The organism is Flavobacterium terrigena, assembly GCF_900108955.1.
Taxonomy (GTDB): Bacteria; Bacteroidota; Bacteroidia; order Flavobacteriales; family Flavobacteriaceae; genus Flavobacterium; species Flavobacterium terrigena.
The window spans coordinates 1-57,671 of record NZ_FNYA01000010.1 but is presented as its reverse complement, the minus strand read 5'-3'; the positions used below and the strand labels follow the sequence as shown (position 1 = coordinate 57,671).

At 31.6% G+C, this 57,671-nt stretch carries 52 protein-coding genes, 2 tRNA genes and 1 rRNA gene (1 of these 55 running past the window's edge); 19 read left to right on the top strand and 36 right to left on the bottom strand.

Going from position 1 to position 57,671, the window contains the following annotated elements:
* The 7 genes from BMX42_RS13730 to idi form a co-directional block, all read right to left on the bottom strand.
* On the bottom strand, positions 1-1,826 hold the 5' portion of the coding sequence (locus BMX42_RS13730) for a 3-hydroxyacyl-CoA dehydrogenase/enoyl-CoA hydratase family protein (RefSeq protein WP_091315816.1). It extends 565 nt beyond the left edge of the window; only the first 1,826 of its 2,391 coding nucleotides appear in the window; it begins with the start codon at positions 1,824-1,826; its stop codon lies beyond the left edge, outside the window.
* 22 nt (positions 1,827-1,848) lie between these two features.
* On the bottom strand, positions 1,849-2,304 hold the full coding sequence (locus BMX42_RS13725; protein ID WP_091315738.1) for a MarR family winged helix-turn-helix transcriptional regulator: 456 nt from the start codon (positions 2,302-2,304) through the stop codon (positions 1,849-1,851).
* Positions 2,305-2,532: 228 nt separating this feature from the next.
* A tRNA-Thr gene (locus BMX42_RS13720) sits at positions 2,533-2,606 on the bottom strand.
* A 76-nt stretch (positions 2,607-2,682) separates the two neighbouring features.
* On the bottom strand, positions 2,683-2,952 hold the full coding sequence (locus BMX42_RS13715; RefSeq protein ID WP_091315735.1) for a hypothetical protein: 270 nt from the start codon (positions 2,950-2,952) through the stop codon (positions 2,683-2,685).
* A gap of 57 nt (positions 2,953-3,009) precedes the next feature.
* Entirely contained in the window at positions 3,010-3,969 is a 960-nt protein-coding gene (locus tag BMX42_RS13710) for a type I phosphomannose isomerase catalytic subunit (protein ID WP_091315732.1), read from the bottom strand.
* Positions 3,970-4,380: a 6-pyruvoyl trahydropterin synthase family protein gene (locus BMX42_RS13705; protein WP_091315729.1), complete on the bottom strand. Its 411-nt coding sequence runs from the start codon at positions 4,378-4,380 to the stop codon at positions 3,970-3,972.
* Positions 4,381-4,382: 2 nt separating this feature from the next.
* Positions 4,383-4,922 (bottom strand): isopentenyl-diphosphate Delta-isomerase, encoded by a 540-nt coding sequence (idi, locus tag BMX42_RS13700; RefSeq protein ID WP_091315812.1) that lies wholly within the window; start codon positions 4,920-4,922, stop codon positions 4,383-4,385.
* Positions 4,923-5,073: 151 nt separating this feature from the next.
* Here idi and BMX42_RS13695 point away from each other — a divergent pair, with 151 nt between their 5' ends.
* The 6 genes from BMX42_RS13695 to BMX42_RS13670 all read left to right on the top strand — a co-directional run bounded on the left by BMX42_RS13695 (position 5,074) and on the right by BMX42_RS13670 (position 10,377).
* The gene (locus tag BMX42_RS13695) at positions 5,074-5,844 is read left to right on the top strand and encodes a ParA family protein (protein WP_091315806.1); all 771 of its coding nucleotides are present in this window, start codon (positions 5,074-5,076) and stop codon (positions 5,842-5,844) included.
* Complete coding sequence (locus tag BMX42_RS13690) at positions 5,844-6,743, top strand: ParB/RepB/Spo0J family partition protein (protein ID WP_091315726.1); 900 nt, start codon at positions 5,844-5,846, stop codon at positions 6,741-6,743. The genes BMX42_RS13695 and BMX42_RS13690 overlap by 1 nt, the downstream gene beginning before the upstream one ends.
* Positions 6,744-6,778: 35 nt before the next feature.
* Positions 6,779-7,309: a DUF5683 domain-containing protein gene (locus tag BMX42_RS13685; RefSeq protein WP_091315722.1), complete on the top strand. Its 531-nt coding sequence runs from the start codon at positions 6,779-6,781 to the stop codon at positions 7,307-7,309.
* A gap of 41 nt (positions 7,310-7,350) precedes the next feature.
* Positions 7,351-8,049, top strand: coding sequence for a 4-hydroxy-tetrahydrodipicolinate reductase (gene dapB, locus BMX42_RS13680; protein WP_091315719.1), 699 nt, complete (start codon positions 7,351-7,353; stop codon positions 8,047-8,049).
* Positions 8,050-8,118: 69 nt separating this feature from the next.
* Complete coding sequence (gene lepB / locus BMX42_RS13675; protein WP_091315716.1) at positions 8,119-9,705, top strand: signal peptidase I; 1,587 nt, start codon at positions 8,119-8,121, stop codon at positions 9,703-9,705.
* 54 nt (positions 9,706-9,759) lie between these two features.
* Positions 9,760-10,377: a WbqC family protein gene (locus BMX42_RS13670; RefSeq protein ID WP_091315713.1), complete on the top strand. Its 618-nt coding sequence runs from the start codon at positions 9,760-9,762 to the stop codon at positions 10,375-10,377.
* A gap of 85 nt (positions 10,378-10,462) precedes the next feature.
* Here the strand turns inward: BMX42_RS13670 and secDF are convergent, their stop codons facing one another.
* Both secDF and BMX42_RS13660 read right to left on the bottom strand, forming a co-directional pair.
* On the bottom strand, positions 10,463-13,432 hold the full coding sequence (gene secDF / locus BMX42_RS13665; protein WP_091315710.1) for a protein translocase subunit SecDF: 2,970 nt from the start codon (positions 13,430-13,432) through the stop codon (positions 10,463-10,465).
* Between the two features lie 368 nt (positions 13,433-13,800).
* Positions 13,801-15,057 (bottom strand): cysteate-C-fatty acyltransferase, encoded by a 1,257-nt coding sequence (locus BMX42_RS13660; RefSeq protein WP_091315707.1) that lies wholly within the window; start codon positions 15,055-15,057, stop codon positions 13,801-13,803.
* Positions 15,058-15,293: 236 nt separating this feature from the next.
* Here BMX42_RS13660 and BMX42_RS13655 point away from each other — a divergent pair, with 236 nt between their 5' ends.
* Positions 15,294-16,157: a hydroxymethylglutaryl-CoA lyase gene (locus tag BMX42_RS13655; protein ID WP_091315703.1), complete on the top strand. Its 864-nt coding sequence runs from the start codon at positions 15,294-15,296 to the stop codon at positions 16,155-16,157.
* On the opposite strand, the gene BMX42_RS13650 is transcribed toward BMX42_RS13655, so the two are convergent.
* Positions 16,141-16,896: a VUT family protein gene (locus tag BMX42_RS13650; RefSeq protein WP_091315700.1), complete on the bottom strand. Its 756-nt coding sequence runs from the start codon at positions 16,894-16,896 to the stop codon at positions 16,141-16,143. The two genes, BMX42_RS13655 and BMX42_RS13650, sit on opposite strands and share 17 nt — an antisense overlap.
* 107 nt (positions 16,897-17,003) lie before the next feature.
* On the opposite strand from BMX42_RS13650, the gene guaB reads away from it, so the two are divergent.
* On the top strand, positions 17,004-18,476 hold the full coding sequence (gene guaB / locus BMX42_RS13645) for an IMP dehydrogenase (RefSeq protein WP_091315696.1): 1,473 nt from the start codon (positions 17,004-17,006) through the stop codon (positions 18,474-18,476).
* A 70-nt stretch (positions 18,477-18,546) separates the two neighbouring features.
* Here guaB and BMX42_RS13640 read toward each other — a convergent pair whose 3' ends face one another.
* The 7 genes from BMX42_RS13640 to BMX42_RS13610 all read right to left on the bottom strand — a co-directional run bounded on the left by BMX42_RS13640 (position 18,547) and on the right by BMX42_RS13610 (position 25,651).
* Entirely contained in the window at positions 18,547-19,593 is a 1,047-nt protein-coding gene (locus BMX42_RS13640) for an alpha/beta hydrolase family protein (protein ID WP_091315693.1), read from the bottom strand.
* Positions 19,594-19,726: 133 nt separating this feature from the next.
* On the bottom strand, positions 19,727-20,875 hold the full coding sequence (locus BMX42_RS13635; protein ID WP_091315690.1) for a helix-turn-helix domain-containing protein: 1,149 nt from the start codon (positions 20,873-20,875) through the stop codon (positions 19,727-19,729).
* A gap of 51 nt (positions 20,876-20,926) precedes the next feature.
* Positions 20,927-21,412 (bottom strand): CAP domain-containing protein, encoded by a 486-nt coding sequence (locus BMX42_RS13630; RefSeq protein ID WP_091315687.1) that lies wholly within the window; start codon positions 21,410-21,412, stop codon positions 20,927-20,929.
* A gap of 140 nt (positions 21,413-21,552) precedes the next feature.
* Positions 21,553-22,701 carry a DUF4215 domain-containing protein gene (locus BMX42_RS13625; RefSeq protein ID WP_091315684.1) on the bottom strand — a complete coding sequence of 383 codons (1,149 nt, stop codon included), beginning with the start codon at positions 22,699-22,701 and terminating at the stop codon, positions 21,553-21,555.
* Positions 22,702-22,853: 152 nt separating this feature from the next.
* Positions 22,854-24,197 carry an adenylosuccinate lyase gene (gene purB / locus BMX42_RS13620; protein WP_091315681.1) on the bottom strand — a complete coding sequence of 448 codons (1,344 nt, stop codon included), beginning with the start codon at positions 24,195-24,197 and terminating at the stop codon, positions 22,854-22,856.
* A gap of 60 nt (positions 24,198-24,257) precedes the next feature.
* A complete protein-coding gene (locus BMX42_RS13615; protein WP_091315679.1) occupies positions 24,258-24,965 on the bottom strand; it encodes a sterol desaturase family protein in 708 nt (235 codons plus the stop codon).
* Positions 24,966-24,973: 8 nt separating this feature from the next.
* The gene (locus BMX42_RS13610) at positions 24,974-25,651 is read right to left on the bottom strand and encodes an SIR2 family NAD-dependent protein deacylase (RefSeq protein ID WP_091315676.1); all 678 of its coding nucleotides are present in this window, start codon (positions 25,649-25,651) and stop codon (positions 24,974-24,976) included.
* Between the two features lie 166 nt (positions 25,652-25,817).
* On the opposite strand from BMX42_RS13610, the gene BMX42_RS13605 reads away from it, so the two are divergent.
* Entirely contained in the window at positions 25,818-26,474 is a 657-nt protein-coding gene (locus BMX42_RS13605) for a TrmH family RNA methyltransferase (RefSeq protein ID WP_091315673.1), read from the top strand.
* A gap of 71 nt (positions 26,475-26,545) precedes the next feature.
* On the opposite strand, the gene BMX42_RS13600 is transcribed toward BMX42_RS13605, so the two are convergent.
* The 8 genes from BMX42_RS13600 to BMX42_RS13565 form a co-directional block, all read right to left on the bottom strand.
* A complete protein-coding gene (locus BMX42_RS13600) occupies positions 26,546-28,186 on the bottom strand; it encodes a serine hydrolase domain-containing protein (RefSeq protein ID WP_091315670.1) in 1,641 nt (546 codons plus the stop codon).
* 146 nt (positions 28,187-28,332) lie between these two features.
* The gene (locus tag BMX42_RS13595; protein ID WP_091315666.1) at positions 28,333-29,022 is read right to left on the bottom strand and encodes a LytR/AlgR family response regulator transcription factor; all 690 of its coding nucleotides are present in this window, start codon (positions 29,020-29,022) and stop codon (positions 28,333-28,335) included.
* A complete protein-coding gene (locus BMX42_RS13590; RefSeq protein WP_091315662.1) occupies positions 29,015-30,052 on the bottom strand; it encodes a sensor histidine kinase in 1,038 nt (345 codons plus the stop codon). Before BMX42_RS13590 ends, BMX42_RS13595 begins: the two co-directional genes overlap by 8 nt.
* A gap of 214 nt (positions 30,053-30,266) precedes the next feature.
* The gene (locus tag BMX42_RS13585) at positions 30,267-31,031 is read right to left on the bottom strand and encodes a carboxypeptidase-like regulatory domain-containing protein (RefSeq protein WP_091315659.1); all 765 of its coding nucleotides are present in this window, start codon (positions 31,029-31,031) and stop codon (positions 30,267-30,269) included.
* A gap of 357 nt (positions 31,032-31,388) precedes the next feature.
* A complete protein-coding gene (locus tag BMX42_RS13580; RefSeq protein WP_091315656.1) occupies positions 31,389-33,380 on the bottom strand; it encodes a DEAD/DEAH box helicase in 1,992 nt (663 codons plus the stop codon).
* Positions 33,381-33,498: 118 nt separating this feature from the next.
* Complete coding sequence (locus tag BMX42_RS13575; RefSeq protein WP_091315653.1) at positions 33,499-34,080, bottom strand: non-canonical purine NTP diphosphatase; 582 nt, start codon at positions 34,078-34,080, stop codon at positions 33,499-33,501.
* Between the two features lie 85 nt (positions 34,081-34,165).
* The gene (locus tag BMX42_RS13570; protein WP_091315650.1) at positions 34,166-34,549 is read right to left on the bottom strand and encodes a hypothetical protein; all 384 of its coding nucleotides are present in this window, start codon (positions 34,547-34,549) and stop codon (positions 34,166-34,168) included.
* Between the two features lie 23 nt (positions 34,550-34,572).
* A complete protein-coding gene (locus BMX42_RS13565) occupies positions 34,573-35,589 on the bottom strand; it encodes a quinone-dependent dihydroorotate dehydrogenase (RefSeq protein WP_091315648.1) in 1,017 nt (338 codons plus the stop codon).
* Between the two features lie 150 nt (positions 35,590-35,739).
* Between BMX42_RS13565 and ygiD the strand changes: the two genes are divergently transcribed.
* Positions 35,740-36,570, top strand: a complete 831-nt coding sequence (gene ygiD / locus BMX42_RS13560) for a 4,5-DOPA-extradiol-dioxygenase (protein WP_245748298.1) — start codon at positions 35,740-35,742, stop codon at positions 36,568-36,570.
* Between the two features lie 36 nt (positions 36,571-36,606).
* On the opposite strand, the gene BMX42_RS13555 is transcribed toward ygiD, so the two are convergent.
* Both BMX42_RS13555 and BMX42_RS13550 read right to left on the bottom strand, forming a co-directional pair.
* Positions 36,607-37,008 (bottom strand): ExbD/TolR family protein, encoded by a 402-nt coding sequence (locus BMX42_RS13555; RefSeq protein ID WP_091315640.1) that lies wholly within the window; start codon positions 37,006-37,008, stop codon positions 36,607-36,609.
* The gene (locus BMX42_RS13550; RefSeq protein WP_091315637.1) at positions 36,998-37,711 is read right to left on the bottom strand and encodes a MotA/TolQ/ExbB proton channel family protein; all 714 of its coding nucleotides are present in this window, start codon (positions 37,709-37,711) and stop codon (positions 36,998-37,000) included. The genes BMX42_RS13555 and BMX42_RS13550 overlap by 11 nt, the downstream gene beginning before the upstream one ends.
* Before the next feature lie 126 nt (positions 37,712-37,837).
* Here BMX42_RS13550 and BMX42_RS13545 point away from each other — a divergent pair, with 126 nt between their 5' ends.
* Entirely contained in the window at positions 37,838-39,052 is a 1,215-nt protein-coding gene (locus BMX42_RS13545) for a bifunctional folylpolyglutamate synthase/dihydrofolate synthase (protein ID WP_091315633.1), read from the top strand.
* An 80-nt stretch (positions 39,053-39,132) separates the two neighbouring features.
* Positions 39,133-39,207 (top strand) — tRNA-Val (locus tag BMX42_RS13540).
* A 40-nt stretch (positions 39,208-39,247) separates the two neighbouring features.
* Here the strand turns inward: BMX42_RS13540 and BMX42_RS13535 are convergent.
* Both BMX42_RS13535 and BMX42_RS13530 read right to left on the bottom strand, forming a co-directional pair.
* Positions 39,248-40,651: an RCC1 domain-containing protein gene (locus BMX42_RS13535; RefSeq protein ID WP_177169176.1), complete on the bottom strand. Its 1,404-nt coding sequence runs from the start codon at positions 40,649-40,651 to the stop codon at positions 39,248-39,250.
* 104 nt (positions 40,652-40,755) lie between these two features.
* On the bottom strand, positions 40,756-45,717 hold the full coding sequence (locus BMX42_RS13530; protein ID WP_091315628.1) for a PKD domain-containing protein: 4,962 nt from the start codon (positions 45,715-45,717) through the stop codon (positions 40,756-40,758).
* Between the two features lie 539 nt (positions 45,718-46,256).
* Between BMX42_RS13530 and BMX42_RS13525 the strand changes: the two genes are divergently transcribed.
* A complete protein-coding gene (locus BMX42_RS13525; RefSeq protein ID WP_091315626.1) occupies positions 46,257-46,871 on the top strand; it encodes an outer membrane beta-barrel protein in 615 nt (204 codons plus the stop codon).
* Between the two features lie 129 nt (positions 46,872-47,000).
* Positions 47,001-47,642, top strand: a complete 642-nt coding sequence (locus BMX42_RS13520; RefSeq protein ID WP_091315623.1) for an outer membrane beta-barrel protein — start codon at positions 47,001-47,003, stop codon at positions 47,640-47,642.
* Between the two features lie 70 nt (positions 47,643-47,712).
* Here BMX42_RS13520 and rocD read toward each other — a convergent pair whose 3' ends face one another.
* Positions 47,713-48,957: an ornithine--oxo-acid transaminase gene (gene rocD / locus BMX42_RS13515; RefSeq protein ID WP_091315620.1), complete on the bottom strand. Its 1,245-nt coding sequence runs from the start codon at positions 48,955-48,957 to the stop codon at positions 47,713-47,715.
* 118 nt (positions 48,958-49,075) lie between these two features.
* A complete protein-coding gene (locus BMX42_RS13510) occupies positions 49,076-49,624 on the bottom strand; it encodes a DUF1697 domain-containing protein (RefSeq protein WP_091315616.1) in 549 nt (182 codons plus the stop codon).
* A 68-nt stretch (positions 49,625-49,692) separates the two neighbouring features.
* Between BMX42_RS13510 and rlmD the strand changes: the two genes are divergently transcribed.
* The 3 genes from rlmD to BMX42_RS13495 are packed head-to-tail and all read left to right on the top strand — an operon-like array spanning position 49,693 to position 52,308.
* Positions 49,693-51,105 (top strand): 23S rRNA (uracil(1939)-C(5))-methyltransferase RlmD, encoded by a 1,413-nt coding sequence (gene rlmD, locus BMX42_RS13505; RefSeq protein ID WP_091315613.1) that lies wholly within the window; start codon positions 49,693-49,695, stop codon positions 51,103-51,105.
* A gap of 2 nt (positions 51,106-51,107) precedes the next feature.
* On the top strand, positions 51,108-51,602 hold the full coding sequence (locus tag BMX42_RS13500; protein WP_091315610.1) for a DUF6452 family protein: 495 nt from the start codon (positions 51,108-51,110) through the stop codon (positions 51,600-51,602).
* Positions 51,583-52,308: a DUF6048 family protein gene (locus tag BMX42_RS13495; RefSeq protein ID WP_245748297.1), complete on the top strand. Its 726-nt coding sequence runs from the start codon at positions 51,583-51,585 to the stop codon at positions 52,306-52,308. The genes BMX42_RS13500 and BMX42_RS13495 overlap by 20 nt, the downstream gene beginning before the upstream one ends.
* Before the next feature lie 80 nt (positions 52,309-52,388).
* Here BMX42_RS13495 and BMX42_RS13490 read toward each other — a convergent pair whose 3' ends face one another.
* The gene (locus BMX42_RS13490) at positions 52,389-52,622 is read right to left on the bottom strand and encodes a hypothetical protein (protein WP_091315603.1); all 234 of its coding nucleotides are present in this window, start codon (positions 52,620-52,622) and stop codon (positions 52,389-52,391) included.
* A 12-nt stretch (positions 52,623-52,634) separates the two neighbouring features.
* Positions 52,635-53,801, bottom strand: coding sequence for a THUMP domain-containing class I SAM-dependent RNA methyltransferase (locus tag BMX42_RS13485; RefSeq protein WP_091315601.1), 1,167 nt, complete (start codon positions 53,799-53,801; stop codon positions 52,635-52,637).
* A gap of 243 nt (positions 53,802-54,044) precedes the next feature.
* On the opposite strand from BMX42_RS13485, the gene BMX42_RS13480 reads away from it, so the two are divergent.
* The gene (locus tag BMX42_RS13480; RefSeq protein ID WP_091315599.1) at positions 54,045-54,788 is read left to right on the top strand and encodes a class I SAM-dependent methyltransferase; all 744 of its coding nucleotides are present in this window, start codon (positions 54,045-54,047) and stop codon (positions 54,786-54,788) included.
* Entirely contained in the window at positions 54,788-55,501 is a 714-nt protein-coding gene (locus tag BMX42_RS13475; RefSeq protein ID WP_091315596.1) for a ZIP family metal transporter, read from the top strand. Before BMX42_RS13480 ends, BMX42_RS13475 begins: the two co-directional genes overlap by 1 nt.
* 58 nt (positions 55,502-55,559) lie before the next feature.
* On the opposite strand, the gene BMX42_RS13470 is transcribed toward BMX42_RS13475, so the two are convergent.
* From BMX42_RS13470 to rrf, 3 genes are all read right to left on the bottom strand, one after another.
* Positions 55,560-56,069 carry a MepB family protein gene (locus BMX42_RS13470; protein WP_091315593.1) on the bottom strand — a complete coding sequence of 170 codons (510 nt, stop codon included), beginning with the start codon at positions 56,067-56,069 and terminating at the stop codon, positions 55,560-55,562.
* Positions 56,069-57,280 carry a glycosyltransferase family 4 protein gene (locus BMX42_RS13465; RefSeq protein WP_091315589.1) on the bottom strand — a complete coding sequence of 404 codons (1,212 nt, stop codon included), beginning with the start codon at positions 57,278-57,280 and terminating at the stop codon, positions 56,069-56,071. The genes BMX42_RS13470 and BMX42_RS13465 overlap by 1 nt, the downstream gene beginning before the upstream one ends.
* Before the next feature lie 304 nt (positions 57,281-57,584).
* Positions 57,585-57,671: ribosomal RNA gene (rrf, locus tag BMX42_RS14665) — 5S ribosomal RNA — on the bottom strand; the annotation flags it as partial.

Here is a 57,671-nt window from a genome sequence, read left to right as displayed (position 1 = left end):
AATCCAATGTATGTTTCTGCAGCAGCTACAGCTCTATCTGAGTGCATCGTTAATTCGCAACCACCACCAAGTGTCATTCCGTGAGGAGCAGCAATTACTGGAATTGAAGAATAACGGCAACGCATCATTGTGTCTTGGAACATTTTGATTGCCATATTTAATTCATCATATTCTTGCTCAACGGCCAACATGAAAATCATCGCTAAATTCGCACCAACAGAAAAATTTGTTCCTTGATTTCCGATAACTAAACCTTCGTAACCTTTTTCAGCCATATCAATAGCTTTGTTGATTCCTTGTAAAACGCCAGCTCCGATAGAATTCATTTTAGAAGTAAATTCTAAATTGATAATTCCGTCACCTAAATCGGTAATAATACTTTCGCTGTTATTCCAAACTTTTTTGCTTTCGCGAATGTTGTCAAGAATAATAAAAGCATCTTGTCCAGGAATTTTTTCTGTTTGTTTTTTATCTATATTGTAGAAATATGTCGCGCCTTCTTTTACAGAATAGAAAGACGTATTTCCAGAAGCTAACATATCTGTTACCCAACTTGCAGGCTGATAGCCTTCTGCTTGCATTAATTCAATTCCTTTTTGAACTCCAATCGCATCCCAAATTTCGAATGGGCCATTTTCCCAACCGAAACCAGCTTTCATCGCATCGTCAATTTTGTAAAAAGCATCAGTAATTTCAGGAATTCTGTTTGAACAGTAGGCAAACATCGAAGCGAAGTTTTTACGGTAAAATTCACCTGCTTTATCTTTTCCAGTAATTAACACTTTAAATCTATCAATTGGTTTATCGATAGTTTTTGTTAATTCTAATGTTGCGAAAGAAGCTTTTTTAGCAGCACGATATTCTAATGTATCTAAATCTAAAGACAGAATGTCTTTGTCGACTTTTTTGTAGAAACCTTGATTTGTTTTACTTCCTAACCATTTATTTTCCATCATTTTGTTTACAAACTCTGGAAGTTTGAATAATTCATGAGCTTCGTCATTTGGACAATTTTCATAAATCCCGTTAGCTACGTGAACTAAAGTATCTAAACCAACTACATCCACAGTACGGAAAGTTGCCGATTTTGGACGACCAATAACTGGTCCTGTTAATTTATCCACTTCTTCAATAGTTAAACCCATTTCTTTTACTTGATGAAACAAGCTCATGATTCCGAAGATTCCGATTCTGTTTCCGATAAAAGCTGGTGTATCTTTAGCAACTACTGAAGTTTTTCCTAAAAATTTTTCTCCATAGCCGTTTAAGAAATCTAATACTTCAGTTGAAGTTTGTGGTCCTGGAATAATTTCGAATAATTTTAAGTAACGTGCTGGATTGAAAAAGTGCGTTCCACAGAAATGTTTTTGAAAATCTTCACTTCTACCTTCACTCATAAAGTGAATTGGAATACCAGACGTATTTGAAGTAATTAATGTTCCCGGTTTACGGAATTTTTCAATTTCTTCGAAAACGCTTTTCTTAATATCTAAACGTTCTACAACAACTTCAATAATCCAATCACAAGATGCGATTTTTGCCATATCATCAGTGGTATTTCCAGTAGCAATTCTACTAGCAAAACTTTGATGATAAATTGGAGATGGTTTCGATTTTAGTGCATTGGCTAAATGTTCGTTCACCAATCTGTTTCGAACTACTTTACTTTCTAAAGTCAATCCTTTTTTTGTTTCTGCTTCTGTTAATTCTCTTGGTGCAATATCTAGCAGAAGAACTTCTACTCCAATATTTGCAAAATGACAAGCAATTCCGCTTCCCATAATTCCGGATCCAATAACAGCAACCTTTTTGATATTACGTTTCATTATATATACTATTATATTATGTTTACTTGTTTGACATGATATTTTTGTCGAAAATTTCTTTCTCCAAAATTTGTTCATTTATAATTTCGGCAACTTCCATAAAGTTTTGAAGTTGTTCAGGAGTAATTTTAGATTTAATTACTTCATTAAATTGAAGTACCGTTTGTTTAGATAGTTCGCGTTTTTGTTTTCCTTCTTCAGTAAGATATATTAAAACACCTCTTCCGTCTGCTGGATTTTTTTTACGAACGATTAATCCGCGTTCCTCCATCGACTTTAAAGTTCTGGTTAAACTTGTAGCTTCCATTCCCATTCTTGGACCAAGTGCTGTTGATGGAATACCTTTATCTTTATCAATACTCAACAATGCAAAACCCGTAGCCATTGTTGCTCCATATTTTGCTGCTTCTTCGTTATACATTCTAGCAACAGATTGCCAAGTATATCTTAAAACATAATCAATTGTTTTATCTTGCATAGTCTATTTTTTTTCAAATATAAATAAAAATACTATGCACGCATAGTATTTTTATAAAAATTTTCATTTATTCTGAAAAAAAATGTGTTTAGTAAAAATACGAAAAAAAAGAAAACGAAATTTATTTAAGAAAATAATAAATCGTTAAATTATTGAAAGGAGAAATTTAATGGAATTTAGGAAATGGTATAAAATAAAAAAAGGTAATCTTTCGATTACCTTTTTTTGAGCCAGTGGAGGGACTCGAACCCACGACCTGCTGATTACAAATCAGCTGCTCTAGCCAGCTGAGCTACACCGGCGACTCATATTGCAGTGCAAATATAGCCTTGATTTTTTAATTTGCAAAAAAAATATAAACTTTTTTTGCGTTTTTTTTTAGTTTAATTCGTTCACTTTTGCAACAAATTGATTTGCAGCAACTTCGAATTCTTCCTTAACTAATTTGTAATGTGCTTTTTTATTTTCAACATCTTTTTGGTTAACTTTTACCATTAAAGCATCGAATGCATCGTAAATATCACCTACTAAAGCTTCTGATGATTCAGTTGGTTTTCCTCCTGATGTCATTTCCCAAATGTATACTATGTTTAAGATATCACCTAAAACGTAGTTTATTTCTTTTTTCAAGTTTTTAACGCTTGCCATTTTGTTATTTTTAAAAATTATGGTGCAAAAGTAAACAATATATTGATACGCTGCTAATTAAATTGTAATTTCCAGCAGAGAAGTTTCTCCAATTATATCAAATTCTTCTAATATTGCAGGAATTAAAACCGTATCTCCTTTTTTAAATTCTGATTTAGAATTAGTTGTCATTAATGTAAAATTACCTTCCGTACACATAAAAACGGTAAAAGTGTCTTTTGATTTTTTCCAATTATAATCTCCGGAAATCTTTAAAATATTCGTATTAAAAAACGGACATTCTACTAAACTAACACTTTCATTAGACTTACTTCTATATTGAACTTTGGTATCCGTTTTCTCATAATTAATCGCAGCTACAGCTAAATCATTATGTAATTCTCTGCTTTTTCCATTAGCACCTACTCTATCCCAATCGTATAAACGATATGTAATATCACTTGTTTGTTGAATTTCGGCAACTAAAACCCCAGCACCAATGGCATGAACCGTTCCTGTTTCTAAGAAAAAGGCATCACCTTTTTTTACAGGTATTTCATTCAATATATGTACTAATGTTTTATTTTCTAAATGCTTTAGATATTCTTTTTCATTAGTTTTGTTTTTAAAACCTACAACTAGTCTACCATTTTCATCTGCTTGAAGCACATACCACATTTCGGTTTTACCAAAAGAGTTGTGTCGGAGTTTTGCTAATTCATCATTTGGATGTACCTGAATAGACAAATCTTCTTTCGCATCTAAAAACTTAAAAAGTAAAGGGAATTCCAATCCGTATTTTTCAATACATTTTGTACCTAAAATTTCGGTTGGATATTTTTCAATTAATTCGTTTAAATTCAATCCAGCAAATTCGCCATTTGAAATCACACTCACATCATTAGCAACCGTTGATATTTCCCAACTTTCGCCAATTTGATTACCATCAAAAGATTTATTTAAAAAATCTTTCAATTTTGTTCCGCCCCAAATTCGTTCTTTATAAATGGGTTCAAATGTTAATGGATAAAACTTCATTTAATTTCCACTATAGGTTACATAATTTCTTGGCGTTTCATATAAAACAACCTCTAAATCATATTTAATTTCGATTTGATTTCTTAATTTTTGCCAAATAACCACTGCTATATTTTCAGCCGTTGGATTTAAATTTTCAAATTCCGGAACATCTAAGTTTAGGTTTTTATGATCAAAAGCATCTTCAATGTGTAATTTAACTAAATCAGCTAAAATTTTCACATCCATAATAAAGCCAGTCTCTGGACTAATTTCACCAGTAACACTTACAATTAATTCGTAGTTATGCCCATGATAATTCGGATTATTGCATTTTCCGAAAATCGCATCGTTTTTCTCCATAGACCAATCTTTACGATACAACCTATGTGCGGCATTAAAATGTGCTTTTCTACTTATTTTTGCTCTCAATTTTATTGATTTTTGTCCGTTACATTCTCATCAAAATGATGATAAAATTCTTCAAAAATTATTTTAAACCAAACGGTATAAATGTCTGGATTAGCAATCATATCATTTTTAACATCTTCAATTTTCATCCATTTCCAACTTTCCACTTCATCATCATTAATTGCTGGAACGTCGTTATAATAACCAATCATCACGTGATCTAATTCGTGTTCCGTTAATCCGTTATCAAAAGGTGCTTTGTAAATAAAATGAAACATTTCTTTTAGCTCCGTTTCAAAACCCATTTCTTCGCGAAGACGTCTGGTTCCTGCTTGAATATTCGTTTCATTTTCACGTTGATGACTACAACATGTGTTCGTCCACAACAAAGGTGAATGGTATTTATGATGTGCACGTTGTTGCAACATCAATTCATTTTTATCATTCAAAATAAAAACAGAAAACGCTCGGTGCAACAATGCTTTTTCGTGTGCTTCTAGTTTGTTCATTAACCCGATTGGGTTGTCATTTTTATCAACTAAAATAACTTTTTCTTCTACCACTCTTGAAAATTTAGATGTCAAATTTACAAAAAAAATAATTTTAAAGGCAAAGATATACTGAAATAAAGACTTTAACGCAATGTTAATAAAATTGGGTTGGTTATACCATAAATAATTGTATTTTTACGCTTCGAAAATTTTAAAAGAAAAAATGGGTAAAATCATTGCAATTGCCAATCAAAAGGGTGGTGTAGGAAAAACAACAACTTCAATAAATCTTGCCGCTGCTTTAGGTGTTTTAGAGAAAAAAGTTTTATTAATAGATGCAGATCCGCAAGCTAACGCTAGTTCTGGATTAGGAATTGATGTGGAAAGTGTTGAAATTGGTACATACCAAATTTTAGAACACAGTAACAAACCAGAAGAATCTGTTGTTCCCACTTCGGCTCCAAATGTGTGGTTAATTCCTGCTCATATTGACTTAGTTGCCATCGAAATCGAATTGGTTGACAAAGAGAATAGAGAATACATGCTGAAACAAGCATTAAGTGAAATAAAAGAAGAATACGATTATATTATTATTGATTGCGCGCCATCTTTAGGCTTGTTAACTTTAAATGCGTTAACTGCTGCGGATAGCGTTGTGATTCCAATTCAGTGTGAATATTTTGCATTGGAAGGTTTAGGAAAGTTATTGAACACGATAAAAAGTGTACAAAAAATACATAATGCCAGTTTAGATATTGAAGGCTTACTTTTAACGATGTACGATTCTCGTTTACGATTATCAAACCAAGTGGTTGAAGAAGTTCAGAAGCATTTTAACAATATGGTATTCTCAACTATTATTCAAAGAAATATTAAATTAAGTGAAGCGCCAAGTTTTGGTGAAAGCATTATTAATTATGATGCGACAAGTAAAGGCGCAACAAATTACTTAAATTTAGCAGAAGAAATTATCAAGAAAAACAGTACTATATAATGACAAAAGCAGTAAAAAAACCTGTATTAGGAAGAGGATTATCGGCACTTTTAAGTGATCCTTCAAACGATATTAAGTCGGTTGAGGATAAAGGCGCAGATAAAGTTGTAGGAAGCATCATTGAACTTGATATTAATTTTATTGAAATCAATCCGTTTCAACCAAGAACGAATTTCAATGAAGAAACTTTACAAGAATTAGCCAAATCTATTAAAGAAGTTGGTGTAATTCAACCTATTACTGTTAGAAAATTAGAATTTAACAAATACCAATTAATTTCTGGAGAACGAAGATTACGTGCTTCAAAATTATTAGGACTTTCTACCATTCCAGCTTATATCAGATTAGCGAACGATAATGAATCGTTAATCATGGCATTAGTAGAAAATATTCAACGTCACGATTTAGATCCAATTGAGGTAGCTATTTCTTATCAAAGATTAATTGAAGAAGTAAATTTAACTCAGGAAGAAATGAGTGAGCGCGTTGGTAAAAAACGCTCTACGATTACTAACTACTTGCGTTTATTAAAATTAGACCCAATCATTCAAACAGGAATGAGAGATGGTTTTATTTCGATGGGACATGGTAGAGCTTTAATTAATATTGAAGATCAAGACGCTCAAAGCGACATTTATCATACAGTTGTTACTCAGAACTTATCTGTAAGAGACACAGAAGCTTTAGTGAAGAAATACCAAGACGGTTTAAAACCAAAAACGGGTAAGACAGTATCTTCAAAATCTTTTGAAATTGCATCAGAACAAAAGAAAACTTTCGCCGACTTCTTTGGTGCTAAAGTGGATGTAAACGTTGCAGCAAATGGTAAAGGAAAAATTTCAATTCCTTTTCATTCAGAGGAAGACTTTAATAGAATTATGAAATTAATAAACAACTAGTGAAGCAACTTCTTTACATATTTGTTTTTTTATTTATGAGCACACAATTTTCTGTTGCTCAAAATAAAGAATTAAAAATTGAAACAAAACAAACTGTAAAAGGCGACATCAATCCGTTATCGCCGGCAAAAGCTGCGTTTTATTCTGCAATTTTGCCAGGATTAGGACAAGCTTATAACAAACGTTATTGGAAAATTCCAGTTGTATATGGTGCCATTGGTGCTGGAGTTTATTTTATTATCGACAGTAACAAAAAACACAATCAATACAGAGACGAATACAAAAAACGTTTGGCGAATGGTGGTAGAATTGATACTTCTGACCCAACTTATGGAAAATTAAGTACAGAAAGTGTAATTCGTGGTCAAAAATTTTACCAAAAAAACAGAGATTTATCGGTACTTATTACCGCTGGTTTATATATTTTAAATATTATTGACGCCAATGTTGATGCGCATTTATTGCAATTTAATGTCAATGACGATTTATCTTTAAAACCAAACTTACAAACCAATCCTTATACTTTTAAGCAAGATGTTGGATTTACTTTAACATATCAATTTTAAAGTCTTTTGTAACATTTTAAACAACACTACAACTAATTGAAATGAAGATAGCATTACTAGGTTACGGAAAAATGGGAAAAGTAATTGAAAACATTGCTTTAGAACGCGGACATCAAATTGTTTTAAGAAAAGGAAGCTCTGATAGTTTTGATGGGTTATTACAAGCCGATGTTGCCATTGATTTTAGTGTTCCAAATAGCGCCGTAAGTCACATTTCAGAATGCTTAAATCATAATATCCCAGTAATTTCAGGAACAACAGGTTGGTTAGAAAATTACTCTGACATGGTTAATTTATGTCAAGAAAAAAACGGAAGTTTTATTTATGGTTCTAACTTTAGTTTAGGTGTAAATATTTTTTTCGAACTAAATGATTATTTAGCGAAGATGATGAAAAACCTTTCTGATTACAATGTATCAATGGAAGAAATTCATCATACACAAAAACTTGATGCACCAAGCGGAACAGCAATTAGTTTAGCGGAAGGAATTATCAAAAATACCGATTACAAAAATTGGACATTAGATGACGCTTCAACGAATGAAATCTATATTGACGCGAAGAGAATAGAAAACATCCCTGGAACACATTCTGTTTTTTATGACAGTAAAGTAGATCAAATAGAGATTAAACATACCGCTCACAGCAGAGAAGGTTTTGCTTTAGGCTCTGTTATTGCTGCCGAATGGTTAATTGGTAAAAAAGGCGTTTTCACTATGAAAGATGTCTTAGGAATTTAGAAATAGATATAAGATTTTAAAATAATAAGAGGATTTGGAGATTACTTCGTTCCTCACAATAATAAAAACATGGAAATAACATCTTGGATTATTACAATATTAGTAATTAGTACAATTCACGCAATATGTACTTGGAAATTATATGTAAAAGCTGGTAGAAAAGCTTGGGAAGCATTTGTTCCTGTATATAATGGAATTGTTTTAATGCAAATTATCAACCGTCCAAAATGGTGGATGTTTTTAGTATTTTTACCTGTAATTAACTTGTTGATTTTACCAGTAATTTGGATAGAAACACTTCGTACATTTGGCAAGAAAACTACAGCTGATATGTGGTTAGGTGTAATTACGTTAGGATTATATATTGGATTTGTAAATTATACTCAAGAAGTTTCTTACGAAGCAAATCGTGAAACAAAACCAGCAACAAAAGCTTTAGACACCTTAGGTTCTTTAACTTTTGCATTAATTGTTGCGACTTTCGTTCACACATATTTTATTCAACCGTTTGTAATTCCTTCTGCATCTTTAGAAAAGTCTTTATTAATTGGAGATTTCTTATTTGTTAGTAAATTTCATTATGGCGCTAGGACACCAATGACGCCAATTGCTGCGCCGATGGTTCATGATTCAATTCCAAAAACAGGAAAATTATCTTACTTTAGTAAGCCACAACTTCCTTATTTCAGATTTCCAGCTTTAGAAAAAATAAAAAATAATGACATAGTTGTTTTTAACTGGCCAAGAGACACGTTAGATAACATGTATCATCCATCACCAATTAGAGTCGACAAACCTCGCGATAAAAAAACAAATTACGTAAAACGTTGTGTTGGTATTCCTGGTGATAGTTTACAAATTAAAGACGGAATTGTTTTTGTAAACGGTAAAGAATTAATTTTACCAGAAAGAGCAAAACCTCAATATTCATATGAAGTAACATATGACGCAAACACTTCTATTGACTTTGAAGGACTTTTAAAAGAACTTAATTCAACTGATGGAGCAGGTTTTAAAAATGAAGCAAGAGATACTTTATATATTCAATCTTTAACTTTTGAAGGTGCAGAAAAATTAAAAACGGTTTCTGGGATTAAAACTGTAAACAGAGTAATAAACAAAGGTCCAGAAGATGGTGTATTTCCAGATTTTAAAGACGGAAAACCTTCTGTTACAAACAATTGGAGCGGAGATAATTTCGGACCAATTTATATTCCACAAGCTGGAAAAACAGTTGCTTTAAACAAAGAAACTTTACCCTTATACAAAATCATTATTACGGAATATGAAGGTAATACTTTAGAAGTAAAAGGTAATGAGATTAAAATAAACGGAAAACCTGTAACATCTTACACGTTCAAACAAGATTATTATTGGATGATGGGAGACAACAGACATAATTCGTTAGATGCGCGTTATTTCGGTTACACACCAGCTGATCATATTGTTGGAAAACCAATTTTCATTTGGATGAGTTTAGATTGGAATGCAAAAGGTTTAATGAATAAATTCAGAACGGAACGTTTCTTCACAACGGTTAATGGAGAAGGTCAACCACAATCATATTTCAAATACTTCCTAATTGTCTTAGGAGCTTATTTTGTATGGGATTGGTTTAGAGGTAAGAAAAAGAAAAAAGAAACAGATTTACTTTAAATAATTTAAGAGTTGTAATTTAGTTTGCAACTCTTTTTTAATTATGATAGAATTATGAACCACAATGATATTTTAATTTACCCAACTTATTTTCCGTCAATCAGTCACTATATTGCGATGATTCATGCCGAAAAAGTTACGTTTGAAGTGGAAGATACTTTCCAAAAGCAAACTAACAGGAACCGAATGTACATTTACAGTCCAAACGGAATTCAAATGTTAAACATATCAGTTAAGCATGACAATGCAAATGAGCAGTTTAAAGACATCAAAATAGACAATCAATACAATTGGCAGAAAAACCATTTTAAATCCTTAGAAGCCGCTTATAAAAACTCTCCATTTTATGAATATTTTGTAGATGATTTACGTCCATTGTTCGAAAAGAAGCACGAGTTTATGCTTGATTTAAACTTTGAGATTTTTGAATTGGTAAATGATGCCTTAGGAATTTCAATTCCATTTGAAAAAACTACAGAATACTTTCATGAGGTTTCGAATAAAACTGATTTTCGTTATTTGGTAAACGGAAAAAAAGACACAACACAAATTGAACCCTACACACAAGTTTTTGATGACAAACATGGCTTCATTAATAACCTTTCTATTTTAGATTTATTATTTAACGAAGGAAGATATGCAGTAGATTATTTAAAACAACATAGTTTGTAGTTAGATTATTTAGCAGATTTTAAAACATCATAAAAACAAAAATGCCCCGATTTCTCGGGGCATTTTTTATATTCTTAAGTTGAACTTATGAATTGTGTTGTTGTTCAACTATTGTTTTATCATATTTAGTCATCGTATCTACTAATACAGGTGTAGCAATAAATAATGATGAATATGTACCTACAATAATACCAATTAACATTGCGAAGATAAATCCACGGATTGAATCTCCACCGAAAACAAACATAATTGATAATACTAAAATCATCGTTAATGATGTATTTAATGTACGTGATAAAGTAGTATTAATAGAATCGTTTACGATTTGATTAAAATTACCATGGTGAGATCTTACACCTAAGAATTCACGAACTCTATCAAATACAATTACCGTATCATTCATTGAGTATCCAATTACAGTAAGAATCGCAGCAATAAAGTGCTGATCAATTTCCATGTGGAATGGCATGTATTTGTATAATAAAGAGTAAATTCCTAATACGAAAATAACGTCATGTCCAACAGCAGCAATTGCCCCTAATGAATATTGGTATTTTCTAAACGAAACTACTAAGTATAAACACACTAATAACATTGCTCCTAATACTGCCCAATATGCATTTGTTTTGATATCATCTGCAATTGAAGGACCAACTTTCATAGCTTGTAATACTCCGAATTTTTTACCTTCTTGTGTATTTGTAAACTGCTCATAAGAAATTTCTTTAGCAAAGAATTTTTTCAATCCTGCGTATAATTTCTCATTTACTTCTTTGTCAACTTCAACACTTTGCTTGTCAATTTTGTATTTAGTTGTGATTTTTAATTGATTGTCGTTACCAAAAGTTTTTGCTTCTGCTTTTTCAAATAAATCTGCAGTAGAAAGTGCATTTGTTACATCTTCTGAAGAAACTTTTTGGTCAAATTGAACTTGGAATGTTCTTCCTCCAACGAAATCAATACCTTGATCGAATCCATTCACATAGAATGAAACAAAACTGATAATACAAACTGTTAAAGAAAATATGTAAGTAAACTTCTTGATTCTTAAGAAATCGAAGTTGAAACCAGTAAACCAGTTTTTAGTAATATTTGTTGAGAATTGTAAACTTCTTCCTTTAGCAATATCCGCATCAATAAAGAAACGAGCAATAAAGATAGAAGTAAATAATGAAGTTAAAATACCAATTAATAAAGTAATGGCGAAACCTCTAATCATACCTTCACCAAAAATATATAAAATAGCACCAGTTAAAACGTGAGTAACGTTAGCATCAATAATAGAACGCATTGCACCTTTCCATCCGAAAGCCGTTTTCACAGCTTCATCTAAAGATAAACCAGCTCTTAATTCTTCTTTTGCTCTTTCATAAATAATAATGTTCGCATCTACCGCAGTACCCATTGTTAAAACGATACCAGCAATACCAGGTAATGTTAATACGAAACCAAAGTTAGCCATTGCACCAAACAATAATACTAAGTTTAATATTAAAGCAACGTTTGCATACCAACCAGCTCTTCCGTAATAGAAAATCATCCAGAAAGAAACTAATAACAATCCAATTAATGAAGAAATAATACCATTGTCAATTGCTTCTTGACCTAAAGATGGTCCAACAACTGCTTTTTGTACAATTTCCGCTTTAGCTGGTAATTTACCTGCTCTTAATACGTTTTCTAAATCGGCAGTTTCTTCTAATGTGAAACTTCCAGAAATTTGAGTTTGTCCTCCAGAAATAGCCGCTTTAGCTGTTGCTGCAGAATATACGATGTTATCTAAAACGATACAAACTTGGTTTCCTTTTTTAGCAATATCACCAGTTAATTGTTCCCATTTTCTAGAACCAACTGGATTCATTTGCATACTTACTGCTGGTTTACCAAATTGGTCAAAATCAGCACTTGCATCAGTAACCGCACCACCTAATAATGGAGCAACTCCATCAGAAGTACCTTTTAAAACATATAATTCAACAATATCACCTAATTTTTCGTTAGTTTTTCCCCAAGCAAATTTTGCATAAGATGCAGTTGCTGGCAATAAAGCTTTAATATCAGCTCTTTTTAAGTAAGAGTTAATTCTTGCAGTATCTTTTACATTATAAGCATATAATCCTGAAGGACCAGGAACTGCTTTATCAAATAAAGGTCCTAAATCTTGTGCTTGTTTTTTAGCAGGATCTTTTTTGTCAGCTAATAAATCATCTACTTTTGATTTTGCGTCAGCAACTTTTGTAGTATCAACTGTAGCAGTTTTAGTAGTCGCTTTTTTCTCAGTAACTTTTAAAGCTTCATTTGCAGCTGTAAAGAAATTACCTAAATCTTCTGGTCTTAAAGTTTCCCAAAATTCTAATTGCGCCGTACTAGATAATAATTTTTCAACTCTATCTAAATCTTTTGCTCCAGGTAATTCAACTAAAATTCTTCCAGTTTCACCAATTTTTTGAATGTTTGGTTGCGCTACTCCGAATTTATCAATACGTTTTGTTAATACTTTATAAGCACTTTCAATAGACTCAGCAACTTTTCTTTTTAAAATTACTTTTACTTGGTCATCAGACATATTAGACTGAATCTCATCAGATAAATTTCTATTGTAAAATATTTCAGGAGAAGCTAATTTTAAAGTTCCTTTTGACTCTGCAGTAAAAGCATCAAAAAAGGCATCTAAATAATCTTGATTTCCTTTTCTTTCTTCAGTAGCTCTTGTTAATGCTCTATTGAAAGTTGGGTCATTAGAATTGTTAGATAAAGTTTTTAAAACGTCTTTAACAGAAACTTCTAGAGTTACGTTAATACCACCTTCTAAATCTAATCCTTTGTTAATTTGTTGTTTTTCTATTTCCTCATAAGTAAAGCTAGCGAAACCTAAGTTTAAAACTTCTTTTTTCTTTAATGATTTTAAATAGTCTAATTCTTTTTGAGAATCTCCTTTAGCAAACTCTTTCGCATCTTTTGCAATTCCGTTAGCAACAAACGTAAATGAAAGTTGATAGATACAAGCAATCGTAAAAATGATTGCGAAGAATTTAATTAGTCCTTTGTTTTGCATTATAGTTAATTTTAGTTATTTTCTTTAAAAACGGACAAATATATCATTTCATAAAGGATAAAACAATTTTATTTGAGTCTAAAATCGTTTTTTTATGAATATTTAATCAACATTTTCGTTAATTAATTAATTTTTAAGCTTTAACACAAAGGTAAGACATTAAAATTAATTTAACATTTATTTTCCCAATTTTCAAATCGTGTGGTTTTAGCCCCAAAAAATGTTATAAAAACACATTAAAAACTCATTTTTATGATTTTTTCTAATTCTCAAATCTTTTGGATTCATCATTATTCAAACTGATAAAAAATTTCATAAAAAAAGCGCTGAAATAGTTCAGCGCTTTTAGAATTTATATCAAACAATTATTAGTTATCAATAATTGTTGAGTCTGCAATTTTTTTGTACGTTCCGTTTTCTAATTTCTCACGAATAGCATCAAAAGCAGTTAATGTTTCATTAATATCTTCGATAGTATGTGTTGTAGTAGGAATCATTCTTAATAAAATTATTCCTTTTGGAATTACTGGGTATACCACAATCGATAAGAAAATACCATAGTTTTCTCTTAAATCGTTTACCATAATCATAGCTTCCGGAATACTTCCTTCTAAGTAAACTGGTGTAATACAAGTATTTGTATCTCCAATATTGAAACCTTTTTCTTTTAATCCGTTTTGTAATGCATTAACATTCTCCCAAAGCTTATCTTTAATTTCAGAAGAATTACGCAACAATTCTAAACGTTTTAACGAACCAATTGTTTGAATCATTGGTAACGCTTTAGCGAACATTTGAGAACGTAAATTATATTTTAAGTAATCTATAATATCTTTATCTGCTGCAACGAAAGCACCAATATTAGCCATCGATTTTGCAAAAGTTGAAAAATACACATCAATTCCGTCTTGACAACCTTGCTCCTCACCTGCTCCAGCTCCAGTTTTACCTAAAGTACCAAAACCGTGTGCATCATCAACTAATAAACGAAAATTGTATTTTTCTTTTAAAGCTACAACTTCTTTTAATTTTCCTTGTTGCCCTCTCATTCCGAAAACTCCTTCGGTAATGAATAAAATTCCTCCACCTGTTTCAGTAGCCATTTTAGTAGCACGTTGCAGGTTTTTTTCCATACTTTCTAAATCGTTATGCTTGTAAGTAAAACGTTTTCCCATATGTAAACGAACACCATCAATAATACAAGCGTGAGAATCCACGTCATAAACAATAATGTCGTTTTTAGTAACCAAAGCATCAATAATTGACACCATTCCTTGGTAACCGAAATTTAATAAATAAGCAGATTCTTTCATAACGAAAGCCGCTAATTCTCTTTCTAATTGTTCGTGAGCATCAGTATGACCACTCATCATACGAGCACCCATTGGATATGCCGCACCATATTGAGCAGCAGCATCAGTATCCGCTTTACGAACTTCTGGATGATTGGCTAAACCTAAATAGTCATTCAAACTCCAGTTTAATATATTTTTACCTTGAAATTGCATTCTTGGACCTAATTCTCCTTCCAATTTAGGAAATACAAAATATCCTTCTGCTTGTGAAGCCCATTTACCTAATGGTCCTTTATTTTGTTGTATTCTTTCAAATAAATCTTTAACCATGATACTATATTAATTTGTGGGGCAAAAGTATAAATAAAAAAACGTTTTTAATAATTTTTTTTCATTAGCAGACTTAAGCTCAATACAATTAAAAAAACATATTTGCAGAAAATAAAGTTTTACTTATCTTTGACATTCTTATGAAATCGCAATTAAAACTTTTTTTTTTGCAAAAAAAATTCCGATATATAAAAAGCGATACCATATATGACCTCTAAAAAACAATTATTGCATATATGAAAGCAATCAAAATAATAGAATGTCCGCGCGATGCTATGCAAGGCATCAAAACTTTTATTCCAACCGAAAAAAAAGTACAATATATCCAATCGTTATTACGTGTTGGATTTGACACTATTGACTTCGGAAGCTTTGTATCGCCAAAAGCCATTCCACAAATGCAAGATACTGCAGAAGTTTTAGCACAATTAGATTTGTCTCAAACTACAAGTAAATTGTTAGCCATTATTGCCAATACCCAAGGTGCAGAAATAGCATCTAAACATTCTGCCATTCAATATTTAGGTTTTCCATTTTCTATTTCGGAAAATTTTCAAATGCGAAACACACATAAAACTATTGCCGAAGCCTTAATTAGCTTACAAGAAATTTTAGAAATCGCAGACAAATCGAACAAAGAAGTCGTTACTTATATTTCTATGGGATTTGGAAATCCGTATGGCGATCCATATAATGTAGAAATTGTTGGCGAATGGACGGAAAAACTAGCGAATATGGGTGTGAAGATTTTATCGCTTTCAGATACGATTGGCTCATCTGTACCAGAAACAATTGATTATTTATTCAGTAATTTAATTCCAAAATATCCAAATATTGAATTTGGCGCACATTTACATACAACTCCAGACACTTGGTTTGAAAAAGTTGATGCAGCCTATAAAGCAGGTTGTGTCCGTTTTGATGGCGCTATAAAAGGTTATGGTGGTTGCCCAATGGCAAAAGACGACTTAACTGGAAACATGCCAACTGAAAAATTACTATCTTATTTTACGGCAGAAAAAGCCAACACCAATTGTCATCCAATTAGTTTTGAAAGTGCTTATAACGAAGCTTTAAAAATATTTAACGCTTACCACTAGTCGTAAAGTTAATAATCATAATGATATCTTTAATTGTAAGTGCTTTTCTTTTATTATCTTTTTCTGGATTAATAACAAAATAGAACGCAAATAAGGCTGATAAAATAAAACACACCAATACTTTTCCTGCAATATTTCCTATCATCATTTCAGAATAATTAAGTTCAGAATAAAAATTTATAGAATAAAACAAAACAGAATCTAAAACTGCGGTAACTACACTTGCACCAATGAATTGCAAAAAATAATTTTTAGAAAATTTCGACTCTAAATATCTGAACACAAACATAATTAGTATCATATCTAAATACAGTAAAATAATTCCTGTTAGAAATAATCTTATATCAAAATTAAAAATCTCCGCTAAAAAAGTAGTGTTCCTTGAAAAATTATCACTTAAAATTTGCTCTAACGAAATATAAGAGAGAAAAACCAGAATGATATTACTTAAGATAATTCCATAAATCACACTTCGTACCTTTATAATACTTTCATTTCTAAAAATTAATAAAACGGCAAATAAAGTAGAAATAAAAATCAAGGTTGAACCAGGCGAAAACAAAAACACATCAAAATATAAATTATACACATTCCCAGAAAGTATGGTTTGAAAAAACTGCATCGTTCCCAGAAAAATATACAGCAAGCCAATCCCAAAATGCTTTTTGGAAGCATGTAATCCTAAAATCATCAAGCCGACAATTAAGGTTTCTAAAAGTAAATATATAAACGTATCCATTTCACAAATATAATTATTTATCTCACTTAACAATTATTTAGCATAAAAACAATTGATTATTGCTAATATTTCACTAAATTTGCACGCAATTTAACTACAATTGCAGCATGAAAGCACACACTTCTAAAATTATTGGAGAAGGATTAACTTATGACGATGTCCTTTTAATTCCAAATTATTCTGAAATACTTCCAAGAGAAGTTTCTATTCAATCAAAATTTAGTAAAAACATTACCTTAAACACGCCTATTGTTTCCGCAGCAATGGATACTGTTACGGAAAGTGCTATGGCAATTGCTATGGCTCAAGAAGGTGGTATTGGCGTTTTACATAAAAATATGACTATTGCACAACAAGCTGCAGAAGTTAGGAAAGTGAAACGTGCAGAAAGTGGTATGATTATCGATCCAGTTACTTTACCATTAACAGCCAATGTTGGTGATGCTAAAAATGCCATGAGAGAATTTGGTATTGGAGGAATTCCAGTTGTAGATGCAGATGGTGTTTTAAAAGGAATTGTTACGAATAGAGATTTACGTTTTGAAAAAGACAACAGCCGTGCCATTACAGAAGTAATGACTTCTGAAAATTTAGTAACTGCTGGAAAAGGAACTACTTTAGAAGCTGCTGAAGAAATACTACAAGAAAGTAAAATTGAAAAATTACCAGTGGTTGATGCCGATTTCAAACTAATTGGCTTAATTACTTTTAGAGATATCACTAAACTGACTCAAAAACCAAATGCGAACAAAGATAAATTTGGACGCTTACGTGTTGCTGCCGCTTTAGGTGTAACAGGAGACGTTTTAGAGCGTTGCGAAGCTTTAGTAAACGCTGGAGTTGATGCAGTAATTATTGACACAGCTCACGGACATACAAAAGGTGTGGTTGATGTGTTGAAACAAGTAAAAAATAAATTCCCAGAAATTGACGTAGTTGTAGGAAACATCGCAACTCCAGAAGCAGCTTTATATTTAGCTGAAAATGGTGCTGATGCGGTAAAAGTTGGAATTGGACCTGGTTCAATTTGTACGACTCGTGTTGTTGCTGGTGTTGGTTTCCCTCAATTTTCAGCTGTATTAGAAGTTGCCGCTGCATTAGAAGGAACTGGAATTCCAGTAATTGCTGATGGTGGAGTTCGTTATACTGGAGATATTCCGAAAGCATTAGCTGCTGGAGCATCTTGTGTGATGTTAGGTTCGATGTTAGCTGGAACAAAAGAATCTCCAGGTGAAACTATTATTTTTGAAGGAAGAAAATTCAAATCATATAGAGGAATGGGTTCTGTGGAAGCTATGAAAGAAGGTTCAAAAGACCGTTATTTCCAAGATGTTGAAGATGATGTTAAAAAATTAGTTCCAGAAGGAATTGTAGGTCGTGTACCATATAAAGGAGAATTAAATGAAAGTATGCAACAATTCATTGGTGGTCTTCGTGCCGGAATGGGTTATTGTGGTGCTAAAAACATTGAAACATTACAAGCTACTAGCCGTTTTGTACGTTTAACATCAAGTGGAATTAGTGAAAGTCACCCACATAATGTTACAATAACTAAAGAAGCTCCGAATTACTCGAGATAATATTATTAAGACCTTTCAGGTCTGGAAAACAAAAAAATCCATTTCAATTGAAATGGATTTTTTTTGCTATTTACTCAGTTACTATACTTTTAAAAATTTTATATTGCGCTTCAACTACAGATTCATTAAAACCATGAGCCGCTTTAGGTAACAAATAATATTCTTTTTTTGGTGCTTGAATTTTTTCAAAATACTCTTTCGAACTTTCTTTTGGCGTCATAATATCTTCATTCCCTTGAATTAAATATACTGGAATTTTAAAATCTAAATTATCTCTTAAAAAGTTAACATTAGCACTCATAGACTTCACATCCAACTTCTCATCTCCCACATAATTCACAAACGAATAATCGTCTCCATCTGCTCTATTTTTATTGTCAATATCGTTATTGTATGCTGGAGAAAGTTGAAACCAATTATTTGGTGCTGGTGTTGAATTGGCTCTTTCATATTTTTTCAAAACTCTAAAAAACAAACCTGCATTTTTTGCTCTACTATATGGTGGTTTCCCAATAGAGTTTAATATTTCCATAGCTTCATTATCCTTTTTTTCTTCAGCCATTTGATAAACTTTAGCATAAATTTCTACATCAATAGCCGGATTAACTATTTGAGAATGTCCTACATACGCATAAAAAAGTTCAGGGTTTTTAGAAACTATTTTCACACCTAAAGCCGAACCCCAAGAAGTCCCAAAAAGAATGATTTTTTGTTTATTTAAATGCTTCAAAAGGTATTTTGACACTTCAATTCCATCATTAGTCATTTGTTCTAGTGTTAATGGATTTGCTTTTAAATATTCTGGCGTAAGTTCTTCTGGAGGCGAATTTTTCCCATACGTTTTTCCGGTTCCACGCTGATCCCATTGCACTATAATAAAATCCTTTTCCAAATCTTTATACATTACATCAACATAAGGGCTAATTGGACTTCCTGGCCCACCATGAATAAATAAGATTATTGGTTTTGAAGGATTTCCTTTTATGGTAATCCATTGTTCAATCCCATTTATTAAAACGAATTTTTCTTCAGAAATGGCTTTTTCTGTATTTTCATTTGTCTGCGCTAGACATAAAAAAGGCAATAGAAGTAAAAGAAATAAAGATGTAATTTTCATGATTCAAATTTTAATTGTTAGTAATAATTTGAAGCAAAATTGCATGATTCTTTTTACGCTGGCGACCGAATAAAAAAAGTCGAACCAATTTCAAATAATAAAACTAGTTCGACTTTTTACAAAACCTTGATATTTAAGACTTTCTAAACTCAGTTGGTGTTTGATTGGTGTGTTTTTTAAAAGCGGTATTAAAAGATGATTTCGAATTAAAACCTACTTCATACAAAATTTCTAAAATAGTAACTTTATTTTTTGAGGTGTCTTTTAAAATTTTCATTGCTTTTTCGATTCGATATTCATTTATAAAATCAAAAAAATGTTTATCCATATGATGGTTAATCAAAATGGATAAATCACGAACAGAAATATTAACTTGTTTTGATAATTCTTGAATAGTTAATGAAGGATCAAGATAAGGTTCGTTTTCTAAAACATATTTTTTTACTTGTTCTATTTGAAGAATAATTTCTGGAGATTTTGAATTCTCAACTGGATTTTTATCAACTGAAACAAACTCTTTATTTAGCACTTCATTTACCAGTAACATAGTTGAATCGACACCTTTAAAAAGTTCTGGATTATTTAATGCTTTCAAAACAAACCAACAACTTATAAGTAGCGCAATAATTCCGATAATTACATTGGAACTATTTAATAACGCATGATAATCGGTATACCTAATTAACGATTTAAAGAAAACAACAGCATGTGCCATTAAAAACAACACCGTCATTTGAAACAACCATTTGTATGATGAATTATCTGAATTGGTAAAATTCTCCAAGTACGTTTCTTTATATGTTTTTAAGATTTTAAAAATTAAAACAATATAAAAAAAGTACTGTATTTCTACTAAAATATAAAAAAATCTGATTTCTGACATTTGCTTAAAATGCTCAAAAACATAAGTTGTTTCAATGGCGTTGGCTAAATAAAACCTTGGAATTAATATTAAATTAGCAAATACAAAAGGAATTACCAGAACTAAATCTTCTTGTTTCAATTTAAAATCAGAATAACAAACTGATTTGACATACAAGAAAAACACTGGCATAATTAGCAAACTAGTTGTCATTCTAAAAACTTCAAAACTCAAATTAGCGTCGAAATAATTTTCAGAAAAAAAGCTACTCAAATCAAATGCGGAAAGCAGTAACAATCCAGCAAAAAGTCTGTTTTTTAATTTACTTTTAGTTTGAACTGTTAGCAAGAAAAAAGCGAAAAGAAGTATTACAAAAGCAGCAATTAAAGCAAGAGTGTTTAAAAAACTGAAGTTATCCATTTATTTTTTTTTACAAATCTAATGAATATAAATTGGGTTATTTTTTTTGAGTTATTTTTTTCCAAAAACCTGAACAACATAAATTTTAGTTTTCGACTTATTTAACGCGAATCCAAAACCAGTGTAATTAAACTCTCCATATTTAATATTTTTAAAATGACTAGGAGATTTCACCCAAAGTGATTTCATCTTTTCCGCAATAACTTCGGAATCGATAGCTTCTTTTGGAATTGAAGTAAATAATAAATTCTCTCCTACTTTACTATATTCTTTTTTGCTGAATAATTTCACCCTATCCAAAAGTCCTTTTGTCTTTGAGTTTCCACTTTGAACATGTTCTAAAACATCTTTATTTGCGATATATATAGCTTGATTTGCCGCAGCTTTATCTAAATTTTCATCACGTGTTAGTATGGAACATTTATTTTCAACACGAACACCATTAATCTTATCGAACAATTGTGCATCAATTTTATCAATGTCAATATTTTGCTGAAAACCTAAAAAAAACACCACTAAAACTCCAAAACTTTTCATTTTTATCTTTTTATTAAAACGTGAAATAGCGTAATTTATTTTAAGTAAAAGTGATTTAATTCTAACAAATTTAAAATTCTATATAAAAAAATCCATTCCGACATATCAGAATGGATTTTCTACATGTATTATTTATTTTTTTATTCTTTGATTACTTTCTTAATTTCATAAAAAACACCATTTACATTAGAAATTTGAACTTTTACAAAATACAATCCTGATTGTAATGCATCAACATCAATTAAAACTTCATTTTTTCCAAAAGTTAAGTTCGATTTTTCAATAGTCGTAACTAATTTTCCTCTACTATCAATTAACGAAATCTCAACTTCAGAAGTATCTTTTAAATAAATAGAAGCATTTATTACATTTGAAAATGGATTTGGATATGTTTTTAAATCAAACATATCATTATTAAGATCTTCTAAACTTAAAACACTACAAACACTCGGAGAGCCAACACAACTATAGCCAGCTTCTATATTACCAATAGAATTACAACCATCACCATTTGTAGTATTGGCGTCATCACATTGTTCACCAGATTCAATAATGCCATTCCCACTGATTGCCCCTTCAATCATGCAACTCAAATTACAACCATCACCATTTATATTATTTCCATCATCACATTGCTCACCTGCGTTTACAACTCCATTTCCGCAAGTTGAACCTTCAGTCAAACAATATGCATTACAACCATCACCATTTATTGTATTACCATCATCACATTGTTCACCAGCATTTAAAACCCCATTCCCGCAATTAACATTTTCAAACATACAAGTATCACTACAGCCATCACCACTTACGGTATTTCCATCATCACATTGTTCTCCAGACTCAACAGTTCCATTAGCACAGATTGACAATATTTCTCTATTCAAATTAGATTCCAATTCATAATTTAATTCTAGATCTAAAAAATTGGAAAATCTTACATTTGACCCATAACCTTCTAAAGTAGTAAAATTTTGAAGCTCTTCATTATATTTAATTATAGTTGGAACAGCCTTAACGTTATAAAATTGAGCCATTTTTTTTCCTTCTTCAGTACTAACATCAACAATCGTAACATTAAATTTCTCTTTTATTTTTTGTTGAAAATTAACATCATTACCAATAGACTTTTCCATTTGTTCACAATAAGGACAATTTGGTCTGTGGAATATCAAAACTGATTCAATAAGTTTTGAATTTTTGTTTTGAAGTATTTTTAAAAAATCATTATTTGCATATAAACCTGATTTTAAAAATAATAAAACAAATAAGAAAGTAATTTTTTTCATAGTATTTATTTTAGAAAATTTCGAATAAATACAAAATTATAAGAATTTTCATTAAAACAAAAATAAAATTCATTTAGAAGTACTTACAAAAAAATCCTGCCAAAATGAATTAGCAGGATTTAAACTGTTTACTAAAAACTGAATACTGGAAATTATATCCCCAAATAATTACTTGGTGTAATTGCTTTTAATTCTGTTTTAATATCGTTAGAAACATTCAACGTTTCAATAAACGCATGAATCGAATCTTTATTTATAACTGTGTTCGTTCTTGTTAAATCTTTTAATGCTTCGTATGGATTTGGATAGCCTTCTCTACGTAAAATAGTTTGAATTGCTTCTGCAACAACTGCCCAGTTTTTCTCTAAATCTTCAGCGAATTTTGCTTCGTTTAATAACAATTTATTTAAACCTTTTAATGTCGCTTCAAATGCAATAAGTGTATGTCCGATTGGCACACCAATATTACGTAAAACTGTACTATCCGTTAAATCACGTTGTAAACGAGAAATTGGTAATTTCGCAGATAAATGTTCGAAAATCGCATTTGCAATTCCTAAATTTCCTTCTGAATTTTCAAAATCAATTGGGTTTACTTTATGTGGCATTGCCGAAGAACCGATTTCTCCCGCTTTAATTTTTTGCTTGAAATAGTCCATTGAAACATACGTCCAAACATCTCTATCTAAGTCGATTAATATCGTATTGATACGTTTTAAAGCATCGAAATACGCTGCAAAATGATCATAATGTTCAATTTGTGTTGTTGGAAACGAATGACGTAATCCTAAAGTTTCTTCAACGAATTGCGAACCGAAAGCTTTCCAATCGTGGTTTGGATATGCCACTTTATGTGCATTATAATTTCCTGTTGCACCACCAAATTTAGCAGCAAAAGGCACATTAAATAACAAACGCATTTGCTCTTCAATACGTTCTACGAAAACTAAAATTTCTTTTCCTAAACGTGTTGGAGAAGCTGGTTGTCCATGAGTACGAGCCAATAATGGAATATCTGCCCATTCTGTAGACAAGTCTTTTAATTTCTGTACAATTGCGATTAAGCTTGGTAAATATACATTTTCAAATGCTTCTTTAGCAGAAAGTGGAATCGCCGTATTGTTAATATCTTGAGACGTTAATCCGAAGTGAATGAATTCTTTAAATTCTTCTAATCCGAATTCGTCAAATTTCTTTTTGATAAAGTATTCAACCGCTTTTACATCGTGGTTAGTTGTTTTCTCTGTTTCTTTAATCCAAAGTGCATCTTCTGTTGAAAAATTTTCATAAATCCCTCTTAACTTTCCGAAAAGATTTTTGTCTACACCTTGTAATTGAGGAATATTATATTCGCACATTGAAATAAAATATTCTACCTCAACTAAAACTCTATATTTAATTAAAGCTTCTTCAGAAAAATAAGCGGATAACGATTTTGTTTTACCTCTGTAACGACCATCAATTGGCGATACGGCATTTAATTCAGTTAGTTGCATGTTATTGTGTGTTGTTTTTTAAAGGTGCAAATTTAGTAATTAGTGATTAGTTATCAGTAATTAGTTAGGAGTTTTTTTCTCTTCGATATAAGTTTTAAAAATTTTATCCCAAAAAGTAAAATAGAATCCAAAATTATTATTCAAATTTAAATGATGTTGATTATGAAAGCGAGTTGTTGAAATCCATTTTGTTAAAAAATTGTTTGTCCAAAAAACCGGAAAAACATCTTTTTTCATATGCCCCAAAACACCGTAAGTTAAATTTAAAACTAAGTAAATCACTACACTATAAAAATTAAAGTGCAAACTCCAAATAGTGACAAGCCATAAACTGCCAAAGCCAACAACTTCTATTGGATGCAAAACATACAAACTATACACATTTGTTTCAATATGAGAATGATGTTTTTTATGAATAGCAAACAACCAATTGATTTTATGAATAAAAAAATGAAAAACAAACATTAATAAATCCATTATAATTGTAATTAAAAACAAATCTATCAGAATGGAAAGAAAAGAAACTTCAAAGATGAATTTTATATATCCAAAATAAAAAAGTTTATAACCAAAAAATGTAACAATTGTATTAAATATTAAAGTGTATACAATCCATTTAACATCTTTTTTAAACAAAACGGTATTTTTAGATTCAATTATTTTTCCAACTAAAACCGACAAAACAATCAGACTTAAATTTTCAAATAAAAACAAAACAAACAAGTTAATTTCACCAACTTCATTCCATTTTAAAAGCCAATTTCCCATATTCAGATCTATAATTTTTCTTTCAAAATTTCCATTCCTTCACTTGCACTCATAGGTAAAACTTCTAACGGATTGGATAAATCGTAAATAGTTGCAGGATTTGGGTCGATGTAATAAACCGGAACATGTGATTTGGCATAATGCATCAAACCCGCTGCTGGATATACTTGCAATGAAGTTCCAATAATAATGACAACGTCAGCAGTTTGCATATGTGGAATCGCAAAATCAATAGCTGGAACTTGCTCACCAAACCAAACAATATCTGGTCGTAATTGTTCTGCATTTTCGTTTACATCGCCAATATGAATATCGGTTTCCCAAAATATACTTTCGCTTTCCGAAAACTCTCCACGCACTTTTACCAATTCGCCATGCAAATGTAAAATATTCGAACTTCCTGCTTTTTCGTGTAAATTATCTACATTTTGAGTAATAATTTGCACATTGAAATTTTGTTCCAACTCGGCTAAAATTTCATGTCCTTTATTCGGCTTGACTTCTTTCAACTGCGCGCGACGTTTATTATAGAAATCTAAAACCAAAGCTGGATTTTTCCTCCAACCTTCTGGTGATGCGACTTCCATGACATCATGATTTTCCCAAAGTCCGTTCGAATCTCTAAACGTAGAAATTCCACTTTCGGCACTCATTCCCGCTCCTGTTAAAACAACTATTTTTTTCATTTTTTCTTTTGAAGCTATTTCCCGCTATTCGTTACAATCTTTAATTATCGTCTTCGGCACTTCGACAAGCTCAGTGTGACAGCCTCAGACAACAATTAAAGGATTTCCACTACTATCAGGGCTATTACACGATTATTTTGTTAATTTGCATAAATTTATATTAAAAATGCCAAAAAACAAACTCGCTTTATTAGAATATTTAGAGAACTTTATGTCTGAAAATAGAAAAAACAGATTTATTGATGTCTTAAAATACAGAACCAATCATTTTACTATTGCTGTGGAAGATGTGTATCAGTTACACAATACCAGCGCAGTAATGAGAAGTTGTGAAGTTTTTGGAATTCAGAATTTACATGTAGTGGAACAACGTTATGGCAAAGCAATTGACAAACAAATTGCCATGGGCGCCGAAAAATGGGTGGACATCAACAGATACGATAATATAAAAACTTGTATTGCATCGTTGAGAGAACAAGGTTATCAAATTATTGCCACTACGCCACATAACGAATCGTGTATGTTAGACGAATTTGATGTGACTAAAAAATCGGCGATATTTTTTGGGACGGAGATTGACGGACTTTCAGAAGAAGTAATGAAAGAAGCTGATGGTTTTATTAAAATTCCAATGGTGGGTTTTACAGAAAGTTTAAATATTTCGGTTTCGGCAGCTTTAGTCATTCAAGACATTACGAACAGAATGCGTCATTCCGATGTGAATTGGCAATTAACAGAAGACGAAGTTTTAGAAAAACGTTTAGATTGGACCAGAAAAACGATAAAAGATATAGAGTATATTGAGAAGCAGTTTGTGGGATAGTGTTCAAATACTGAAAAGAATTGCGGATTAAGCAAACTAAACCCGCAATTGAACTTATTAACTTAAGCATTTTATTTTTTTTCAAACCACAAATTCCGAATTCTATTCATTGTAATACTAAAACCAATAATATTCCCTTTTTTGTTTCTTTTATACTTTGAAACAGCCATTCCTGACCAATTCAAAACATCTTGTTTTAAAATTTGAATGTCAAATTCTCCAAAACGGCTATGATACCCAATTAATTTATCATCTTTTAGACTAATCGTATAAAAAGTTTCTAATTCAGAACTATAAAACATTCCTGTATAATTTATTAAATCTTGAGTTGAAAGTTTTTTGTCCTCGTATTTTTCAAGAATTTCTATAGAATTGTCTGCAGAAATCAATTTCATTGTATTCGTTTTGATATCAAAACTTATAATCAATTTTTCATTAATGCCTCCCATTTGAAAATCAGTTGGCGTTATGGGTAGTAATGGTGATTTTTTATTATTAGTTCGCAAATACCATAAGGTATTGTTTTCTATATAAATCTTTCGAGAATAATTACTCTTATCACTCCAATACATTCCTTCATACTTTTTTAAAATTTCATCATTTAGCAGTATAGGTTTTATTTCTTCCTGATGGGTTTCAGCTTTTGATTTGTTTTGCAAAAAAAATTGACTAATTTGATCGGCTATTTTTGATAATTGATTGAATGTAAAATTGGATAGTATTATGATTTCTAAATTTTCATCCGGATAACTATACATTATGGATCGAAAACCTGCAATCGCTCCAGTATGTTGAATCCTATGATTTCCAAAAAAATCGTCCACAAAAACTCCAAAACCATAATTGTTTTTTTGACCAGAATTTAGCACATCTAATGTTTTAAGCATTTCGAAAGAACTTTGCCATTTCGTCGGCGCTTCATTAAAATTTTTCATCCATTTTAAAACGTCGTTACTTGTAGAATAGACATTAGAAGCACCATACGTTAAATCATTGTTCTCAACATAATTAAAAACTGAAGGCTCGATTTCTGAGTAAGAAGTCGCTACTTTTGAAACTACATTAGAACTGTTTTCTTCTATAAAAGTGGAATTCATTTGAAGTGGTTGAAATATTTTTTCCTTCATCCAACTTTTAAAATTCTGTTTTGATACGTTTTCAATAATTTTAGCGAGTAAAACATAACCTGAATTAGAATACATATATTCTGAGCCAGGTTCAAAATTTAATGAAGTTTGCTTAGCTAAATAACGATAAACATCTTCATTTGAAATTGCATCACCATCTCGCCATCCAGCAAGTCCAAACAATTCCGGAGAACTTCTAAAACCACTCGTATGATGTAATAAATGCCGAATAGTTATTGGTTTTCCAAAATCATTTAGTTCTGGCAAATATTTTTTAATATCGTCATCAATAGATAATTTACCTTCCATTTGTAATAAAACAATACCCATTGCTGTAAATTGTTTTGACATGGAACCAATGTTAAAAATAGTTTCTGAGCTTGTTGGGATTTTATATGAAATATTTTCCAAACCATAGGCTTTTTCAAAAACCGTTTTATTGTTTTGAGTTACCAGTACAACACCTCCTGGACCATTTGAATTTTTCCACTCTGAAAACAAACCATCAATATTGTTTGTTATGTTTTGACTTGTTACTGAAAATGTGGTAAATAATGCGAAGTACAAAAATTTTATTTGTTTCATTTTTTTAGATCATTAAGTTAATAATGAAACAAATGTGAAGATTTACTAACTATTAGAAAACTTAATTATGCAAACTCCATTTTTATGTCTGCAAAATAAGAAACTTAGCAAGAAGACAAATTTTAAAATTGTATAGATTTATAGTTTTAGCTTTTAATTTGTGAGAAAAAATGATCGCGGTAGGTTTCTGAAATGGGGATAATTTCCTTCGAAATTTTTATTCTGCTTCGTTCGATTTCATCAATTTTACTGATGGCAACCATATACGATTTATGCACACGACAAATTAAATTTGCAGGAAGAAGTTGTTCTAATTCTGAAAAATTTTGAAGTGTCATTATTCTTTTATTTATGGTGTGAATTCTTCTGTAATCTCTCATTCCTTCAATAAATAGAATTTCATCAATATTGACCTTTTCTAATCGACTTTCTGTTTTAATAAAAATAAATTTAGAATTTAATTCCTTGTGATTAACCGACTTGTTCTCCTGAATTTTATCCACTGCTTGCAAAAATCTTTCAAAAGAAAAAGACTTTAATAGATAATCAGTAACATTAAGCTCATATCCTTTTAAAGCATATTCAGAATAAGCGGTTGTGATTATTACCTGACAATTTAATTTGGAATTTTCCAGCAATTCAATACCTGACAACTCATCCAAATTGATGTCTAAAAAAAGTAAATCTACTTTGTTAGATTTTAAAAACGCCAATCCTTCCAACGCATCATCAAATGTGGCTAGCAAATTTAAAAAAGGTGTTTTCTCAACAAAACCCTTAGTTTTTTCTAAAGCTAAAGGTTCGTCTTCAATAATTATACAAGAATATTTAATCATTCGCTAAGGCTAAATTTACTTTATAAATGTTGTTATCTTTTGTAAAAGCTAAGTTATGTTTTTTTGGATACATTAATTCAATTCTCTTTTTAATCAAATCATTTCCCAAGCCATTAAATTCTGATTGAAATGTATTGTTTTCGCTATACTTATTTTCGCATTCAAAAACTATTTTTTCTTTCTCGATAACTAAAGAAACCTTTATGGCATTTTCCGTTTTTTTATTACTTACATGCTTGAAAGCGTTTTCTATAAACGGAATAAAAAGCATTGGCGAGATAGAATGGTTTGCAGCTTCTCCTTTTACAGTGAAAATTACAAAATTATCATTCGAAGTTCTAATTTTCTGCAAAGCGATATATTTTTCAATGTATTCAACCTCCTTAGTTAAAGCAATTTTTTCTGTTTTAGTTTCAAACAGCATAAACCTCAAAATGTCTGATAATTTATTCAGGTATTCTGATGCCAGTTGCGCATCTTTAAGTAGTAAGATGTCGATATTATTAATAGTATTGAATAAAAAATGAGGATCTAATTGAGATTTTACTAAAGCCAATTCAATTTGATGGTTTTTAAGATTTAGCGTTTCTTTTAATTGTATTTCATCATACCAAGTAATAAATCCTTTAATAATTACACTCATAATACCCGCAAATAATCCAATAAGTGACATGGTTATAATTTCAGCCAAAAAAGAACTCCAACCTCCTTCAAACATAAAAGTTTTTCCGAACAATAAGGTCAAAAACAATCCTCCAACTAAAGCGGAGCCAATAGAAAACAGAATGCCGTAAACAAATGAAAGCCCAATTTTTCTTGTTTTGATATACTTTGGAAAAAGATAAAAATAAAACAGATAAAACACAGTAACAGATGGAATTATAACAAATGGAATTCCTACTTTAAGAATATACCCAAAATTTGGTCCTGAAGAAAACCCTTGAGTGACGGCAGTAATAATAACTAATAGCAATAAAAAATAAGCGAACCAGAAAGCTGCATGAATCAAATAAATAATTGACTTTTTCATAATAAATAGATTTAATCTTTAATTCATTCAAAAGTCTTCATTTGTTTCAGTAATAACAAAAGCAATATGCAAATTAGGTTATTTCATCTGCGAAATAGAAATATTGAAGTTGTATTTAAGATTTCTTTTTGGGTTTGTTATTATTAAGAACAAAACATATGTAAAGACAACTTAATAATCTTTATTAAAACAAAGTATACAAAAAAACTAACAATTAATTTCTCTTCAAAACTTTATAATCATTGTAGGAAGTCGCTAATGCATCTAACACTTGTAAGTCGCTAGCTGTATTGATAAAATTTCTTGAGTAATTGCATTTCTCTAATATCTTATCAATTTCATTTTTATCTAATTGCAATAACATTACTAACGATTCTCTATCTGTATTTTTACTTAAAATAGCTGCGAAATTAGCATCGTTTTTCAAATCCATTAACTTCTTGAAATCTTTCTCTTTGGAATTAAATAAAGAATAGACTAAATCTACTGGATTTAATAAAGCTGTCAATAAATTTTCAGTAGCATTTTTGGCTTTCATTCCTGGTTCGTACCCTAAATTCAAACCGGTAATATTGTATCTGTAATTTTCATTAACTGGAATTAACTTCGTATCAATTACTAAATAACCCGTTAAATTATAATTTGTTACAATTACCGTTTCAATTTCATTAACTTTCTCACTTAACTGAATCGTTTTATTTCCTGAAAGCCATTTTTGGTTGACTTCCACCTCAGCGTAATTATAACCTAAATGAGAAAATAATAATTTATCATTCTTATTTACCGTAATTTCAAATTCACCATTTTCCGATGCTAAAACTACAGTTGAATTATTTTTATTAACAACCGTAACTCTTGCAATAGAAGCATTTGTTTTTAAATCCAAAATCTTCCCTTTCACTTTTAGTTGAAGCGAATCTGTTTGGGAAAATCCAAAAACAGAAAAGAAAAGTAAAAATATGTAGATTATTTTTTTCATTGTGAAAATATATTTCAACAAAAATAAGATTTAATTTTTAATGATGAATTTTGTTAACATAAGATTATAAGAAAGTTTGTGGCTACTTTGCGAGTAATTGGCACGCAGATGACGCGGATTGGAATCGATTTTACTGATTTTTTTTAGATTCGAAAATTCGTGGCAAAAAAAACAACACAACGTTTGTCACCCTTAAAGGGTCTCACGCAATATAATTCACGGCAGTTTTAAAAACAAAAAACAAGAGATCCTTTCAGGATGACAAGTTTGTGGTTAGCTTGTGTGAAATTAATTTTCGGAACAAAAAAATCCCGAAACGAATAAACGAATCGGGATTATTATATTTAAACTAAAATATTAGTCATTTGATCTTCTTGGCGTTCTTTTTGCGCTATCAAAGCCAGAACTTCTTCTTTCCGTTGAACGACCTTCTGAAGAACGACCTTCACCTCTTCTTCCGCTATCGCGAGAATCAGATGACGATGATCTTCTATCGCTTCCACCAGATGTTGTTCTTGGTCTGAAACCACTTCCACCTTCTCTGTTTCCACCTTCACGGTTGAAACCACCTTCACGATTTCCACCACCAGAATTTCCTCTATAACCTCCACCTTCACGGTTTCCGCCATCACGGTTTCCTCTGTATCCACCGCCAGAATTTCCACCTTCACGTCTTCCTGAGAATCCGCTTCCACCAGATCTTCCGCCACCACTTCTTCCGTTGTGGTCTCTTCTTCCTGAACTTCTTCCGCCTTCGTTTTTAGAAATTTCAACGTTAATTTTTCTACCGTTAATCTCAACAGCATTTAAAACTTCCATTACTTTTTCTGCCATATCAGCATTTGTATTAAAGAAAGAGAAACCTTCTTTTACATCTACTTTGAAAACATCATCTTGTCCAACTGCCAAGGTATCACGTAAATAATCTTTTAAAGACATCCAATCGTAATCATCTCTAGAGCCAATGTTGATAAAGTATCTTACAGAACCATCAGATGGAATTTCTGCTCTACTTGATGAACTATCTTGAGACGCTAAATCTTTAGTCTTTTTGTAATAGTTTAAGAAACGATTAAATTCTACAGAGATTACCTTTTTAATTAATTCTTCTTTAGGAATGTCTTGTAACAATTCCATAATTGAAGGTAAATAATTATCAATTGCGTGATCTGTTTCTGTATCTTTAATTTTATTTGCTAAGTGTAATAACTGAATTTCGCAGATTTCCATTCCAGAAGGAATTGGTTTTTCTTCGAATTTAGTTTTGATAATTCTCTCGATAGAGTGAATTTTTCTGATTTCACTTTTCGTAATAATTACAAACGAAGTACCTGATTTTCCAGCACGACCTGTACGACCTGAACGGTGCGTATACGTTTCAATTTCGTCTGGTAATTGATAATTGATTACGTGAGTAATGTTGTCTACGTCAATTCCACGAGCCGCAACGTCTGTTGCAACAAGCATTTGAATTTGTCTACCACGGAAAGATTTCATTACGCCATCACGTTGTGCTTGCGATAAATCTCCGTGTAATGCAGCAGCATTATACCCGTCTTCAATTAATTTTTCTGCAACCGCTTGAGTATCTCTTTTTGTTCTACAAAAAATTACTGAGAAAATATCTGGATTAGCATCTGCCAATCTTTTTAATCCTTCGTATCTATCACGTGCATTAACTAAATAATATTCGTGAGAAATGTTTGCTGAACTAGAGTTTTTATGTCCAACCGTAATTTCTTGCGGGTTTCTCATAAATTCTTTAGCGATTCTAGCTACTTCTTGCGGCATTGTAGCCGAGAATAACCATGTGTTTTTGTCTTTTGGCGTGTCTGATAAGATACTTGTAATATCTTCATAGAAACCCATATTTAACATTTCGTCTGCCTCATCAAGAACACAGATGCTGATGTTTTTAATATTCACCATGCCTCTGTTAATCATATCTTGCATTCTACCCGGTGTAGCCACAATTACTTGTGCTCCTCGCTTAATATCACGCGCTTGATCATGAATACTCGCTCCACCGTATACTGCAACAGTATATAAACCGTCGATGTATTTTGAGTATAATTTAATCTCGTTTGTAATTTGCAAACACAATTCTCTTGTTGGAGAAAGTATTAAAACCTGTGTTTGCTTGTTGAATGGGTCAATTTTTTGGATTAGCGGAAAACCAAAAGCTGCGGTTTTTCCTGTTCCTGTTTGGGCAAGAGCGACGATATCTGTGTCATCTTCCAATAATAGTGGTATAGCCTTCTCCTGTACTTCCGACGGGGTTTCGAATCCTAAATCACTTATTGCTTTTAACAACGACTCGTTTAACCCTAATTGCTCAAATTTATTCATTATATATTTTTAAATTGGGTGCAAAGGTAGAATTTAATTTTGGATTAAACTAATTTGTTTATGATTGATTTTCAGAAAGTTACGTTAAAGTAATAGCTTTTTAACAATGAATTTACAGTTACTCAGATAAATTAGAAAGGAATTTTATCAATTTTTGTACTGCAATACCTCTATGACTAATCACAGCTTTTTGTTCCATAGTCATTTCAGCGAAAGTGGTTGAAAAACCTTCAGGTTGAAAAATCGGATCGTATCCAAAACCTTGGTTTCCCGACTTCTCAGTAGTGATTTCACCTTTTACAATGCCTTCGAACAAGTGTTGTTCGTTGTTTATATTTAAAGCGATAATCGTTTTAAACTGCGCTTTTCTATTGGTTTGAGAAGCTAATTTCTCTAAAACCAAATTCATATTATCCTCAGCATTTTTGTGTTCACCTGCATAACGAGCAGAATATACGCCAGGTTCGTTATTTAAACTTTCGATTTCTAAACCAGTATCATCAGCAAAACATGGTAAACCGTAATTTTCTGTGACATAATTGGCTTTCAAAATCGCATTTCCTTCAATAGTTTCTGACGTTTCCGGAATATCCACAAAGCAACCAATATCTTCTAAAGAGACAATTTGAAATTGTGAACCCACTTGTTGCTGAATTTCAGCAATTTTGTTTTTATTGTTTGATGCGAAGACTAATTTCATATGTTGGGTACGCGGATGACGCGGATTTGAATGGATTTTACTGATTTTTGTTTTCTAACACAGATTGAAGAAATTTTAAGAATCTTTACAACATTTGCTGCTTTTCAACATCGCTCTCTTCATTTTTGAGTATTTCTATTTTTTTGTTTAAAATATCCATAAAATAAATTCCTAGACTAAAAACTAATAATAAAATATACAAAAGAGTTGATGAAGAAAAATAATTTTCCTCTATTGACTCTTGAGAATCTGATGATTTCACTATCTGCAATAATTTCTTTTTTCCCTCAACATCATTAACAGGAAGTTCTATAATACTTTTATAAACTTTTTTATGAAAAATCAATTCTTCATTTTCACTTTTTAGCCTTCTACTTTCACTATTAATTGAGCTAGTTAGAAAACCAATAATAATTACAAAAACAACAAACAGTATAAGTTTTAATGAAATATAAGTTTTTAGATTCATCTTGATTTTCTTTGAAATTACTTTTATCCTTGTAAAATCTTCTTATTAATATTCTTAATTAATTGTGGACCTTCATAAATAAATCCAGTATATAATTGCACTAAACTCGCACCAGCATTTAATTTTTCGATAGCATCATCGGCAGTGTGAATTCCTCCTACTCCGATAATTGGAAATGATTTATTGCTTTTTTCTGATAAAAATCTGATGACTTCTGTAGAGCGTTTCGTTAATGGTTTTCCAGACAACCCACCCATTTCTACTTTATTTTCAGACGTTAATCCGTCACGAGAAATTGTGGTATTGGTTGCAATTACACCTGCGATTTTTGTTTCGTTTACTATATCAATAATATCTAATAATTGTTCGTTCGTTAAATCTGGTGCAATTTTTAAAAGAATTGGTTTCGCTTTAACTTTCGTGTTATTCAAATCTTGTAGCGTTTGCAATAATTTTGTTAAAGGTTCTTTCTCTTGTAATTCCCTTAAATTTGGTGTGTTTGGCGAACTTACGTTGACCACAAAATAATCTACATAATCGTATAACGCTTCAAAACAGATTACATAATCACTTGTTGCTTCTTCGTTTGGTGTCACTTTGTTTTTACCGATGTTTCCACCAATTAGAACACCATTATTTTGCTTTAATCTTAAAATAGCTGCTTCTACTCCGCCATTATTGAATCCCATTCTGTTAATAATTGCTGAATCTGATTTTAAACGAAACAATCTTTTCTTCGGATTTCCGTCTTGTGGCTTTGGAGTTAACGTACCGATTTCAATAAATCCAAATCCAAAATCTGACAATTCATTGAATAATTTTGCGTCTTTATCAAATCCTGCTGCTAATCCAACTGGGTTTTTAAATTTCAATCCAAAAACTTCTCTTTCTAAACGTTTATCCTCCACTACATAAATAGCTTTTATAATTGAAGCAACGAATGGAATTTTAGAAATAAATCTTACCAATGAAAAGGTAAAATAATGCACTTTTTCTGGATCGAAACAGAAAAGAATTGGACGTAAAAGTAATTTATACATATTAAGAGTTGTGTTGAATTGCAAAAGTATAAAAATTTAACAAATCATTTGAATTTATTTTCATACATTTGTATATACAAATATTAAATTTAAGTCATGAATCGAAAACATTTTTTAGGACTTTTAAGTTTGACTCCAATAATATATGCTATGAAAACAGTTAACGAATTATTTAGTTATAAAGACATTTTGCCAAATACTGCAAAAATGCCGGTTTTGTTTTTAGGACATGGAAGTCCGATGAACGCGATTGAAGAAAATGAATTTGTAGCTGGTTTTAGAAATATTGCCAAAACGATTCCTACCCCAACTGCGATTTTATGTATTTCTGCGCATTGGTTTACGAAAGGCACGAAAGTTACTGCTATGGAAATGCCGCAAACGATTCACGATTTTGGTGGTTTTCCTAAAGCATTATTTGACGTGCAATATCCTGCAAAAGGTTCACCAGAATTAGCACTATTGACCAAAGAATTAATTCTTCCAACAGAAGTGGAATTGAATCACGATTGGGGTTTAGATCACGGAGCTTGGAGCGTGATTAAACATTTGTATCCTGAAGCGAATATTCCGATTATACAAATGAGTATTGATTATAGTTTATCAGGTCAAGCACATTTTGATATGGCTCAAAAATTAGAATCCTTACGAAACAAAGGAATTTTAATAATTGGAAGCGGAAATATTGTGCACAATTTACGAATGGTAGATTGGGCGAATTTCAACAAGGACAACTATGGTTTTGATTGGGCAATTGAAGCTAGAGAAAAAATCAACAAAAATATTATTGATGGCGATTTTGCGAATTTAATCAATTACCAAAAACAAGGAAAAGCGTTTGACTTAGCTATTCCAACTCCAGATCATTATTTACCTTTATTATATACTTTAGGTTTGAAAAATGAATCTGAAAACATACAGTTGTTTAATGATAAACTTTTGGCTGGTTCTTTGAGTATGACTTCTATAAAAATTGGGTAAATAAAAAAAAGAGTGAGAAATCACTCTTTTTTTTATTTATTTACTACCCGGATTAGTCGCAATCACAAACTTTAAGTTATTCTTCACTCCTATTTGAAGTACGTCGACTAAATCTTGTACTTGTAAATTAAATGGAATACGAACTACAACAGTTTGTTCTTTATCTGTACCAATTTTGGCTAACAATTCAGATTCCAATTTATCAAAATCAACAGGTTGTTTATCTATGAAAAACGCCTTGTCTTCCGTCACTGAAATACTTATAAATTGTTTGTTTGTTTTTTCGTTAGTTTTCGATTTTGGCAACGTCATTTTAATTACATTCGGATTTGCCAATGTAGAGATGATAAGAAAAAACAACAGCAAAAAGAACATGATATCACTCATTGAGGACGCATGTACTTCTGCATGAAATCGTCTGTTTCTTTTAATTGCCATTTGGTCTCTGAATTATGTTTACAAATTCTAATACTTGTTTTTGAACATTTAACATGAAATGGTCAATTCTTCCATTTAATAAGTGATAACCAGCGTAAGCGATCAAACCTACGATAAGTCCAGCTCCAGAAGAAATCATTTTTTCATATAAACCTCCAGAAATATTTCCGATACTAATATTTTCGGTAATCGAAATACTATAGAAAATTTTAATTACCCCACCAATTGTTCCAACGAAACCAAGAGTTGGCGCCATACCAGCAATTAAACCTAATTGTCCCATTTTACGTTCCATTTCACCCAATTCAATTTGAGCCATACGTTCCATGTTCGATTCAATTTCAGCAATTGGTCTTCCAATAGTTAAAATCCCTTCTTTTACCACTCTTGCTGTAGCATTATTGACTCTTTCAGCAGCACCAATCGCTAAATTCATATTTCCACCATTTAAATGTGTACGCACTTCTTTCAATAGAAAATCGTCATTTTTGGTCGTTTTACTAATATATAAGTAACGTTCTACAATTAAATAAATAGTATAAAACAATAATATAATAATAGGAATAAGAAAAAAACCACCTTTTAAAATAAATTCTAAAACTGATATCCCTTCAACAGGAGGTGGAGTATTTGCGCCATTTGCATTAGTCACAGCTTGTGCTACTGTATCTACAACAGTAGTTTGTAAAAAAAATCCGGTCATAAGTAATACTATTCTTAATTAATTTTTTGAAATTTGCACTAAAGATACATTTTTCTCTAAAGTATAAAACTAAAAAAAGCTGATTTTATTTTGTTGGATGTCGAAAATCTTTAAAATAAGTACAATATGACCTATAAAGAAACCATAAATTGGCTTTTTAACCAGTTACCAATGTTTCAAAACGTTGGCGCTTCTGCCTATAAAAAAGATTTGACCAATACTTTATTATTAGTAGAACATTTAAATCATCCAGAAAGAAATTTCAAAACTATTCATGTTGCTGGAACTAACGGAAAAGGTTCTACTAGTAGCATGATAGCTTCGGTATTTATGGAAGCGGGTTATAAAGTTGGTTTATATACTTCGCCACATTTAAAAGATTTCAGAGAAAGAATTACTATAAATGGGAAGAAGATTTCTAAAAACTATGTTCATCAATTTGTTTTGAATCATAAATCGTTTTTCGAAAATACACAATTAAGTTTCTTCGAAATGACAGTTGGATTGGCATTTGAATATTTTTCAGATAAGAAAGTAGACATTGCTATTATTGAAGTTGGAATGGGTGGTAGATTAGATTCTACAAATATTATTACACCTTTACTTTCCGTAATTACGAATATAGGAAAAGATCACACCCAGTTTTTAGGTGATACTTTAGAAAAAATTGCTTTTGAGAAAGCAGGAATTATAAAACCGAATATTCCAGTTGTGATTGGTGAATATACTTCGGAAACTCAACCTGTATTTTTAGAAATAGCAAAACAAAATAATTCTGAAATTCATTTTGCACAAGACAAAAAACATCCAGATTATCCTTGCGGACTTTTAGGCGATTACCAAATTAAAAATAAGAAAACTGTAATTGAAACTTTTAGAAATTTAAATTCCGCCTTTAAAATTTCAGAAGAAAACATCAAAAACGGAATTTTAAATGTGGTTCAAAACACCAATTTACAAGGAAGATGGCAGGTTTTACAAGAAAACCCGAAAGTAATTTGCGATACGGCTCACAACGCACACGGACTTGAAATTGTCATGAATCAATTAAAAAAGGAAAAATTCAACCAATTACATATTGTTTTAGGAGTAGTAAATGACAAAGATTTGGATTCCATTTTGCCATTATTCCCGAAAAACGCGATTTATTATTTTAGTAAACCAAAAATTGAGCGTGGTTTATCTGCCAAAATTTTACAAGAAAAAGCAGCAACATACAATTTAAAAGGAAACACATACAACTCTATTTCAATTGCTTACAAAAAAGCAATTGCCAATTCCGAATCAAAAGACCTTATATATATAGGCGGAAGCACATTCGTTGTTGCAGAAATAATTTAATTTTTTTCACTATTTTATTTGCAAATACGGAAAACAGCTGTATATTTGCACTCGCAATACGGAAGTAACGCATTTTATTGGGGCGATTAGCTCAGCTGGTTCAGAGCACCTCGTTTACACCGAGGGGGTCGGGGGTTCGAACCCCTCATCGCCCACAAACAAAAAACTCCTTAATTTTTTAAGGAGTTTTTTGTTTTATTCTTTAAGCAATTTGTGTTGCTCTATAATCTGGTTCTTATCTTTTACCACTACAACATATACTCCAGTTGGATAACTACTTGTATTTAGTCGCCAGTCACCTGTTTGGTTTTTCGCGTAATGTTTACTCAACAACCTTCCCATTAAATCATATACTTCAATACTAGCAGTATTACTCAAATTTTCATAAGCTATGATAACAAACTCTTTTGTAGGATTAGGATGTAAATTCACATTTTGAGCAATAAAACTCTCAGCACTTAGTGGACAAGAAATAACATTTGTTGGTAACAATTCCGGAACAGTTGAACCATTAGCTAATTGTCCAAAACTATTTTGCCCCCATGTCCAAAGTGACCCATCAGTTTTTAGAGCTACCGCAAAATCATAACCTCCACAAGACACACTATTCCAATTATTATCTGTACCAATTTGTATTGGCGCAAATTGATTGACAGTATTACCATTACCTAATTGACCTAAATCATTTTTACCCCAAGCCCACAAAGTACCATCTGTTTTTATACCATAAGAAAGTGAAATACCTGCGGTAACCATTTTCCAGGTATCAGTACCAACTTGTAAAATTTCTATACTAGCATTAGAAGGAGAAGTATCTCTACCAAGTTGCCCAAATTGATTAGCACCCCATGACCAAAGCGTATTGTTGTTTTTTAAAGCTAATATGTGTTCACCACCTGCAGTAATACTTTTCCAATCTGTATCTGGGTTTAGCTGAGCAGGAATTGGTCTGTTAGGCGTAGAACTATAATCACATAAAACCCCTGAAGCATTAGAACCCCAACCCCAAAGTGTTCCGTTGTTTTTTATAGCAAAACCCGCAGCAACAAATGTAGAAGCGTTAATTTCTTTCCAATCGGTATCTGTTCCAATCTGAATTGGCGTTAGCTGATTGACACAACAAGTATTATTTCCCATTTGATAAGTAGTGTTTTCTCCCCAACCCCATAATGATCCATTGGTTTTTAGCCCAATTGTAAAATAACCTCCTCCAGCAACTTTTGCCCAATTACTAGCTGTACCTATTTGTGTCCATTCAAAAATTTCTCCAACTGTACTTCCAATCCCTAAAGCTCCATAACCATTATTTCCTGTACCCCAAAGCGTATTATCACTTCTAATCGCAAAGGTGTTTGCTCTGCCACTTTTTACAAGTAACCAATTAGTCCCATTAGCTAATGCTACTGGGGCAGGTTCATCTACTCCAGTAGTATTAGCTAATTGACCAAGCACACCACTACCCCATACTAAAAGACTTCCGTCTGTTTTTTGCGCACTTACATGCCAGGCTCCACTGCTTATATTAGAAAAACAAGTTTGGCTTTGTGCGGTAATTGTAATACCCCACAAGACAATAGTAAAAAATATTTTTGTTTTCATTTTTATTTTCATTTCTGTAACATTTATTAAAAGCATAAAATTAAACTATTTTTAAAACACAAACCTCCCCTTAAAAAGAGGAGGAAGTGTTTTTATTTTAATTTTTATTCTATTACTAATTTGTGTTGCACTATAATTTGATTGTTATCTTTAACTACAACCACATATATTCCACCAGGATAATTACTAGTATTTAGCTGCCAATTACCCGTTTGACTTTGTGCATTATGGTGACTTAACAATCTACCTGTTAAATCATACACCTCAATCATAGCACTAGCACTTATGTTTTCGTAAGCAATAGTAACTAATTCTTTTGCAGGATTAGGATACATAGTAACTACCGATTTTATTTCTTTAGTTACATTACTACTTTCTTGTACAAACTTACTACCTCCATTATTTTCATTACATGTTGGAATATCTAGTTTAAATCGTGTTACACAGATATTACCTTCAACATCTGTATATGTAATAAAGAAATCTACACTACCAGAAGCCAAATCATCTAAAGGCACAAAAGTAAAGCTATACGGGTTGTTTCCCGAAAGTAAATTAAAACCAGCTGGCTGAACAATTATGTTTCCGTTTTCACTACCTAATGTTACTTGCACATCAGTTGGATAACTACTACTAATGATTAAACTTACAGAGAAGGCACAATATGGATATTGCAATTGATTAACAGACTCAAGTACTACTCTGTCTATTTTACAATTCTCACAATCATTTGCTGTATAATTTAAAGGTTCTGATGTTAACTCACACTGCCCAGATTTAATTCGCAACTGATAACTTCCAGTATTGTTACCAATTGAAAATGGTTCAGGAAAAGAATTGTTTCCTGAGCTCATCACACTCCCATCTAATAACCAACCCCAATATACTAATGGCAAACGCGGACCAATAAGTGTGGCTACATCTTTTAAACAATTATTGAAACATCCGCTAGGGAATATCCACATATATTCACTTGGTGATTTTGGCACATCAATTTGTGTACTTTCACTACAACCACCAGATGTTGCTGTAACTTTATATGGACCTCCTTGAGTAACAATAAGCGGATTATTTGTTTCTCCGTTACTCCAATTAAATGTAGCACCAGAAGCAGCAGTAGCTGTAAGCTGATATTTAAAAGGATTACAACTAATTAAAGTTGAAGTTATACTTACTGGACCTGGCACAGCATTTACATTAATTATTTGAGATGCGGTATTAGAACAACCATTTGAAGTAACTGTAGCACTAATTGTATGTGCATTCATTGTATTCATTGTAAATTGTGGTTGAGCTTGTCCATTTGCAGAAGGCTGTAACACACCATCAATTGTCCAAGTAATATCTGACACAGTAGTAATAGCAGTTACTGTAATTGTTTCACCTTGACATGCAGTACTAGGCACAACTAGTTTTATCATTGGCGCTATATTAAATATAGGCTTGATTAATTCTGGACAATTATATTTACATGAACCATTTACAAGTTTCAACCAATAGAAACCTGGAGCAGTTGCAAAATAAGTAGGGCTATTTGTAGCTCCAAGCGCAGGTAGATTACCATTCATCCAAACATAGGTTGGCGTACAATTGTTAGGCATACTCATAGAAGGAGTATAATCTATTCTTACACTTTGCCCTTGACACACTGTTGCATTTGGAGGTGTACTACTAATGTTACCACTAAAACAAGGCTCTGGTATAATTATAGTAGTGCTAAACGTATCACTACAACCTAAAGCATTAGTAACTTTTACAGTAACCGTTTTAGCACCAGATGTATTAAACACACGCTGTGGTGAAGCTAAAGTATTTGTAACACCAGGTTCAAATGTCCAAAGATAATTATTCGTTGAAGACATTGGTATATTGAACCCAAACTGTACAGGAGAATCATGACAATTTAAATTACTCACAGTTATATTCGCGGCAGGCACACCTGCTAAATTAGCACTTAGCAAAGATTCACAGCTTGGTTGTACTTGTCCGTACACAGTACCACCGACTATTATTCTAAAGATATAATTACCAGTAGACAGCGTTGCAGTATTACCTGAAACAACTGTAAATACACTATCCGTGACAAGTTTATAAGCAAACTGCAAACTAGGACTACTTATTGGTATACCAACTATATAATTAGTTTGATCTATAAAAGTAATTGCAAAAGTATTATTACCACTACATGTGGCAGTATAGCCAATTTTAGGAATATAAGGTACAATTACATTTTCGTTTAATTGTTTTTTAACAACCTGCCCATTGTTCTGACAAATGTACTTAGCTGTGTATAACACGTGATACACGCCTGGTAAAGTAACATTTACAAATGGAGCTGTTACATTTAAAGAACTAGTTGGCCCAACAATATCAAAATAAGGAGGAGATATTGGAGCAACATCTGTACTTCCTACCAAAACTATTTTCCCACAATCAAAACTTGAAGTGTTAGTTAAATTTGGCTCTTGAGGTAATGTACAATCTAATGGAATACAACTTAATTGTGTTACACCAACATTATTAGAAGTAGTTTGACAATTCGTAATTGTACTTGTAGCAATAAAAGTATAACTTCCAAAACCTGCACTAGTTTGAGGTACTGTATAAGTTGCATTTATTGCACCTGGTATTGCCACGCCGTCTTTATACCATTGTATGTTTACATTAGTCATACTAGAAGACACAACTAATACTGTATTAATACCTGTTGGCTCACAAAATGCATTTTCTCCAGTAAAAGATGCTGTCGCAGGAGGTTTTGGCAAAACAGTTATAGCTAAAGTAGCTGTATTAGTAGAACCTGAACAACCCGGAACATTATTTATAACCGCACTTACATTAGTAGTTAGGTTAGAACTGCTTACATTAGGAAACTGATGTGTAAACATTGTACTTCCAACAGTTCCTGGATAAGTTGCTCCATTTATTGTCCAATTTACAACAAAACTACCCGTAAGCGGAACTGTTGAAGTTAAATTTAAATACACCGATGCACCTGGACAAACTGTTGAATTTGATGTTGATATACTAATAATTGGATTTGGATAAATAGTAATCGTTTTTGTTATGGTTTTTATTATAGTACATTTTTTAATAACCAAAACTAAATCTACAGTCGTTGTAGTCAATAAGTTATTCCACGTAATACTTATGCTATTAGTACCTTGTCCATTAATACTTCCCAAAGATGGGTTGCTTAGTGTCCAAACATAACTATCACCTTCTGTATAAAGTGTAGAAGTCCCAGAAATATTAGCCTGATAAGACGCTACAGAATTAGCACAAACTGCTAAATTCGTATTTGACACATCTGCTCTAATTTTCTTAATTGTAACATCTTGTACAAATGGCTCTGAACTACAAAATGCAGGATTATAAGACATTTTAACAACAGAAACCGACGCAGGTGAAGTACCATTAAAAGTTACATTAACCTGTGTCCCTAAACTTCCACCAATAGTACTCCCATTTTGAACAGACCAAGTATAATAAAAATTAGGATCAGCATTAGCAACAGAATAAGTGTATGATGTATTTGGACATGGCACCAATTCTCCTTCAATGATTTCGCTTGTTATTACTGGTTGCGGAACAACAGTTATCTTAAACTGCTTAAAAGGACATAAAGCAGCAGTTCCAGCTACTAAAGTATAATTTCCAGCTGTCTCAAAATTATAATCAAAACTAAACCCTTGCGCAGTTGCTACAACACTCCCAGCGGCATTCATTAATGTCCAATCTGTATAATCACTATTTATTGTAGTGTAAGTTTGAAAATCATTTTGACATATATTATTTTCACCTATAATTTCTAGTGGTTGTGTTACATTAAATGTTAATCTAGCTGTACCACCACATTGCAATAATGTATTCATATAAGTAGCAATTAAAGTATAGCTACCTAAAGCAAGTGGTTCTAGCACTACTTCGTTTCGTTGGTCTGTTAATATAATATTCACAGCTGCCTCATTCGGGTCACCAGCAATTTGCCATTGAAAATCTGTTGTTGGCCATTGTGGTAATTTAAATCTTACTTGATCACCAAGACAAATATCTGTTGGTCCATCAATAAATCCTTTAGCTTGAATAACAGGTACTTTTATAGTACTTGGCGACAAACAATCTAAATTACAATCTTTTGGATCAAAAGTTACATATCCGAAACCATCGTTCCCGATATTATTCCATAACACTTCTACATTTCCTCCACCTTGATTGACAATATCTCCACCAATTACTGACCAGTTAAAATTGTTGTGGCAAATTTCTTTTCCATCAAAAGGTAAAGAATAAATCTCATTACTATTTTCACAAACGACACTCGGACATGTAATATCAAATCCGCTTCCTTTAATAAAAACAGTTTGTTTATATGATTGACTACAATTACATGCATTAGTAACTGTTAATTTAACTGTGTATTCCTTATCTACAGTATACACATGAACAGGTTCAAAAGCAGAAGAAGTTGTTCCGTCACCAAAATTCCAATAATAGGAAACTAAAGCACTTCCGCCATTATTTTGAGAAAGATTTGTAAAATAAATATTCTGATTCGTACATCCAAAATTATCAGGAGACTCATTATTATCAACAACATTAAAAAGAGCTGTTGGCAGTTGTATTTTATCAAAACAAATGTTTTTAGTAATAATATTACCGGTATCTGTAGTAATTGTTAAAGTAAGTCCTGCAGAGCCAACACTTCCCCATGTAACATTACATGAAGTGTTTGAAGATGAAGAAACTGTACCACCATTGGCTTGCCAAACCGTAGTATAACTCATTGGTAGGCCAGATAATGTATAAGTCACGTAACTAAATTCGCAAACTTTTATACAATCACTGCTACCAATATCCTCTAAAAATACTGGTTCTTTCCCATCTCTAGGGTCACCTTCTTCACCGTAGGTTTGACAACCTACTGATTTATTCCAACTTAAAGCAATACCAGTCGTACTTTGAGCAAAACTTAATTGTAAAGACAAAAACAAAAGGAAGACCCAAATTGTTTTAATGTTGAAAAACAGCAAATATTTTCTGCTACTTTTTTCGTTTTCTTGCATAATATAAAGGTTTAATAGTTACAACGAGAGTTGATATTCGGTTTTAAATTGAGGATTTAAATCATTTAATTGATTTATTTTAAAACACTTATAACTTTTAAACAAAAATATAATTTAACTATTATCTAAATTACGGCAAATCCGTAATTGATGTAACAAAAAAATCATTAAGAACATTTTTGATTGAAATTGACAAAAAAGAACATTAAGACCTCAAAACACAACAAATAACTACTTCTTTTTGTCGCCAAAAAGCAATTAAACCCAACACACTTTTCTCTAAAAAATCACAAATTCTTTTAGATTTGTTAACAAAAACCTTCATAATCAAAAATGGGTTTTTAGTCAAATGTTAATAACTTAAAGCCGAAAATCGTCGTTTTTAGTTAAAATCCTTAAATAACGAGGTTTTTGTAACTATTTGATTTTCAATATCAATAAGAAAAAGTGTTGAAAAAAATGTTAATAACCACAAAAAAAGGAGTCTAAAATCAAAAAAAACATTTTATATTTGACCCATAACTTTAAAAAATAAACAAATGAAAAAAGTATTATTAACTGCAGTAGCAGTATTTTCATTAACTTTTGTTAATGCACAAGAAGAAAAAGAAACTACAGGAGTAGGTTTCTCTAAAGGTAATGTTTTTGTTTCTGGAGCTGTTGGTTTTGGTTCATCTTCAACAGCAGATGTTAAAGAAACTAGTTTTACATTTTCTCCAAAAGTAGGTTTTTTCGTAACTGAAAACATTGCAGTTGGTGTTAAATTAGGTCTAGAATCAACTAAAAACGATGATGGTGTTGACACAATTGAAAAAACTAATGATTTTTCAGCTGGTGTATTTGGTAGATATTACTTTACTCCATCTTCTCAATTTTCAGTATTTGCTCAATTAGGAGTTGACATGACTTCTTCAAAAACTACAACTGATATTACTGGTTTTCCATCTATGGAAGGAAAATCTAATGGTTTTGGTGTAGCTTTTGCTCCAGGAGTTAACTACTTCTTATCTGACAACTTTGCTATTGAAGCAACTTGGGGAATGTTAGGTTACAACACGTCTAAGCCAGATGTTGCTGGTGCTGAATCAACTGATAACTTTGGTTTAAGATTAGACATGAATTCAATAAACTTTGGTTTATTATACAAATTCTAATAAAAAGAATTTTATACAAAACAAAAACCCGCCATTGGCGGGTTTTTTTATGAAATATATTTCTTACTAATAATTTTTTTATTACAAAAATAATTTTACTTTTGGCACGTAATTTAAAAACAAAACAAAATGAAAAAAGTATTACTATCTGCTGTTGCAGTATTAGCGTTTACGTTAGGTAACGCACAATCAAACCAAAAAGGAACAATGCATGTAAATGTAATGGGAGGATTTTTATCAGGAACTTCTACTTCTCAAGCTGACGAAGCTGGTTCTTTAGAATACAAATCAACTGCTAATGGTGCTCAATTTGGTGCAAATTTCCAATATGGTATTGCTGAAAGCTTCTCTGCTGGTATTGGTTTAGAAGTTGGTACTGCAGTTTTAACTCCAAAAAACCTTGACTCTTATGACTCTTATGGTTATACTGAACCATCTATATCTACTTTCAAAGTAATCGCTTCTGGACGTTACTACTTCTTAAACGAAGAAAAATTCAACGTATATGCTGGTCCATCTGTTGGTTTCACAACTGGTAAAGACAAAGTTGTTGCATATGCTGGAGATAGCAAAACTAAATATTCTGGTTTAAACTATGGAATTAACGCTGGTGGTAACTACTTCTTCACTGACATCGTTGGTATTACAGCTAATGTAGGTTACGAAGGAAATAGCTTAAAATCTAAACAAACTTTTGACGGTGAAGAATTCACTGGAAAAGCTACTTTAAGTGGAATTAAAGTTATGTTTGGTCTTGCTTTAAAATTCTAATCTAAGATTTTATATAAAATAAAAATCCCGATTAACATCGGGATTTTTTTATACCATCAATTTAAAAATTTTACTTTTCAAATTCTTTTAACGTGTTGATAATAATATTCACACAATCCAATAATTGCTCATCAGTCATTACTAATGGTGGTGCAAAACGAATAATATTTCCATGAGTTGGTTTCGCTAACAAACCGTTTTCGGCTAATTTCATACAGATGTTCCAAGCCGTATCGCTTTCTTCTGTGTCATTAATCACAATCGCATTTAACAATCCTTTTCCACGAACCAAAGTCGCAATGTTAGAAGTTTGAATGTATTTATCTAATTCAGAACGGAAAACTTTACCTAATTTATCAGCATTTTCTGCTAATTTTTCATCAGTAACCACTTCTAAAGCAGCAATTGCAACCGCAGCAGCAACTGGATTTCCACCAAAAGTAGAACCATGTTGACCTGGCTTAATCACATTCATAATTTCGTCATTAGCTAAAACCGCAGAAACTGGATAAACTCCACCAGAAATAGCTTTACCTAAAATTAAAATATCTGGTTGAATGTTTTCGTGATGTACTGCTAACAACTTACCTGTTCTTGCAATTCCAGTTTGCACTTCATCAGCAATAAACAATACATTATGTTTTTCACACAACTCTTTTGCCGCTGTTAAATAGCCTTCAGAAGGAACATAAACTCCAGCTTCACCTTGAATTGGCTCCACTAAAAATCCTGCAATATTTGGCGATGAAGTAATTGCTTTTTCTAAAGCTTCCACATCGTTATAAGGTATTTTTATAAATCCATCTGTAAATGGACCGAAGTTTTTACGTGCATTTTCGTCATTTGAAAACGAAATAATTGTTGTAGTTCTTCCGTGGAAGTTATTTTCACACACAATAATTTGTGCTTGTTTTTCGGCTACTCCTTTTTTCTCATAAGCCCATTTTCTACAAATTTTCAAAGCCGTTTCTACTGCTTCAGCACCTGTATTCATTGGCAATACTTTATCGAAACCAAAATAATTGGTAATGAATTTTTCGTAAACACCTAACTTGTCGTTATAAAATGCACGAGAAGTTAACGTTAATGTTTGTGCTTGTTCTATCATTGCTCCAACAATTTTCGGATGACAATGACCTTGATTTACCGCAGAATATGCTGATAAAAAATCGTAATATTTTTTACCTTCTACATCCCAAACATATACTCCTTCACCTTTATTTAAAACCACAGGTAGTGGATGATAATTGTGTGCTCCGTGTTTGTCTTCTAACGCAATAATTTCTGCTGAACTGATTTTTTCTAAAACTGACATGATTTATTTTTTATTGATTGTCAAATCGCAATTCCTACTTTTGGAGAGAAATCATCCATAATCTACAAAAATATGAAAAAGTTTAAAGGTTTAAGTCTTAAAAGTTTAAATCTTTTATTTACAATCTTTCATTATACATTTCTAGTAATTTAGTCACCGTATTCCAATTTCTCATTGTAGCTACAACGTTTAGTTTTTTCTCAATATACTTTTGGTCTAATTTGGTTTTTCCAGCGCCAATGGCATATTTGATATAAATTCTACTGCTATCAATTGCAGCTTCATCTGGTTTGAAATTACTAATCTTCAAATCATTTAAAGCTAATGGCGACAATTCTTTAGAGATAAATGTCACGTATAATTTCTTCGTATCACACTCTTTCTCTTTCAAATACGGATTGTTTTTAAAGCATAATTCTAAATCTTCTTTCCCAATTGTCACAACTGGTACATCATGACCGAATTCTCTAAAAATTTCTTGTTTGATTTTAAAACCTACACTAGCTGCATTCTCCTCTTCCGAATCCACAAAAACATTACCCGATTGAATATACGTTTCTACATTTTGAAAGCCCATATTTTCCAGCATTTTTTTCAATGCATCCATTTTAATCATATTATGTCCCGATACGTTGATACCACGTAAAAGTGCTAAGTGTGTTGTCATCCTCTAAAATTTTGTTATAAATGTAAAATAATTTATCTAATCCGCATAACAATTCTTATTTTTGCAACATGGGAAAAAAGAGAACAGAAAGAATCGTATTCGAAAACGTACAAATCCTTGATGCAGGTGCAAAAGGTGTATCGGTGGCAAAAGCCCCAGATGGTAAAGTAATTTTTATTCCGAATGTCGTTCCAGGTGACGTGGCCGACATTCAAACCATGAAAAAAAGAAAAGCATTTTACGAAGGTAAAGCCATTAAAATTCATGAGTTTTCGGAGCACAGAACAGAGCCTGTTTGCGAGCATTTTGGTGTTTGCGGAGGTTGTAAGTGGCAAAACATGAAGTACAGCCAACAATTACATTACAAACATAACGAAGTTTACAATAATTTAAAACGTATTGGAAAAATTGAAATGCCAGAATTTGAACCAATTTTAGGTTCGGAAAAGCAATTTTTCTACAGAAATAAAATGGAATTTGGTTTTTCATCAACAAGATGGATGACGCCAGAAGAAGTAGCATCTGGTGCAGATTTAGACAATAAAAATGCCGTAGGATTTCATATTCCAAGAATGTGGGATAAAATTTTAGACATTACTAAATGTCATTTACAAGAAGATCCTTCTAACGATATTAGAAACGAAATTCGTCGATTTGCGAACGAAAATAACTTGTCATTCTTCAATCCAAGAGAAGTTACTGGTTTATTGAGAACCTTAATGATTCGTACCGCTTCAACAGGTGAATTGATGATTTTAATTCAGTTTTACGACAACAACAAAAAAGAAATTGAATTGATAATGAACTTTTTAGCAGAACGTTTCCCAAATGTAACTTCGCTACAATACGTTATCAATCAAAAACTTAACGATACGATTTACGATCAAGATATTATTACTTTTAAAGGAAGAAATTATATTTTAGAAGAAATGGAAGGGTTACAATTTAGCATTAACGCGAAATCGTTTTACCAAACCAATTCTGAACAAGCTTATGAATTATATGCAATCACTAGAGATTTCGCTGGATTAACTGGTGAAGAATTAGTGTACGATTTATATACAGGAACAGGAACAATTGCACAATTCGTTTCGAAAAAAGCAAAGAAAGTAATTGGTGTAGAAGCTGTTCCAGAAGCAATTGCTGATGCAAAAGAAAACGCAACTCGTAATAACATTACCAATTGTGAGTTTTTTGTAGGTGACATGAAAAACGTTTTCAATGACGATTTCATCAACACTCACGGACATCCAGATGTGGTAATTACTGATCCACCACGTGATGGAATGCATAAAGATGTTGTAGCGCAATTATTGAAAATTGGAGCTGAAAAAATTGTTTATGTGAGTTGTAATTCGGCTACTCAAGCGCGTGATTTAGCTTTATTAGATGAAATGTACAAAGTAACTCGTGTTCGTCCAGTTGATATGTTTCCACAAACACATCACGTAGAAAATGTTGTACTTTTAGAAAAAAGATAAGTATGAAAAAGCTATTTCTATTATTGTTAATCAGTTTCTTCTTTTCGGGTTGCGAAAAAGATGATATTTGTGACGAAACGACGCCAACTACTCCAAAAGTTATAATTGAATTTTATGACAGTGCTAATCCGACAGTTCTTAAAAACGTTGTGAATTTAGGGATTTTCAATACCGATTTTACAATTGGATTTGGATTTAACGGTGTGAGTAAAGCGAAAATTCCATTAAAAACATTTCAAGATTCATCCGTTTTTTATTTTATTGAAAACGGAAGTGATGAAGATAATACAAACGATAATCAAGACGAAGTTATCTTCAATTATACTAGAAAAACAGCATATATTTCTCGTGCTTGTGGCTTTAAAACGATTTATACACTAGACGCTACAAATCCAGTTTCTGTAACTGCAGATGGAAACAATTGGATTCAAAACATAATTGTATCTCAACCTAATATTGAAAACGAAAATGAAACACATGTTAAAATATATTTTTAGTCTCGTTTTTCTTTTGTGTTTTTCAGTAGAAAATAATGCACAAAACAAAGCAAAAGATACAGTTAAAATCCCACAACGTTATGGTTTACGATTAGGTGTCGATTTACATCGTTTAACAAAATCGCTATACGATAAAAATTACAAAGGTTTAGAATTAGTTGGTGATTACCGAATTACGAAGAAATTCTATATCTCTGGAGAATTAGGTAACGAAGACAAAACCACACTTGACGACAACATCAATTATACTACAAAAGGAACTTATTTTAAAGTTGGTTTTGATTTTAATGCCTATGAAAATTGGCTTGATATGGAGAATATGATTTATGTTGGAATGCGAGCTGGTGTTGGGAGTTTCAGTCAGAAATTGAATTCCTATAACATTTATGAACCGGGAAATTTTTATGGAACAAATACTATTGTTTCTGGACAAGAATTCAACGGACTTTCTGCAAGTTGGATTGAAGTAATAAGTGGTTTAAAAGCAGAAGTTTTCAACAATTTATATGTTGGATTTTCGTTGCGATTGAACTATTTAGTTTCCAATAAAGAACCAGAAGGATTTGCTAATTTATACATTCCAGGTTTCAACAAAACCTACGAAGGCAGCAAATTTGGTGCAGGATTTAATTACACTGTAAGTTATTTTATACCCTTATATAAAAGCACACCCAAAGCAAAAGAAGTTAAAGAAGTTAAACAATAATTGCTTTTTGACTTAAAACAAAAATCCCAAATTCTAATTAGTACAATTGGAATTTGGGATTTATTATTTTTGGAATTTGATTATTTAATCTCTTTCACACCTTTAATAAAAAGCCATTTCATAAATAACTTTTCACCTTCATTGGTTCTTACTACTTGAAATTTTGGTGCTAAAATGGTCGCAACCACAAACGCTGCTAACGGAATTTGCCAACTTGTAAATCCTGTGTAAGTTGCTACAATAAATCGTAATGCAATAAAAAGGACTAAAAATCCTAACATATTAAAAACTAATGATTTTGTTTGTTTAGACATAATTTTAAAATTTTATTCTTCTTCTCTATTTTGAAATTTAGTTCGCTTGCTTCCGGCATACATTTCGTATTTCACCAAACGCGCTTCTAACTTTCCGTTAAATAATTTTATTTTTCTACTTGGACGTAATCCTACAAATTTCAAAGCTTCCAAATTCGCCGTAATAAACCAAGCATTTGTCCCTGGATAGTTCTGCTTCATTGTATCACCAATTTCTCTGTAGAAACGCTCCATTTCAATATTTAAACGTTCTCCGTAAGGTGGATTGAAAACAATATGCAACGGACCTTCCACATCTTTCTCCGATTGGAAAAAATCTGCTTGTTTGATTGTTACATAATCGTCTAAGTTAGCATTTTTGATATTGTCTTTCGCTTTTTCAACTGCACTTGGCGCTTTATCGCAACCAATAATTGTATAATGAAATTCTCTAGTTTTCTTCAATAACGATTCTAAAACCTTATCGAATAATTCCGAATCCCAATCTGGCCATCTTTCAAAAGCAAATTCTTTTCTGTTGATATTCGCTGGAATATTACAAGCAATCATAGCTGCTTCAGCCACAATTGTTCCACTTCCACACATTGGATCCAGAAAATGTGCATTTCCATCCCAACCTGACATGATTAACATTCCGGCAGCTAAAACTTCATTAATTGGAGCAATATTCGTAGCCGTTTTATAACCACGTTGGTGCAATGAAACACCTGAAGTATCTAATGAAAGCGTACAAAAATCTCTGTCAATATGTATGTGAATACGTAAATCTGGAAAATCTTTATCAATACTTGGACGTTCGCCAGTATTGGTTTTAAACTGATCTACAATCGCATCTTTTACTTTTTGCGCCACAAACTGACTGTGTGTAAACTGCTCTGAATATAAAGTTGTTTCCACCACAAACGATTGTTGCACTTTTAAATAATCCGACCAATCAACTTTTTGAATCCCATCATATAAAGTCTGCTCGTTATAAGCCTTAAATGTATGAATGGGTTTTAGAATTTTTAAAGCCGTACGTAAAGCCAAGTTTGCCTTGTACATAAAACCTTTATCACCTTGAAAACTAACACTTCTAGTTCCTTTTACCACATTTTGTGCTCCTAATTGGAACAATTCTTTTTCCAGAATTTCTTCAAAACCAAAAAAAGTTTTGGCAACCATTTTAAAATTTTCCATAGACCTCTTTCCCTCAGAGAGAATTTAATTATTAATTACATTTTTTTAGCCACGAATGCACTAATTTTATATTGAATGCGTTCAATTCGAATCGACATAGTCGATAATTTTTCGAATAAAACATTGCAACAAAATTTAATTCGAAAATTCGTGGCAAAAGTAAAACTGTTTTAGTTTCACTTCGCTTATTATTATTTGCAAAAATACATTAAATTTGTTGATTCATAATTTCCAAACAGATAAATGTCAGATTCTACAGCAAAAAATTCAGAAAATTGGTTCAGCACTTGGTTCGATACACCATATTATCACATTTTGTATAAAAACAGAAACGATGAAGAAGCGCAAGGTTTTATGGATAACATCACGCATTATCTAAATATGCCTGAAAACGGAACTATTTTAGATTTAGCTTGTGGAAAAGGAAGACATTCTATCTACTTAAACAAATTAGGTTATCAGGTAACTGGAGTCGATTTATCCGAAAATAGTATTGCGATTGCCAAAGAATCTTCAAACGAAACTTTACAGTTCAAAACGCACGATATGCGCGAACCGATGAACGAAACTTATGATGCTGTTTTTAATTTATTTACGAGTTTTGGTTATTTTGATACGCATGAAGATAATATCAAAACCTTAAAAGCGATTAAAGAAAGCATCAACGAATATGGTTTTGGTGTAATTGATTTTTTCAATGCCGATTTTATTCTTGAGAATTTAGTAGCTGAAGAAACTAAAGAAATTGATGGAATTGTTTTTAATATTAAAAAACGAGTTGAAAACAAGAAAATCATCAAAGAAATCCGTTTTGAAGACAAAGGCGAATCTTTTTTCTTTACCGAAAAAGTTTCCGCTTTCACTTTAGCAGATTTTGAAGAAATGATGGAAGAAGCAGGCATTTATTTATTAGAAATTTTCGGCGATTATAAGTTGAGAAAATTCTACAAATCACAATCAGAACGTCTAATTTTGTTATTTAAATAATGAACTACACTATTTATCTTTTTCCATTATTATCTGTTATTTTAGGATATATTTTCGCCATATTTTTTGCTCCAAAAAGCAAGAAAAACTTAAAATTATTATTAGCGTTTAGTGGTGCGTTTTTATTATCATTAACGGTAATGCATTTACTTCCAGAAGTGTATCACAGTGAAGAAATTATAACTGAACCTGGTCACGAAGGGCATTTCCATTCTAAAATCGGAATTTTTATTATGATTGGAATTGTATTTCAAATCATATTAGAATATTTTTCAAAAGGCGCAGAACACGGACACGTTCACGGACATAGCAAGATTTCTCATATTCCATGGTTGTTGTTTTTCAGTTTGTGTTTACACGCACTTTTAGAAGGTTTACCAATTAACAAACACCCACATTTAGCTTACGGAATTGCTATTCATCACTTTCCAATTGCTATTATTTTAACTACGTTTTTCAAAAATGCACAATTGAATTCAAAAGCAATTTTGTTTTTCATGATTACGTTTGCGTTTATGACGCCAATTGGAACATTTTTAGCCGATAATTTGAGTTTTATTACAAATTATTATTCGCAGTTATCTGGGATCGTAATTGGTATTTTATTCCACATTTCGTCAACCATCATTTTTGAAAGTAGCGAAGGTCATAAATTCAATTTAGCCAAATTAGTGGTCATCGCTTTAGGAATAGTATTGGCTAGTTTTATGTAAAAAAGCCACAAAGACACTAAGTCGCAAAGTTTTTAAAATATTGAGTTATTAAGTATATTTACTTGAATAATTTCTTTAAGAATTCAACATCAAAAGAATCATTATTTATCGAATAGAAATATTTTATTTGCCAGTTCTGCGTTTTTTCAGCTTGTTTACTTGTTGGAATATCCCAAGGTGGATAGACTCTAATACCTCTTTTCCCAGACGTATTGTTATTACTTATTATTCCTTTTTCTAACAATACAGATTTCGGAAAAACAAATTGACCCAAATTTTCTTCACTTTTTGAAGTGATTACTATGAAGTCGAAATCATCAGATACATCAAATGGCGCAGTTATTCCTTTGTCATTTCTTTTCCAAATCGTTACAAACTGACCAATTTTAGTTGGTGTAATTTTTGAAAGTCGATGTATAATTTGAAATGAATTAAGTTTGAATGAACAAGCTTGATATTCTTCGCTTTCTGAATCTATCAGAAGATTAGAAAATTCGAAATTACATTTGTCGTAAACCAATTCTTTAATTGGAAGAAGTTCAGAAATTAATTGTTTATTGGTTCCCATTATTTATTTTTTTCTTCAATCCATCTTGACATAAATTCCGTACTTCTCATTGTATGAAATTGCAGCATTTGTCCAATGAAATTATTATTTCTATGTGATTTCAAATTAGTTTGAAGTTCATTTAACACATCCAAAAATTTAGATTTATAAATTGAAAACATAAACTTTTGTTGAATGATATCATATCCATTTTCCACAGCCTGCTCCCAAATTTCTTGATTAGAATACAATTCAACTGCTTTGTCAATAAAATCCGAAAAATCGCAAGTTACAAATCCATTCCATGGCAAATTATCTTGCATCGCTTCTGCCCCAATTGAAGTTGTAACTGATGGAGTTCCATATTCCATACCTTCCAATAATTTTCCTTTAATTCCAGCTCCAAAACGAATTGGCGCTAATAAAACTCTCGCCGAACGAATCACTTCTTCTGCACTTTCCGCTCTACCATGTATGAAAAATCGCTCTTTCGGATTATGCAATTGATGTACTTTCTGAGTAGGATAAGCTCCGTAAATATTTAGTTTAGCATTTGGTAGTAACTCTTTTAATGTAGGCCAAATTTCATTTTTCAAGACTAAAACTGAATCCCAATTAGGTTCGTGATAAAAGTTTCCAATAAAAACAAAATCTTGTTTAGTTTGAAAATCTGGTTGTTCTGAAGTGAAATTCTCAATCCAAATCGGCAAATAAAATAAAATAGATTTTGGAACTTGAAAAATCAATTGTAACAAATTCATCTCATGATCCGAAACCATAAGCGACAAATCACATCTAAAAATGGATGCAATTTCTCTTTTTGCCACATCCGAATTAAAATTTAAACTCTCGCTATTTTTCTTAACTGCTTCGTGTCTGGCGTGACGCAAACTATGTAAATCTTCCGTATCTAAGATTTTAATTGCATTGGGCAACACATTTGAAACGCGCCAACCAAATTGTTCTTCCACCATAAAACGATCAAAGAGCACCATGCTTGGATTAATTTGAAGCAATAATTCATCAAAACTAGTATCATTAATTTGAATAGCGTGCTGAATAATCCCTAAACTAGACAAATCGAAAGAAAATTCGCTTTCAGAAGCAATCGATGCGTACTCAATATTATACTTCTCCGATTGAAAAAAACGAATTAACTGTAACATTCTACTACCCGCTGCAGAAGAATTAGGCTCAACCCAAACTGAACTAATGATTAAAATTTTATTCATGCCCAAATATACGAAGTTTTCTTTTCTGGGCGTTCCCTCGTTGCAGAAGTATGCAATTCAAATCAATTTAATTACTACAACGAGGTCGTGTGTTTCGCTATATCTTTTATTTTGTTGTAGCGTTTTGTCTTGAGGAAGCTAAAATAGATAAGCAACAAAATAAAAGGATGCCGCTTCACCCACTAACGCGTAGGTTTTCATAAGATACAAACTGCTATAAACAAAAATATCGTCTCGTTATTCTAACGAGACGATATATAGGTAAAAAAAAAGCCTCAATCTAAAAGATTGAGGCTTTAATAAAAGAAGGCGGCGACATACTCTCCCACATAACTGCAGTACCATCTGCGCAGTTGGGCTTAACTTCTCTGTTCGGAAAGGTAAGAGGTGA

Bases quoted from the DNA above. Each gene is read 5' to 3' on its own strand.
- BMX42_RS13640 (WP_091315693.1), bottom strand. From the start codon at position 19,593: ATGAAAATTACATCTTTATTTCTTTTACTTCTATTGCCTTTTTTATGT.
- BMX42_RS13575 (WP_091315653.1), bottom strand. From the start codon at position 34,080: ATGAAATTAGTCTTCGCATCAAACAATAAAAACAAAATTGCTGAAATT.
- BMX42_RS13530 (WP_091315628.1), bottom strand. From the start codon at position 45,717: ATGCAAGAAAACGAAAAAAGTAGCAGAAAATATTTGCTGTTTTTCAAC.
- BMX42_RS13650 (WP_091315700.1), bottom strand. From the start codon at position 16,896: ATGGATACGTTTATATATTTACTTTTAGAAACCTTAATTGTCGGCTTG.
- BMX42_RS13470 (WP_091315593.1), bottom strand. From the start codon at position 56,069: ATGGGAACCAATAAACAATTAATTTCTGAACTTCTTCCAATTAAAGAA.
- BMX42_RS13595 (WP_091315666.1), bottom strand. From the start codon at position 29,022: ATGATTAAATATTCTTGTATAATTATTGAAGACGAACCTTTAGCTTTA.
- BMX42_RS13690 (WP_091315726.1), top strand. From the start codon at position 5,844: ATGACAAAAGCAGTAAAAAAACCTGTATTAGGAAGAGGATTATCGGCA.
- BMX42_RS13715 (WP_091315735.1), bottom strand. From the start codon at position 2,952: ATGGCAAGCGTTAAAAACTTGAAAAAAGAAATAAACTACGTTTTAGGT.
- purB (WP_091315681.1), bottom strand. From the start codon at position 24,197: ATGCAACTAACTGAATTAAATGCCGTATCGCCAATTGATGGTCGTTAC.
- BMX42_RS13630 (WP_091315687.1), bottom strand. From the start codon at position 21,412: ATGAAAAGTTTTGGAGTTTTAGTGGTGTTTTTTTTAGGTTTTCAGCAA.
- BMX42_RS13725 (WP_091315738.1), bottom strand. From the start codon at position 2,304: ATGCAAGATAAAACAATTGATTATGTTTTAAGATATACTTGGCAATCT.
- BMX42_RS13635 (WP_091315690.1), bottom strand. From the start codon at position 20,875: ATGGATAACTTCAGTTTTTTAAACACTCTTGCTTTAATTGCTGCTTTT.
- BMX42_RS13600 (WP_091315670.1), bottom strand. From the start codon at position 28,186: ATGAAACAAATAAAATTTTTGTACTTCGCATTATTTACCACATTTTCA.
- ygiD (WP_245748298.1), top strand. From the start codon at position 35,740: ATGAAAACAGTTAACGAATTATTTAGTTATAAAGACATTTTGCCAAAT.
- BMX42_RS13525 (WP_091315626.1), top strand. From the start codon at position 46,257: ATGAAAAAAGTATTATTAACTGCAGTAGCAGTATTTTCATTAACTTTT.
- BMX42_RS13495 (WP_245748297.1), top strand. From the start codon at position 51,583: ATGTTAAAATATATTTTTAGTCTCGTTTTTCTTTTGTGTTTTTCAGTA.
- BMX42_RS13485 (WP_091315601.1), bottom strand. From the start codon at position 53,801: ATGGAAAATTTTAAAATGGTTGCCAAAACTTTTTTTGGTTTTGAAGAA.
- BMX42_RS13490 (WP_091315603.1), bottom strand. From the start codon at position 52,622: ATGTCTAAACAAACAAAATCATTAGTTTTTAATATGTTAGGATTTTTA.
- BMX42_RS13555 (WP_091315640.1), bottom strand. From the start codon at position 37,008: ATGGCAATTAAAAGAAACAGACGATTTCATGCAGAAGTACATGCGTCC.
- secDF (WP_091315710.1), bottom strand. From the start codon at position 13,432: ATGCAAAACAAAGGACTAATTAAATTCTTCGCAATCATTTTTACGATT.
- BMX42_RS13590 (WP_091315662.1), bottom strand. From the start codon at position 30,052: ATGAAAAAGTCAATTATTTATTTGATTCATGCAGCTTTCTGGTTCGCT.
- rlmD (WP_091315613.1), top strand. From the start codon at position 49,693: ATGGGAAAAAAGAGAACAGAAAGAATCGTATTCGAAAACGTACAAATC.
- BMX42_RS13500 (WP_091315610.1), top strand. From the start codon at position 51,108: ATGAAAAAGCTATTTCTATTATTGTTAATCAGTTTCTTCTTTTCGGGT.
- BMX42_RS13625 (WP_091315684.1), bottom strand. From the start codon at position 22,701: ATGAAAAAAATTACTTTCTTATTTGTTTTATTATTTTTAAAATCAGGT.
- BMX42_RS13670 (WP_091315713.1), top strand. From the start codon at position 9,760: ATGAACCACAATGATATTTTAATTTACCCAACTTATTTTCCGTCAATC.
- BMX42_RS13655 (WP_091315703.1), top strand. From the start codon at position 15,294: ATGAAAGCAATCAAAATAATAGAATGTCCGCGCGATGCTATGCAAGGC.
- BMX42_RS13520 (WP_091315623.1), top strand. From the start codon at position 47,001: ATGAAAAAAGTATTACTATCTGCTGTTGCAGTATTAGCGTTTACGTTA.
- BMX42_RS13465 (WP_091315589.1), bottom strand. From the start codon at position 57,280: ATGAATAAAATTTTAATCATTAGTTCAGTTTGGGTTGAGCCTAATTCT.
- BMX42_RS13545 (WP_091315633.1), top strand. From the start codon at position 37,838: ATGACCTATAAAGAAACCATAAATTGGCTTTTTAACCAGTTACCAATG.
- BMX42_RS13565 (WP_091315648.1), bottom strand. From the start codon at position 35,589: ATGTATAAATTACTTTTACGTCCAATTCTTTTCTGTTTCGATCCAGAA.
- BMX42_RS13695 (WP_091315806.1), top strand. From the start codon at position 5,074: ATGGGTAAAATCATTGCAATTGCCAATCAAAAGGGTGGTGTAGGAAAA.
- guaB (WP_091315696.1), top strand. From the start codon at position 17,004: ATGAAAGCACACACTTCTAAAATTATTGGAGAAGGATTAACTTATGAC.
- BMX42_RS13610 (WP_091315676.1), bottom strand. From the start codon at position 25,651: ATGAAAAAAATAGTTGTTTTAACAGGAGCGGGAATGAGTGCCGAAAGT.
- BMX42_RS13685 (WP_091315722.1), top strand. From the start codon at position 6,779: ATGAGCACACAATTTTCTGTTGCTCAAAATAAAGAATTAAAAATTGAA.
- BMX42_RS13585 (WP_091315659.1), bottom strand. From the start codon at position 31,031: ATGAAAAAAATAATCTACATATTTTTACTTTTCTTTTCTGTTTTTGGA.
- BMX42_RS13615 (WP_091315679.1), bottom strand. From the start codon at position 24,965: ATGGGAAATTGGCTTTTAAAATGGAATGAAGTTGGTGAAATTAACTTG.
- BMX42_RS13535 (WP_177169176.1), bottom strand. From the start codon at position 40,651: ATGAAAACAAAAATATTTTTTACTATTGTCTTGTGGGGTATTACAATT.
- BMX42_RS13550 (WP_091315637.1), bottom strand. From the start codon at position 37,711: ATGACCGGATTTTTTTTACAAACTACTGTTGTAGATACAGTAGCACAA.
- BMX42_RS13660 (WP_091315707.1), bottom strand. From the start codon at position 15,057: ATGGTTAAAGATTTATTTGAAAGAATACAACAAAATAAAGGACCATTA.
- BMX42_RS13480 (WP_091315599.1), top strand. From the start codon at position 54,045: ATGTCAGATTCTACAGCAAAAAATTCAGAAAATTGGTTCAGCACTTGG.
- lepB (WP_091315716.1), top strand. From the start codon at position 8,119: ATGGAAATAACATCTTGGATTATTACAATATTAGTAATTAGTACAATT.
- BMX42_RS13510 (WP_091315616.1), bottom strand. From the start codon at position 49,624: ATGACAACACACTTAGCACTTTTACGTGGTATCAACGTATCGGGACAT.
- BMX42_RS13580 (WP_091315656.1), bottom strand. From the start codon at position 33,380: ATGAATAAATTTGAGCAATTAGGGTTAAACGAGTCGTTGTTAAAAGCA.
- rocD (WP_091315620.1), bottom strand. From the start codon at position 48,957: ATGTCAGTTTTAGAAAAAATCAGTTCAGCAGAAATTATTGCGTTAGAA.
- BMX42_RS13570 (WP_091315650.1), bottom strand. From the start codon at position 34,549: ATGAATCTAAAAACTTATATTTCATTAAAACTTATACTGTTTGTTGTT.
- BMX42_RS13710 (WP_091315732.1), bottom strand. From the start codon at position 3,969: ATGAAGTTTTATCCATTAACATTTGAACCCATTTATAAAGAACGAATT.
- BMX42_RS13605 (WP_091315673.1), top strand. From the start codon at position 25,818: ATGCCAAAAAACAAACTCGCTTTATTAGAATATTTAGAGAACTTTATG.
- dapB (WP_091315719.1), top strand. From the start codon at position 7,351: ATGAAGATAGCATTACTAGGTTACGGAAAAATGGGAAAAGTAATTGAA.
- BMX42_RS13475 (WP_091315596.1), top strand. From the start codon at position 54,788: ATGAACTACACTATTTATCTTTTTCCATTATTATCTGTTATTTTAGGA.